This is a genomic window from Bradyrhizobium shewense, assembly GCF_900094605.1.
Classification (GTDB): domain Bacteria; phylum Pseudomonadota; class Alphaproteobacteria; order Rhizobiales; family Xanthobacteraceae; genus Bradyrhizobium; species Bradyrhizobium shewense.
Genome location: NZ_FMAI01000006.1, coordinates 333,606 through 386,962 on the forward strand (window position 1 = coordinate 333,606; position 53,357 = coordinate 386,962).

A 53,357-nucleotide genomic window follows, 5' to 3' on the forward strand; every position below is an offset into this window, starting at 1 on the left:
GCCTCCTTCGTCATCGAACGCTTCGCGACATTTTGGCGGCGCGTCTCCGCCTGGCTCTGTCTCATATCATCCTCCCGTGCCCCGCTGCCCCGAGTGGATGCTTACAGCTTTGGATAGACATGTTACGATCGATGAAATCTGCCCGCGAAGATCTGTCTTAAATTGTAAAGGCCTCCACACGGCAAAGAAAAAGCCCGGCATCAGGGCCGGGCTTTTCTTTGCAAAGCTAGTGCTTTTGATGTCCGCCAGCAGGGCCGCCCGCCGGGGCGCCGCCGCCACGCGGGGCGGCATTGATATGCGGAGCTCCGCCCCCGCCGCCGTGCGGCATGGCAGGCGCGGCCGCGCGCGGCGCAGGCATCTGCGCACGGGCACTCATCGGCGAACCATGGCTCACGCTTGGCTGGGCGACATGCGGCGTCGCGGGACGCGCTGAAGGCGCGGCCACACGCGGCGCTTCATGTGCGCGCGCCATCGGCTGCGCGCGCACCGGAGCGCGGGCCTGCACATTGGTCCGCTCATGCGCGATGCGCTCACTTGGTCCAACGCGGGCCCGGTCGGGCGTAACCGCAGCGCCGCGCTTGGCGTTCGCAGCGTCGCGCCTCGCGATCGTGGCGTCGCGCTTCGCGATCGCCGCATCGCGCTGTGTAGTCGCGGCGTCACGTGTTGAGATCGCGGCGGCTCCCTTGCCGCGCACACCGCTGCGTTCGAGCGCAATCGCTGCGTCGCGCGTTGCCGCTCGGCCAATGCGGGCCGCGCGCGGATCGATCGTCATCCGCGTCGCGACGCTCTGATGCGAGGTCCAGTAATTATTCCAATAGGCGTGGCGTCGATACCAGGGACGTCCCCCATAGTAACTCGACCAATACGAGGTCAGCACGAAGGGAACGACGGGCACGTCGATCTCGTCGACATAGTCGGGGAGATAGACGTAGTGATTGCGATAGAGATATTCGAGATATTGCGACGACACCCAGCCGCGATCATCGGAGAAGCTGACGTCGCACCAGGCATTGCCGCGCAGGCAGCCATGGATGTTGACGCGGGCGCCCCCGGGGACGCGATCGACCAGGGGAAAGCCTGAACCCGGCCCGGCGCGCAGGCCGGTCGAGACGGTGACGATGCCCGGCGCGGCCAATGCGGCTGTTGGGACCAGCAAAAATGTTACAACTAAAGCGGTTCTGAACTTCATGGCGCATTCCTCCTTTGAGAGGCGGAACGCGCCAGCGGAACAGGCGTTCCGTGTGAGTCGCCGTATCCGTCGAAAGATTGAAGCGCGGTGCAGGACGCGGTTCAATATTCATCCGCCGTTCATCGACATGCGCAGACGCAGCTCGACCGTCACTTGATCCGCAACATGAACCCGTCGAAGTAGGACGCGAGCCCGGCATAGTCATCGAGCGGCAGTACGCTTGCGACATACTGGTCGGGCCGCACCACAACCGTGCAGCCCGCCTTCCGATCGATGCCGCGCATCGCAAAGACGTCGTGGCCGCTCTTGAGGTCCGGACAGAACATTTTCTCGTAATCATACAAGCCATAACCGCCCTTGCTTGGGAGCAACATGGGCGGCATTGCCTCGATCGCGAGCTCTCGATGATCCTGCTGAAACACTGCGCGCAGATCGATTACGCTGTCGATGTCGAGATTTCTGGACGTATATCGCCGGATCGGCGATTCCCGGGACTCGGCGAGAAAATTGCACAAGCGACGAATGGCCGAGTCCGAGGCAGCTGGGTTCTCAGCAGGCGAGAACGCGTAGATCCGAAAACGACCGTCGGCCTGCGCGGCATGACCCAAATGCATCGGCTTTGCGTCCGCAAGTCGGATCACGGGCGCCGAGTGGAAGCGCTTGCCGATGATGAATCCCTCTGCGAGATGCTGATGCGAGCCTGCGCCGGTAAGAAGCGACGGCGCGTAATGTGTCGCCGTGCCCGCGGTGTAGCGGCCATGCCTGACAAAATAGTCCTGCGTCTTGGCAGCATCGGCGCCGCCCGCTTTTGCTGACGAAGCCAAAATCCCCGCCCACTCGCGATCGAAATCGATCAGCTCTTTCGCAACCGCCTGACGCTCCGCCGAATAGGAATGCAGCAGGCTCGGAGCGCACTGCTTCCGGAGGACGGCGGCAAGCTTCCAGCCCAGATTGAAGGCGTCCTGCATCGAGACGTTCATGCCCTGCCCTGCCTTCGGACTATGGGTATGGCAGGCATCGCCGGCGATGAAGATGCGCGGCAGGCGCGTTGCGATCTCGGCCTCCGGCACGTCGTCGAACTTGTCGGCGAGACGCTGGCCGATCTCGTAGACCGACCACCAGGCGATCTCCTTCACGTCGAGCGTGTGGGGCTTCAGGATCCGCTGCGCTTTCGCAATCACGTCATCGGCGGTGATGTTGCGGCTGGCGACGCGCTCGCCGACATCGAGCTTGGCGAGCTCGACATAGATGCGGACCATGTAGCCGCCTTCGCGCGGAATGATCAGCAGGCTGCCGTCCTTCGCCGATTGGATCAGCGACTTGAAGCGGATGTCCGGAAAATCGGTCACCGCCAGCACGTCCATCACGCCCCAGGCGTGGTTGGCGGAATCGCCGTGCAGCTCGCGCCCGATCGACTTGCGCACGGTGCTGCGCGCGCCATCGCAGCCGACGACATAGCGCGCCTTGATCGTCTCGACCTTGCCCTCGCCTCCGGCATCGACGCGTTCGAGGCGCACGGTCACGGCATGGTCGGCTGGACCTGCAGCCGGATCGACCTCGAGGTCGAGCAGGCGGCGGCTGTAATGAGGCTCGAGCTTGGCCGGCGATTTCCGCATCACGTCGAGAAAGCCGTCATGGATGCGCGCCTGGTTGAGGATGACATGCGGGAATTCGGACAGGCCGTCCTCGACGTCCTGCACCCTTCCGCTGCGGACGATGGTCTCGGGCTGGCGCTCGTCCGGCTTCCAGAACGTCGTCTCGTTGACCCAATAGGCCTCCTTCAGCACGCGCTCGCTGAAGCCGTAGGCGTGAAACATTTCCATGGTGCGGCAGGCGATACCGTCGGCCTGACCGACCAGCAAGCGATCCGGCTTCTGCTCGACGATGCAGGTCTTGATGTCAGGAAATTGCGCGAGCTGGGCGGCGAGCGTGAGGCCGGCAGGGCCACAGCCGACGATGAGGACATCGACCTCGCCAGGCACGGCGCCCGCCGCGCCCGGGGCCTGAACGCGCTCGGCGGGGTCGGCGATGTCAGGGTCGCCCGGCTGAAATCCATTCAGATGGAATTGCATGAGCCTCTCCCGTCAACCCTCTGTTTTGATATTGCTCAGTATGCTGACTATCAGTATGCTTGTCAACGATCGCCTCCGAGGAGAATTCGGTGAAAGACAACAACGACATGCCCGGGCATCTGGCGCGCCGGTTCCAGCAGATCGCCGTCGCGGTATTCCTGGCCGAGGTCGAGGATGCCGGCTTCGATCTCACGCCGGTGCAATACGCCGCGCTTGCGACCATCAAGGCCAATCCGGGGCTCGACCAGGTGACGCTTGCAGGGCTGATCGCCTATGACCGCACCACCATCACCGGCGTGATCGACCGCCTCGTGCAGAAGGGACTGGCCGAGCGCCGCGCTTCCAGCCGCGATCGCCGCGCCCGCGAACTCGAGATCACCGACGAGGGCCGGCGCACGCTGCGCAAGATCACCCCGGCCGTGGAATCGGCCCAGCGTATCCTGCTGCGTGGCCTCAGTGCGAAAGAGGGCGAGGATCTGATGCGGCTGCTGCGCAAGGCGATTGCCGCCGGCAACGATCTGAGCCGCGCGCCGCTCCGCGATCTGCAGGCATGATCCGGTATTTTGTACGTAATTGTCGCAGGCCTGCGAAACCAGGAACTAACCTTCGGCTGTTACGGTCGGCAACATTCTGCGCTTAACGCGCGATTAACTTTGCCGGTCGGGAGATCAGGATGTTCAGGTTCCTCATTGCGGCAGCGGCCATCGGGCTCTCGACCGGTCATGCGCTCGCAAATGGCCATGGCGGCGGCGATGCCCCTCCTCCGCCCAAGCCCGAGGCGACGACCGCACCGGCGAAGGTGGTCCTGACCAAGCAGGGTCCCAAACTCGTCGATCTCAAGGGCATGACGCTCTACACTTACGAGCGCGACACCACGGGAAAGACGTCGAACTGCAACGGCAAATGCACCGAGAGCTGGGTGCCGCTCGCCGCGACGGCCGACGCCAAGGCGGTCGGCGACTTCACCGTGATCAGCCGCAACGACGGCAGCAGGATGTGGGCGTACCGCTATCGCCCGCTCTACACCTCCCCCGCCGACAAGACGCCAGGTGAAGCCAACGGCACCGCCACCACGCTGCAATGGCGCATCGCGCGGCCTGAGAATTAGAGCGAGATCGTCACCGGTTGTCGCGACCGGTCGGGCCGGCCAGTTCGGTCGGAACGGGCCTGAAGGCCGGCATATCTGCGCTCGGCTGAAGCGGCTTGATCTCGGCATTCACCACCACGGGCCCGGTCGCGAACCAGAGCACCGCCACGGCCGCGATTGCCAATCCCGCGCCAAGCGCCGCAAGCTCTTTCATGTCTCCGTCCCGCGCGATCAGTTGCTGAGGATGACGCCATGCTGGTGGCGCGACGGATGATCAGCATCGACCAGCGCGTTCGGATCGGTCGCGATCACGGCTTCCGGTAGCGGCATCGGCTCGAGGCCGGCGAAGCGGCGGTAGATCGCGCCCATGACAGCCCCGCAGAATGCTGCTGGCACCACGAGAAAGGCAAGCAGTGGCACCGCGAACGCCAGCAACAGCATACAGGCGAACGCCGCAACGCCGCCAATCGCCGCGTACTCCCACGCGTTGCGGCGGCTCATCGCTCGCGTGGCGTGGTGAACGCAGAGCATGAAGATGCCCGAAGGAATGACAGAGATAACCATCATGACCATGAAGGTCTGCGCCGGGATCACCGCCGCGAAGATATGTGCGGTGCTCTTGTCGCCGAAACCGTTCATCAGCAGCGGCACCAACGTGTAGGGCAGCAGAGTTGCGAGCACCGTCGGTATCAGCGCGGCGATGACGATGCCCGCGAAGGACGTGCGGACGCGGACCGGCCCGTTGAACGCCAGCGGCGGCGGCTTTCCTGACGCGTCGGCAGCGGAAGCATCCACGGCCGCGCGCGCAACAGGGCTCAGCCCGGCGAACTGGCCGTAGAGGAAGCCACCGATCATTCCCGCCATGGTCGGCAACAGTCCGATCGTCATCACTGTGCCGTCGCCGGGCGCCGTCAGCTGGATGTGGTTGCGGATCGCAATGCCGTAGCTCACCGCCGCCATGACGCCGCCCATCAGGCCGTAGGCGAGCCGGCTGGAGACCGTCCATTGCCGCAGCACAATATGTCCGGCGAACAGCAAGGCGGCGTTCATCGCCATGCGGCCGGCATACAGCACCAGGATTTGATCCGGCGCGGGCACCCCCACCGGATCGGTCACCTGTCCGCCCGCGAGGGCGTAGACCAGCAGCACGGCTTCGACGATGGCCAGCGGAATCAGCGCTGCGAACAACGCGCGCGGCGAATTCTTCACGAGATACATGCGAGCAACCCCTTGCTCGCTGCACGCTAGGCGCGAGACGTTAGAGACCGCGCAAGACAATGGCTAAAATTGTCCGCAAGAGCGCGCCGGACGTGCACGTCGGCGAGCCTTCACCCGCGCCAGCGCGCGCCCGTCCCGGCCTGCGCGTTCTGTCCCGGCGGCAGCACCACGACCATCGAATTGAGCTTCACCCGGTCGTAGAGATCGATCACGTCCTCGTTGCGCATCCGGATGCAGCCGGACGAGATCGCCTGCCCGATATATTCGGGCTGGTTGGTGCCATGAATGCGGTAGAGCGTGTCCTTGTTGCCGGAATAGAGATAGATGCCCCGCGCGCCCAAGGGATTGGCAGGACCGCCGGGAACGCGCGCCGGATACGGCCCGAGCCGCGCCTGGATATCTGCTGTCGGAACCCAGTCCGGCCATTCCGCCAGACGGCCGACCCGTGCGACGCCGGAGAACGCCATGGCTTCCTCGCCGACAGCAACGCCGTAGCGGATCGCCTTGCCACCAGGCAGCACGTAATAGAGGTAGCGCGCGTCGGTATCGACCAGGATGGTGCCCGGCTGCTCCTTGCGCTGGTAGTCGACGACGTGACGGAGATATTGCTCGGGCACGTTCGCTTGCGCGTAAGGCGTATGCGCAAGCAACTGCCGGTCGCGCGGCGTCATGCTCGCGTCGGTCGACGGCGAAAGCGTTGCCTGCATGCAGCCGCCCAGCGGCAGCAAGGCAACGACGAACAAAGCGATTAAAGATCTTGGCACCGCCGGCCCCCGATAGCGGATAGCAGCGCCCCCAGCCTCCCCAGATGCTGCCAAAATCGTGCTGAAAACAAGGCAGCGCGGAACACGTGCGCGTGTTCAACAAAAGGGGTTCCATCACCACAAACGGCGGAAGAGCGTCGCACCATCTCCATCCCCTCGCCTTGCTTTGGTCAAACCCGGCTGGACTCGTGCGTCATCGTGCGAGGCTCATCCGGTTGGGATGGACTCACCCCAACAGATCGGCTCGCGCCAATGCGGACGACCAGTATTTCAAGCGCCCGGCCTTCGAACACCGGGCTTCAAAGGAGCTGCGATGCTCGCGACGCTGAACCCCAAGCAAATCGTCGATGAGATCGTGAAGGACACGGTCAAGGACAACGATCCGCACGACGCGATTCAGATTTCGCCCGACATTGTACTGGCCTCGCGCCCCATCAGCGTTGCGCCCGCGCTGGCGCCTGACATTGCGACACGTCCGGAGCCGAAATTCGCGCCGGAGCCCAAAGCCTCGCTCGAGCGCAAGATCTCTATTGAGCCCAAGTTCAGTCCCGTCTCGGCGCCGCAGGCGGCGCCCCCGCCCTCTGTCGACACGGCCGTCCGTGTCGCGGCGAGCGATGGTCTCGGTCCGCGGAAGCGATCCGCCGCGGGCAAGTGGCTGCGCGGCGCTTTCGTCACGTTTCTGTTTGCAGGCGGCAGTGCGGCCGCCACCATCGCCTGGCAGAAGCACGGCGACACCGCCAAACAGATGCTCGCCGAATGGACGCCGGCATTGGAGTCGCTGCTGCCGTCGGCATCGCAGACCGCGCCGGTCGCTGCCGCACAGGCCGCACCGCCCGCGGAGCAGGCCGCCCCGCCCGTAGCGCAAGCGGCAACCGATCAAGCGGCCGATCAATCTGCAACACCGCCCGCAGTCCAGGTCGCGGCAGCTGCGCCCGCAGCGACGCAGCCCGATACTGCACAGCCCGATACTGCACAGTCAGTGCAATCGATGACGCGCGACCTGGCCGCGATGGCGCAGCAGATCGAATCGCTCAAGGCCAACATCGCCGAGTTGAAGGCCGGACAGGAGCAGATGGCGCGCGAGATGGCAAAACCGCCTGCGCCGAAGCCGGTAGCAGAGGTCAAGCCTGTTGATCCGCGCGCACGCACTGCTGCGGTCCCACCGCGAGCTCCGTCACCGCCGCCGGTTCGCAAACCGAAACCGGTCGTGTCGCACACCTACATGCCGGCCTATTCGCCCGCGCCGCTCGCAGCTCCGCCGCCGCCGCAGGCTGCCGCGGTGCCGCCGCCGGCCGCACCTGTTACCACGACTCAAGCCGTTGCCGATGACGACGGACCGATCGTGCGTCCACCGATGCCGTTGCGCTAGGACTGAGACCGCGTAGAGCAGCACGGCGCGTTGCGACAACGTCGCGTAGGCTGTCCGAGTCGATGTGATGCGTTGAGTCCGGAGAAATACGGAAAGCGATTCTTCTCGCTCAAGAGAAAAGGCCGTCGGGATCTATGCCGGCGGCCTTCTCTTGCAGCTGCCGGTTCCCGGAGCCCGGTTCTGCTGCAATTCCATGCCTTAAGATCGCGCCAACATGTTTAATTAAATGTTAAGGCCATCACACGTTGCACATCATTTCTGCGCCATAAGCACAGAGATTGCGCGGTCCGTTCATCGGTAGATGTCGACTCAGTGGTACCATCCGACATGTGTTGAGACTTCCATTGAAGCTCATCTCGTCACACCGGGGAATTCGGATGCCGTACTACTCTTTCGATCTTGTGGTTGGTGGAGAGTTCAGGAACCAGGGCGGAATCATCCTCGAAGACATCGAGGTTGCCTCCGATCGCGCCGACCAGCTCGCCACCGAGCTGTCGCAGGTGAAGCCGGAGCTGCAGCAAAAGGGTTGCGCGGTGCGCGTCACCGATCGCGACGACAACGAGCTTTACCGCACGCCGCTCGATCCCGTGCCGGCCTGGCGCCGCTGACTACTCATCAAGCGCCGGCGGCTCGAACCAGTTCGTCAGCGACAATCCGCCGTCGACGACGAAGGCTGCGCCGGTGACGTAAGCGGAGAGCTTGTTCGACAATACGGTGAGCGCCATCGGCGCAAGGTCATTGGCCTCGCCCAGACGCCCGAGCGGAATGTGCCGCGCCAGCGCGGGGTCCGCAACGAACCCGCCGGCGGCGATCGCGCCGGGCACCAGCGCATTGACGCGGATGTCGTGGCGGCCGAACGTCTTGGCCAACTCCTTCACCAGCATCGCCATCGCCGCCTTCGCCGTCGAATAATGCGGCAGGTTGCGCGGCGTGCCCGCATGCAGCGAGGTGAGAAACAGGAACGAGCCCGGCCGCTTCGCCGCGATCAGCCGCTTTGCGAGTTCGCGCGCCAGGTAAAAGCCGGCATCGAGATTGACGGCATGCATCTGCTGCCAGATCCTGTGATCGACCGCGAGCGCATGATCGGCCTCTCGCCGCGGCGGCGATGCGCTGTGGACGAAATGCGTGATCCCGCCCAACGCTGCGTCCGCGGCGGCAAGCAGCGCGTCGCACGCATCCAATTCGGCGAGATCGCCGACCCAGGGCACCGCCAGCTCGGGCCTCTTGCTCGCGCCGATCGCAGCGCTCACGCGCTCTACGCTGATGTCGGCGAACACGGTCCGGACGCCCTCGCCAACCAGGGCCTGCGCGATGGCGCGCCCGATGCCGTTGCCCGCGCCGGTGACGAGCGCTGTGTCGCGGGCAGGATCGAACGGCGTGCTGAACAGGCTCATGTCGCTCTCCGAGGCCGGGATACGGGCCACGATAGCGCACCGCGCCGGGGCGCGACAAATTCGCCCCGATACCATTGCGGAGCAGCCCGGCGGACGCTAGCCTCCCAAAAAAATGGAGGAGATACCAAGGATGCGCTACGGTTTCCTGATGGCTGGCCTGTTGCTGATCGCCGCTCCGGCCCAGGCCGAGGACCATCTACGCTCGACCTATGTGACCCTGGTCCTGCAGGCCTTTGCCACCAAGGTCGAATGCCCGGGCACGGACGTCGTCTACCAGGATCTCGTGCAGAAGGCGGCGCAGATGAAGCTGCCCGACGGCACCACTGAGAAGGTGCGCAAGGCGATTGCCTGGATGCACACCGGCGGCAAGATGGGCGAGAAGCAGGACGACGATCTGATGGCCGAGGTCGCGGTGGCGACCCAGGCGACCGATCTCAACCAGCGCCGCCTCGGCATGCCCAACTGGTGCGAGGCCCAGAAGACCAACCTCGCTGGCCTGATCCGGGCCAAGGGCGGCTAGCAAGCCGGCTGTCGCGGCGTTAAGCACACCGCGGCGGAACCCTCGTTTCGGCCAATAATCGTCACATTCCTCGCCAGCATGCGGGCTCCTTTCGCACAGGAGAAGCCCAATGCGGATGACGCATCTCATGGTCGCCGGCGTGCTCGCGGTGAGCGCAGCGCTGGGCGCCTCGGCACAGGCAAAGAACCCCGACGCCCAAAAGGGCGAGGACAAATCGACCTCGTCGTCCTCGTGCAGCGCCTATCAGCAGGCGCCGGACGGATCGTGGGAACAGCTCCCCTGCAAGGAAGCGGGCGAGCGCGGCCAGCCGCAGACGCAGCATCGATCCCCGTCACGAGGGCCGGATCGCGAGGAACACTGAAGCGTTTCTGGCCCGGCGATCAGCTGTGGGCCGGCCCGCGGATGATCTTCATGGCGTCGGCGATGTGACGCCATTCCTTGGCCTCATCGGCCTCGCCGCGGCCCTCGCAGGCCTGGGCCTGCTCAGCGGCCTTCGCAATCGCAGCAAAACCGTGCCGTTCGAGCATCTGCCGCGCGACGGTGTGGACCTGGACCTCGGACATCATTGGCGCTCTCCCGTCTGACCAGACCGCAGGCCGCATCGCTCCCGCGGTCGTTCACAACGATTGAGGGCGGGACCTCGTTCCGCACCGTCCCTATGGTCCCAAAACAAAGGCGGCCCGCTATGCCCAGCGGACCGCCTTCTCACCCACCCCAAAGTTGGAGCTCGTCGGCCGCGTCCCCTACGCGACCGCCGCTTTCTTGCGCTCGAAGTCGTTGGGCACCTCGATATCGACCTCCAGGGTCGATACGTCGTCGCCACGCTCGAGCCGGACGATGACCTTGGTCGGGTCAAGCGTGACATGCTTGGACACGACGGCGAGAATTTCCTCACGCAGCACCCCGAGCAGATCGGGTTGGCCACGCATTCCGCGTTCATGGGCAAGCAGGATCTGCAGCCGTTCGCGAGCGACGGGTGCAGAGGCCTTTTTGCCGCGGAGAAGCCGAAGCAGACCCATGCTCATGCAGCCCTCCGTCGCAGCAGACGATCCATAAAACGCTTGCGCTCAGTCGGAACCTGCATCGGCACGGTGTCGCCGCACAGCCGGCGCGCCGCGTCGATATAGGCCCGCGCCGGTGCGCCGTCCGCGTTCGACAGCGTCACCGGTGTGCCGACATTGGAGGCCTTCAAAACGTCCTGGCTCTCGGGGATGATGCCGAGCAAGGGCGTTGCGAGGATTTCCAGGATGTCGTCGATGGTCAGCATCTCGCCGCGCGCGGCCCGCGAGGGGTCGTAACGGGTGATGAGAATGTGCTTCTCGACGCGCTCGCCCTTCTCGGCCCGCACCGTCTTGGAATCGAGCATGCCGATGATGCGGTCGGAATCGCGCACCGAAGAGACTTCCGGATTGGTGACGATCACGGCCTCGTCGGCAAAGCGCATCGCCATGGAGGCGCCGCGCTCGATGCCGGCGGGGCTGTCGCAGATCACCCAGTCGAAACGGCTGCGCAGATCGTCGATGACCTTGCCGACGCCCTCTTCCGTCAGCGCATCCTTATCGCGGGTTTGCGAGGCTGGGAGCAGCCAGAGGTTTTCCAGCCGCTTGTCCTTGATCAGCGCCTGCGGCAGCTTTGCAACGCCCTGCACCACGTTGATGAGGTCGAACACGACGCGGCGTTCGGCGCCCATTACGAGGTCGAGGTTGCGCAGGCCGACGTCGAAGTCGACGACGACGACCTTGTCGCCGCGTTGCGCCAGCGCAGCCCCAAGGGCGGCGGTCGTCGTGGTCTTACCGACGCCCCCCTTGCCTGATGTCACGACCAGTACCTTTGCCATTTCTGAAATCTCCTTCTGGTCAGTTCAGCGCGGTAATTCGCATGGTGTTGCCCTGCAGCCAGGCCTGGGCCGGCTTGCCGCGCAGGGCCTCGTCGATATCGTCGGCGGTCTGATAAAACCCATCGATTGCAAGCAGTTCGGCTTCGATCTTCTGGCAATAGATGCGCGCGCTCGTGCGACCGTTCACGCCCGCCATGGCGCGGCCGCGCAGCGCGCCATAGACGTGGATGGAACCGCCGGCGACGACTTCGGCACCCGAGCCGACCGAGCCGAGGATGGTGACGTCGCCTTCGGGAAAGATCACGGTCTGGCCCGAGCGCACGGGCGTCTCTAACAGCAGCGACGTCGGCTTGGCCTCGGCCTTCGTCTCGGTCTTCTTCGGCGCGTTCGGCTCCACCACGCAGCTGCGTCCACCCGAGAGCAGCGGCGGCATCATCGGGGTCAGCCTCGCCTCCTCCACGCCCTCGATGCCGAGCACGCGGATGTTGCGGTCCTGAAGGCTGGTGAGCAGATGGCCGATACCGGACTGGCTGAGATCGACCGAGGACAGGTCGATCACCACGGGCCGGCCGGCAAAGAAGCCCGGCGAGCGCGCAATGGTGGCGTCGATCTCGTGCAGCCAATCCTGCACCGGAACCGTCGGCGTGAACACGAAGGCCACATAGGAACGCCCGCGCAGGCGCACCATTTGGCGTTGAGGTTTGACTGCAGCCTCCATATCGGCCGACTCGTTCCCAGTTATTGAATGGTTAACGATGCGGCGGATTTGGTTAACGGCCGGTTAATTTCTCCGTGGGGTGATTAGCTGGCTGGTCGGCGCTCTGGATCCCGTCATCCTGAGGCGCGAGTGGCGCGATGCAACGCATCGCGCCAGGAGCCTCGAAGGATGCACGGCCGAGCTGCAGCCGGGCCGCCGCCCTTCGAGGGCCGCTGAAGAAGCGGCCGCCTCAGGGTGACGGGACGCAGAGCTGCGCTCGAAATGACGAAGAACAGACGATGCCCGCCCCCTTACTTCTTCACCTTGCTCGCATCCATCTTGATGCTCGTATCCAGCATCTTGGTCGTGAAGGCGGTGGTGACGTCGAACGGCTTCTCCATGCCGAGATAGGTCTGGACCAGTTCATAGTCCTTCTTCATCCGCTCGCCATCGATCCAACCGAGCGATTTCGTCGTGGTGAACTCGTCGGTCATCAGGAACTTGATGCGCTCCCACTGGCGCTCCTGGTTCGCCTGGTCGAGACCGGAGACCTGGTCGAGCAGCGCTTTCAGGCACGGCGCGACGTCGGCGACGCAGGCCGCAAAGGCCTTCTGCGTGACGCGCACGAACTCTTCGACGACCTTCGGATTCTTCTGCAAGTAGGCGCCGTTGACGATCAGCGAATTGCCGTAAGGGTTGAGCCCGATGTCCTTCCAGTTGACGTAGCCGAGGTCTGGCCCGAACTCGATCACCTTCAAATCGTGCTCGTTGTAGAAGTCGCTGATGATGTCGACGGTGTGGCTCTTCAATGCCGCGATTTTCGCGGTCGGCCCGACATTGACGAACCCGACGGCATCGGGCGCAAGCCCTGCAGCCTTGGCAAAAGCCGGCCACATCACGCGCGAGGCATCGCCGGGCGGATTGCCGATCTTGTGGCCGGCGAAATCCTTGACGCCGTTCACGCCGTAGCTCTTCAGCCAGTAGAAGGTTTGCCCGGTATTGGCATAGACGCTCATCACCGCGACGGTGTCGGCGCCCTTGCTCTTGGCCACCAGCATGGTGGCGAGATCCGCGACGCCGAAGGGCGAGCCGCCGGAGCCGACCTTGGCGGCGGAGACCCCCGAGCCCTTGCCGGTCTCGATCGTGAGGTCGATGCCCGCCTTCTCGTACCAGCCCTGCGCCTTGGCATAATAATACGGCGCGTGATCGGCCGTCGGCGTCCAGTTCAGGATCAGATTGACCGCTTCGCCCGCATGCGCGGGCGCCGCAGCTGCACCGAGCATCAGGGTCAAGACCAGGGCCGAACCCGCCGCCTGCAAACGCTTCATCGCATCTCTCCTCGTTGCCGCGACCCGGCTTGTCGCTCTCCCCTTGTGAGGATACCAATGCAACAAGCCTGCCCTCCACTTGTCAACTGTTTGGTTGGAAATGCCCGCAAAACGATCTGGCGACACCGTGCCGCAGCGCCGCGACCCCGTCGCCACCCGCAACAAGCTGCTGACCGCGGCGCGCCTGGAATTTGCCCGGCACGGCTTTGCGGGCGCCCGCGTCGACGAGATTGCCGAGCGCGCGGGCGTCAACAAGCAGCTCGTCTACCATTATTTCGGCGACAAGGACGCGCTCTACCTCGCCGTCCTCGAATGGGTCTACGAGGACATCCGCGAGCAGGAGCGGAAGCTCAATCTCGAGGGCCTGCCGCCGGAGAAAGCGATCCGCAAGCTGATCGAGGCTTCGTTCGACCATCTGGCCGCACACCCTGATTTCATCGTCCTTTTGAACGACGAGAACCGCGGCGGCGCCCGCCACGTCCGCGGCTCGACGCGGCTGGAAGCGATGCACTCCCCGCTGGTGAAGAGCGTCTCCCACATTCTCAACGAGGGGGTCCGCGCGGGCGTGTTCCGCAAGGGCATCGACCCCGTCCAACTCTATATCTCCATTGCGGGCCTCAGCTATTTCTTCTTCTCCAACACGCCGACGCTGTCGGCGATCTTCGGCAAGGATCTGTCGAGCCGCACTGCGCGGCGCGCCCGCCGCCGCCATGTAGCCGATTTGGTACTGCAGTCGCTTCGGCCCTAATCAACCAACTGGTTGAAAGTCTCCCGGAAGGGGGCTAGGCTTGTGACCTGCGGCATCGCGGCCGCGCCAACAGGGAGCAATCGGTGGCAGGAGACAGCGCACGCGCCTCGCGCAGCTTTGCGATCATCCTGATCGTGCACCTCGCCGTGCTCGTGCTCTGGCAGGTCGCGGTCGATGCCTTCCACGTGCCGAAATTCATCCTGCCCTCGCCGCTGGCGACGGTGCAGACGCTGGGAACCGCGAGCTACGCCTGGGGCGCCAACACGCTGGTGACGGCGGTCGAGATCCTCGGCGGCTTCGCGCTCGGCGCCTTTGTCGGCGTCGCGCTCGCCGTGATCTTCAGCTGGGCGCCGCTGCTCAGCCTCGTGCTGCTGCCGCTGTTCGTGACGCTGAACATGATCCCGAAGGTCGCGCTCGGCCCGCTCTTCATCGTCTGGTTCTCCTACGGCATCATCCCGAACATCCTGATCGCCTTCAGCATCTGCTTCTTTCCGATCCTGCTCACCACTGCGCGGGGCCTGCGCGAGGTCGAGCCGGACCTGCTCGATCTCGTCAAATCTCTGCGCGGCTCGCGCTGGACGCTGTTCCGCAAGATCCAGCTGCCGGGATCACTGCCTTACGTGTTCTCCGGCATGAAGGTCGGCGCCATCCTGGCGGTCGCCGGCGCCATCGTCGGCGAGTTCATCGCCTCCGAGCGCGGGCTCGGCTATCTCATGATCCAGGTGCAGTCGGCGCTCGACACGCCCGCGATGGTGATGGCCGTCGTGCTGCTGACGCTGCTCGGGGTCGCTCTCTACGGCCTCGTCCTGATCCTCGAACGCATGTTCGTGGTCGGTGACGCAAGACAAACCTGACACCGGCAGAACCAAGGGACAAATCCATGCTGCTCACCCGCCAGACGCTGCCAAAGACCATCCCCGATATCGCCGCCCTCGACGATGTCCTCTGCCGTCCGACGCAAGCGCTGATCGACGACCTTGCCAAGGTCGAGGGCGACATCATGATCCTCGGCGTCGGCGGTAAGATGGGCCCGACGCTGGCCGGGCTGGCCAAAGCGGCCGCGCCCGATCGCCGGATCATCGGCGTGGCACGCTTCAGCGACGCCAGCGTGAAGGACTGGCTGCACGCGCGCGGGGTCGAAACCATCAATTGCGATCTGATGGACGAGAAAGCAATTGCGGCGCTGCCTAAGGCGCCGAACATCATCTTCATGGCCGGCCGCAAGTTCGGCGCCGAGGGCGATCTGTCGCTGACCTGGGCGATGAACGCGCACGTGCCCGCGCTGGTGGCGCAGGCCTTTCCGTCGTCGCGCATCGTGGCGTTCTCGACCGGCTGCATCTATCCCTTCGTCGCTGTGGACGGCAAAGGCTCGACCGAGGACATGGCGCCGAACCCGCCCGGCGAATACGCCCAGTCCTGCGTCGGCCGCGAGCGCATGTTCGAGTATTTCTCGCACAAATTCGCAACGCCGGGCCGGCTATTCCGTCTCAACTACGCGATCGACATGCGCTATGGCGTGTTGCACGACATCGCGACGAAGGTGCTCAGCGGCACGCCGATCGACGTCAGCCTCGGTCATGTCAATTTCATCTGGCAGGGCGATGCCTCCGCGCAGGCGCTGCGCTGCCTCGCTCACTGCACCGCGCCGACCTCGCCGATCAATGTCAGCGGCCACGAGATTCTGGCGGTGCGCGATCTCGCCCAGAGATTCGGCGCTAGGTTCGGCCGCGCGCCGGTGCTGACAGGCAAGGAAGAGCCGACGGCATGGCTGACCGACACGTCAAAGGCGGTCGAGCTGTTCGGCCTTCCGGTCGTCGACACCGAGCAGTTGATCGCCTGGACCGCCGATTGGGTCTCGCGCGCCATGCCGAGCCTCGGCAAGCCCACCAAATACGAGGTGCGCGATGGCCGTTACTGACGCCCCGCACATCGTCCAGCTCGGCGTCGACGACGCGATCGCGGGGCTGGCGTTGTCGACGGAAGCGCACTGGAACCAGACCGATGAGGACTGGCGCATCTTCCTGCGCGACGGCGTCGTGTTCGGCATTCGCGACGGCATGCGGCTGGTCGCAACCGCAGCACTGCTGCCCTATTCCGGCAACAACGCCTGGATCAGCATGGTGCTGGTATCAGGCACGCATCGCCGCCGTGGCTTTGCCACCCGTCTGGTCGATGCCTGCCTGGAGACGGCGCGTCAGAACGGCCTGACCAGCTGGCTCGATGCCACGCCGGACGGCGCCGCCGTCTACGGACCGCTGGGGTTCACGCCGACCCTGCAATTGCGCCGCCTGAAGCTGTTGAAGCCTGCGCGAGCCGAAGCGCCGCCATCATCATCCGGGACCATCGAAGCGCTTCGTGCGCGGGACCGGCGGGCCACCGGTTTCGACCGGACCGCCCTCCTCTCCGCCTTCGCACAACGTTCCGGCTCGCGCATCGTCGGCGCCAACGGCGCCATCGCGCTGGTTCGCGACGGCCGGACCGCCCGCCATATCGGCCCGTTGTTGGCCGACAATGCCGCGGCAGCTCTGGCGCTCGTTGACGCGATCGTGCGTTCCGAGACGAGCCCGCTCCTGCTCGACGCCGTCGCGTCGCAAGCCGCGTTCCTGGAAGGCTTGACCGCAGTCGGCTGGACCATCGAACGGCCGTTCCAGCGCATGCGGTTCGGCCCCGCCACCGTCACGGGCGAGGAAATGCCATTCGCCGTCGCCGGCCCTGAATTCGGATAGGACATCATGCATCACAGCCAGATCAACAGCGACATCCGCAACCTGATCACTGAGGGCACCGTGATTCCGGCGCATCCGCTCGCGCTCACCGCTGCGCGCCAGCTCGACAAGACGCATCAGCGTGCGCTGACGCGCTATTACATCGACGCCGGCTCCGGCGGCCTTGCCGTCGGCGTGCACACGACGCAGTTCGCGATCCGCGACGTCGGTCTCTACCGTCCGGTGCTCGAGCTCGCCGCCGAGACCGCGGCCAACTGGACCAAGCGACCGCTGGCGATGGTCGCAGGCCTCGCGGGTCCGACAAACCAGGCGGTCACCGAAGCCCGTACCGCGCGCGACATCGGCTATCATGCCGGCCTGCTCAGCCTCGCCGCGATGAAGAGCGCCTCCGAGGACGAGATCATCGCGCACTGCACGGCGGTCGCCGCCGAGATCCCGCTGGTCGGCTTCTATCTTCAGCCGGCCGTCGGCGGCGTCATCCTCTCCACCCGGTTCTGGCAGCGCTTCGCCTCGATCGACAACGTCATCGCGATCAAGATCGCGCCGTTCAACCGCTATCGCACCCTCGACGTCCTGCGCGGCGTCGCGGCCGCGGGCGCGCTCGATCGCGTCGCGCTCTACACCGGCAATGATGACCACATCCTGCTCGATCTGATGCTGCCGTTCGATCTGCGCGACAACGGCGTCAGCACGCGCACCTATTTCAAGGGCGGCTTGCTCGGCCATTGGTCGGTCTGGACCGCGAGTGCGATCAAGCAGTTCGAACGCTGCAAGGCGGCGCGGCACAAGGACAGCGTGCCGGCAGACCTGCTGGCGCTCGATGCCCGCGTCACCGACTGCAACAGCGCTTTCTTCGACGTCGCCAACAATTTCCACGGCTGCATCGCCGGCTGCCATGAAGTGCTGCGGCGCCAGGGGCTGATGCAAGGCCTGTGGTGCCTTGATCCGGACGAGGGCCTCAGCCCCGGTCAGAAAGAAGAGATCGACCGCGTCTATCGCGCGCATGCCGACCTCAGCGACGATGCCTTCGTCGCCGCCAATCGGGACAAGTGGCTGGCATGAGCCCAGACCCCTTCATCAGCCTGCAAGGCGTCCGCAAGGTCTATCGCAGCGGCGGCGCCGAATTCCTGGCGGTGTCCGACGTCACCATGGATGTGCAGGAAGGCGAGCTGGTCTCGTTGGTCGGCCCGTCCGGCTGCGGCAAGACGACGGTGATGAAGATCCTGGCTGGCCTGCATGGCGCCGACGGCGGCACGGTGAAGATCGGCAACGCCAACAGCCCGTTCGATCCGACCCGCGACATTGGCATGGTGTTCCAGCAGGCTTTGCTGCTGAAATGGCGGACGATCCTGGACAACGTACTGCTGCCGGCCGAGATCGTCGGCCTGCCGATGAAGGCGGCGCGCGAGCGGGCGCGCGACCTGCTCAACCTGGTCGGGCTCGCCGGCTTTGAACAGAAATATCCGCAGCAGCTGTCCGGCGGCATGCAGCAGCGCACCGCGATCGCGCGCGCCTTCATTCACGATCCAAAGCTGATCCTGATGGACGAGCCGTTCGGCGCGCTGGACGCGCTGACGCGCGAGCAGATGAATCTGGAGATGTTGCGGATCTGGCGGGAGAGCGGCAAGACCATCATCTTCGTCACGCATTCGATCCAGGAAGCCGTCTTCCTGTCCTCGCATTGTGCTGTGCTGACGGCGGGACCTGCGAAGATGGCCGACTATTTTCCGATCGACCTGCCCTTCCCGCGCGACCTGCCGCTCAAGACGACCGATGCGTTCGGCGCCTACGCAAGGCGGATCTATGCGAAGCTGGGTCTGGGCGCGGTGTAATTCCCCACACGAAAAGTCTCGTAGGGGGGGCAAAGCGGAGCGTGCCCACATTGCACACGGCGCAAAGAACGTGGGCACGGCGCAAGGGCGCCTTTGCCCACCCTACAAGAGCGCGGCGCGATCGCGGCACCGCGCCCTGCTCACAATCAGCTCTTGTTGCGCATCTTGCCGAGCAGGTAGTTGTCGTAGAAGTTCTCCGCGATCTGCGTATAGAACAGCAGTTCCTTCATATACGCGTCGTGGCTTTCCTTGGTCCGCTGGAACAAGTCGCTCTTGGCGGCGAGCTCGTTCAGATGCTCTTGGGTGGCGTTGTAGCAGGCCTCCAGCACCGGTTGCGGGAACGCCTTCAGCTCCGCGCCGTTGGCGATCAGCCGCTTCAGCGCCGCCGGATTCACGCTGTCGTATTTCTCGAGCATCCAGGCGCCGGCCGCCGCGCCGGCCTGGTTGACGATCGCCTGGTACTGCTTGGGCAGCGACGCCCATTTCTCGTCGTTGACGATCATGTGCAGCATCGCGCCGCCTTCCCACCAGCCCGGGAAGTAATAGTACTTGGCGACCTTCTGGAAGCCGAGCTTCTCGTCGTCATAGGGACCGACGAACTCGACCGCGTCGATCGTGCCCTTCTCCAGCGCCGGATAGATGTCGCCGCCTGCGATCTGCTGCGGCACGACGCCGAGCTTGGCCAGCACGTGGCCGCCCATACCGGCGATGCGGAATTTGAGGCCCTTGAGATCGTCGACGGTCTTGATCTCCTTGCGGAACCAGCCGCCCATCTGGGTGCCGGAATTGCCGCAGAGGATGGCGTGCGCCTTGAACGGCTTGAGCGCTTCATTGGTAAGGTCGGCGCCGCCGCCGAAGTGCCACCACGATTCCTGATGGCGGTGGTTCATGCCGAACGGCGCGCCGGTGGCGTAGGCCAGCGCCGGCTCCTTGCCGATGTAGAAATAGAGCGGGGTCTGCGCCATCTCCACCGATGCGGTGCTGACGGCATCGAGCGCCTGCAGGCCCGGAACGATCTCGCCGGCGCCAAAGGTCTGGATCTGGAATTTGTTGTCGGTGGCTTCGGCGACGTATTTCGCAAAAGTCTGCGCCGTGCCGTAGATGGTGTCGAGCGACTTCGGGAAGCTCGACGTCAGGCGCCATTTGATCTCGGGCGCGCTCTGCGCGATCGCAGGTGCGGCAACCAGCGTTGTCGCGCCGGCGACCGCGCCGCCCTTGAGAAATGTACGGCGTTTCATGATGGGGTCTCTCCCTGAACTAAATTTCAGACATGGGCTTGCGGCGACGATCTTCGCGGACCGTTTGCCCGTTCCCAGAGCAGAGTTCAAGATGCGCGAGGAGAAGACCCGTAGCCTGTAGCCCGGATTACGCTACGCTCCATCCGGACTACGAGACTATGAGCTGAAGGGCTTCAGAGCAGCTTGGCGCTGACGAACAGCGCGCGCACGGCGTTGGTTGCCTGCACCGCCAGCATCGCGTTACCCGCTGCGCCTTCCAGAGCCTCGACGGCGTCCTCGTGCAGCGAGCGGAATTCCATCCATTCGACCGACTTGAAGTTGGTGAGGAATTGATAGGCCTGGCCGACGGTCGCGATCGCCAACGTGTCGCCGTTCAACTTGATCTTGAACGTCGTACGCAGCGGGGTCTCGGAACTTGATGGATCACTCATGGGCTGCTTCTGGACGATGACGGCTTAACGAAGGGGAAACGGCAGCCCCGCCGCAGCAGGCGAATATCAGGAGTCGGTGCTGGCGCGCTGCGAGGCAGTCGCAGATCCGCTCAGGCTCGGCACCACGACAAGGCGGTTGAACTCGCCATTGTCGTAAGCCTTGAGGAAGCGATCATAGTCCTTGATCGAGACGCAGCCGTTGGAATCGCCGCGCGGCCCGAGCATGTAATTGTGGGTGAGAAGGCCGACGCGGCCGAGCGCGCTGGTGCCATCGGTGGGCGTCAGGCGCAGCGCGCGGACACCGTGGAACAGCTTTTCGCGCGGCTTCAGGTCGTAGGTTGCGGGTGGGGTCGCGCCGACCATGCGCTGGTCGACATGATTGGGGTCGTCCATCAGCGCGCCCATGCCGGAATGGGCTTCCAGCGCGACGCCGCTCGGCAGGTAGAGCGCCTTGGCCTTGATGTCATAGACCGCCGTCCGCGAATCGTAGCCGAGGGCGGCCAGATCCGGCGCCTTGCCGAACAGGCCGTCGCCGGGCGTCAGCGAGGCCAGCCTGATCTTGTCGGTGAATTTTTCGAAGAAGTTGCGGTTGTCGACCCTTGGGTTGGTCTCGGCATAGGCCTGGCTGGAGGCGATCTGGGCGGAGAGGTCCGCCTGGGTCGGGCGCGAGCGCGGCATCGGGATGGCGTCGGCACGCTGCGAGGGCCTCGTCTCGTCAACCACGTGCCGGTCGTCATCGGTCAGGGTCGAGCGCCAATCGTCGCCTTGGAGCTTCTGGGCGAGCATCGCCTTGGCATCGCGGAGCTTGAGCTGGACCGCACTCAGGGCGGAACGCTCCATCGTCCGCAGGCCGAGCTCGCGGGCGGGCGGGTTGCCGGACGCCGACGCGAAACGGTCCTCGAAAGACGGGCTATTGGCCGGCGGCAGTGCAGCGGTGACCAGCGGGGTCGTGTCGCCGATATCGACAACCCAGGCAGCAGCCCCCAGCGCCAGCGCGACGGCGGCCAGCGACAGCAGAACTCTCTCGGCTCGCCCGACACGGCGGCGCGACAACAGCCTCTCGGCATGTGCTGCGTCGGAAACCATCAGATCCCCAAATCGACCCCCGGGGGGCCCAACCCCCGCCCGGAGACTCTATACCAGCTACCACATTGGGAGCCAAAAGTTAGGCATAATCGCGGCCGGCAAGGCCCTCTAAGGTATCCAATGACCGATCCTTTCGATCTAGAGCGCTTCGTAACGGCCCAGAACCCGGTTTTTCGCGCCGTTCAGGCGGAGCTGGCCCGGGGCCGGAAGCAGACTCACTGGATGTGGTTCATCTTCCCCCAGATCGCCGGCCTCGGCTTCAGCGCCATGTCGCAGCGCTACGCCATCGGCTCCCGCGCCGAGGCGAAGGCCTATCTCGCCCATCCCGTGCTCGGGACGCGCCTGATCGAATGCACCCACCTCGTGCTTGCGGTTCAGGGCCGGAGCATCAACGCCATCCTCGGCGCGCCGGACGATTCCAAATTCCGCTCGTCGATGACGCTGTTCGATGCGGTGTCCGATGAGCCCGTGTTCGGCGAGGCGCTCGCCCGCTATTTCGCAGGCGAGCGCGACGCCGCTACCCTGAAAATCCTTGCCACCCTCGGTCGCTAAGCCAGGCTCGCACCCGCGGCATCCACCAGCGTAAACCCGCGATTAATACGGTCTGTCTATTTTCCGGAGAATATCTTTCTCCCCGCGCCAATTGCCGGACAGATCATGAAAATCGGAACGCTCCTGACCACCGCCATCGTCTCGCTCTCGACCGTGGGTGGCGGCCTCGCCGTCTACGTCGCCGTGACCAAGTACCAGACGATGGAGCGGATCAGCGAGGCGCAAGGCCGCCTGGCGATCGTCCGCGCCGCCAGCGACATCCCGCGCTATCTCAACCCCGAGCGCGGCTTCTCCACCAACATCCTCTACGGCCCCGCCACGATCGACCCTGCGCTGCTCGCCGAACAGAACAAGCTGCGCAAGCAGACCGACGGCGCCCGCGACAGGATGAACGCGCTGCGCAAGGAGCTGCCCGGCTCGTTCGACGACGGCAACAGCATCGGCAGCAACATCGATGGCATCAATGCGAAATTCACCGCCTTGCGCGAGGCCATCGACAAGGCACTCACCGGGCCGGCGGAGGCCCGCAAGGACGCGGCCAAGAAGATCGTCGCCGACAATGCCGTGCTCAACAGCGGCGTGACCGCGCTGCTGAACGAGCAGGTCCGCCGCATGGCGATCCTGAACGGTGATGCCTACCGGCAGGCCAGTTACGCCAACACCGCCATGACGTTGCGCGACGTCGGCGGCTTCAACTCCAGCCTGCACAAGAACCTCGTCGGCGGCAAGAAGCCGGCGACCGACGCCGAGAAGGCCGACATCGGCCGCTCGCAGGGCCGCAACGACCAGCTCGTGATGGCACTGATGGAGTTGCGCGGCAATCCGGCAACGCCAGCGAACGTCGCCACCGCGCTCGAAAAGTTCAATTCGATCTATGTCGAAGAGTTCGGCCGCGAGCTCAAGCTCGTCAAGGACGGCGCGGTCAGCGGCAAGTACGAACACGACATGGACACCTATTACGCCGCCACGCAGCGCGGCCTCAGCACCATCATCGAGGTCCGCGACGCGTTCTACGACAATGCCGAGCAGATCCTCGCCGGCGCCTCCTCGGCCGCGCGCACCAGCTTCACCATCGCGCTCGCAGGCCTTGCCGCCGTCCTGATCGCGAGCGTCGGCCTCATCGTGATGGTTCGCCGCCGCGTCTGCGCGCCGATCGTCAACCTGACGAGCCGGATGTCGCGGCTTGCCGAGGGCGAGGTTGCGGACAGCATCCCGGGCGCCGAGCGCTCCGACGAGATCGGGGCGATGGCTGCCGCCGTCCAGGTCTTCAAGGACAACATGATCCGGGCCGACCGGCTCGCGGCCGAGAAGCAGGCCGAGAACGACGGCAAGATGCGCCGCGCGCAGGCGCTCGACGAGCTCACCCGCGCGTTCGAGGCCAAGGTCACCGAGCTCGTCGGCGGCCTGTCCCGGGCCTCCTCGACCATGGAAAGCACCGCACAGTCGATGACCTCGACGGCGGCCCAGACCAACAGCCAGGCCGCGGTCGTCGCCAAGGCCTCGGAGCAGACCTCGACCAACGTGCAGACCGTCGCCAGCGCCACCGAAGAGCTGACCTCTTCGATCTCCGAGATTGGTCGTCAGGTCGCGCAATCCACCGAGATCGCGGCCCGCGCCGTCGACAACGCCCGCCGCACCGGCGACACCGCACGCACCCTCGCCGAGGGCGCGCAGAAGATCGGCGACGTCGTCACGCTGATCCAGAGCATTGCCGAGCAGACCAATCTTCTCGCGCTGAACGCGACCATCGAGGCCGCCCGCGCCGGTGAGGCCGGCCGCGGCTTTGCCGTGGTCGCCTCCGAGGTGAAATCGCTGGCGGGCCAGACCGCCAAGGCCACCACCGAAATCTCCGAGCAGATCACGGCGATCCAGACCGCGAGCGACGAGACCGTGGCCGCGATCCGCAACGTCGCCGACGTCATCGGCGAGATCGACCAGATCGGCACCGCGATCGCCGCAGCGATCGAGGAACAGGGCTCGGCGACCAAGGAGATCGCCCGCAGCGTCCAGGAGGCCGCCCGCGGCACCCAGGAGGTCAACACCAATATCGCAGGCGTGCAGCGCGCCGCCGATGACACGGGCGCGGCCGCAAGGGAAGTGCTGGGCGCCGCCGAGCAGCTTTCGACGCAGTCGCGCGATCTCGCCGGCCAATTCGACCGCTTCCTCGGCGAGGTCAGGGCGGCGTAGACAAGTTCAGTACGGCGGCGCCTTGCGCGCCCGCTGCGCCTTGGCGGCCTCGATCCACCAGGCGAGATCGTCGGCAAAGCGCGGGAACGAGCGCTCCAAAGCCTTGCCGCCGTCGCCGATCGGCTCGCCGTCGGCCGACAATGTCTGCGCGATCGGGCCGACGCCGATGGTGCTCGACACTACCACCATGCCCATCTCGGAGAGCGTGCCGTGCCAGGCCGTCGCGGCGCGCGCGCCGGACAGCCGGCCGGCCGAATAGCTCACGATCGCGGCCGGACGCCAGAACCACTCTTCGAGGAAGTGGTCGGTGAGATTCTTGAGGCCGGGCTGGATGCCCCAATTGTATTCGCCGGTGACGAAGACGAAGCCGTCGGCGCCGCGGATCTGTCCCGCCAGAATCTCAAGCGCTTCAGGTGCCGAACCCTTCGGATACTCCTTGTACATGCGGTCGAGCATCGGCAGGCCGATCGCCTTGGCGTCGATGAAGGTGACATCGTCGCCGCGCGCGCGCAGCCGATTGATGACAAAATTCGCAAGGCGGATGCCCATGCGGTCGGAACGGTAGGAACCGTAGAGGACGAGGATGCGATTGCTCATGGCCGGACGGTAGCACAAAACCGGCGTCCGGCCCTACTCGATCCGTCAACTATCGCCCGCGTCCGCGCTCCAGCGTTTGCGACGGCGTCTCGCCAAACTGGTCGCGGTAACTTCGGGAGAAGTCGCCGAGATGCCAGAAGCCGAACGCAAGCGCCGCCGCCTTGACGCTGTCGGCGCCGGCGAGCAGCCGCCGGCGCACCAGCCACAGTCGGCGCAGGCGCAAGTAACGGTGCAGGCTCATGCCGCGATAGCGGCGGATGACGTCGTGCATGGTGCGGACGGACAGTCCGAGCTTGCGGGCAATCTCCTCGCTGTAGATCGGCTGCGAGAGGTCATCGGACAGTAGCGCACTGATATCCCGGAACATCCTGAAGCTCCGCTCGTCATTGGGGCGCAGCGTCCAGCGGACCGAAAGGACATCTCCCAACACGTGGTCGACGGCCGCGAGCAGGGATTCCTTCATTGCTCTTGCCTTGACCGGGAGATCTGACGCCTCGACGGGCTCTGAGGCCGCGGCCAGCACCTCACGCACCACACGGCGCAGCCGGTCCAGGCCAGCGGCACTCGTTTCGAAAATCTTGAAGCTCTGGGAAGCTCTGGGCCAGCCGCGGTCCCTCACTTCCGGGCTGAAAACCACTGAGGCGATTTGCCGCTGCACCTCCTCGATGACGGTGTAGGCCGCGCCGCCGCTGCCAATGACCACGACCGGACGTGCACGTTGCGAGCCATTGAAGCGAATGGGGACGTTGAGGTCGTCCATCGTGAAGCCGATCGCAGTGCAATTCCCGACGAGCTGTGCATCAACGACCCGGGGAAACGCGCGCGTCAAATTCACGTCGCACCCGGGCAACGACAGAATTGTCTGCTCAGACGAAATCTTCCGTACGAAAGGCGTGAACTCGAAAGTCAGCCCGCGTATGGAGCTTCGAAATTCGTCGACATCTGAAAAACGAAATGTCTTGAGTGGCAGCCTGGGCACATCATCAATGCTGTTCATGAAAATACGAAACCCGGCGTCGCAATCGACGCGCATTTGGCAACGGTGCCGATCCGCTTCCCCCTTTTTGGTTTCTCGTCGGACCTGAAGAATCAATCCTAACGTGTCCTGATCAATTGGGAAGGGTCCAACTGAAAGGACAAGCCGGGACGTCGAGCCTTGCCGAATTTCGATAGCATTTCCCGAAATGCCGCGGTGCATTAACACCCTGGGATTTAATTCTCAAAATTAAAAATTAACACCTTTGAGGCCCAATAAAGCTCGTTAAATCGTATAGCTATTTTATTTCAGGCCCCTGCCATGATGGCAAATTCGCCTGCTGATATTCTGGTCGAGTTGGAGGATGCGGTCGCAACTTGCCCGCTGGACCGCTGCGCTCGCATCCTCGAAGGCATTTTGCAGCTGCTCACCGGCAGCCGCGACCGGCCTCAGGAATTGCTGGCCAGTGTGGTCGACGGCGTCCTGCTTCGATTGACGGAGCGGGTCGAGGCCAGCGCATTGATTCAACTCGGCGCGGCGCTTGCCGAGCTCAAAGTGGCTCCGCCGAAGACCCTGCAACGTCTTGCCTTACACGACGATCCCGGCGTGGCCTGCCCCGTTCTGTTCAAATCCCAGGCGCTCTCCACGTCCGATCTCGAAACAATCGCGATTTCGAGCGGCGAACCGCAGCAACTCGCGATTGCTGTCCGAGCGCACATCGAACCGCAATTGACCGAGACGCTCATCAAGCGCGGCGGCCGCTCCGTTCACCTTGCGCTGATCAGCAACGCAGGGGCACGGTTCTCCGATGCCGCCTACGTCGCGCTCGTTGAGACGTGCGCAAGCGATGACGAACTCACGAAGGCCCTGGCGCTCAGACCAGGCACGCCAGATCCGGTCCTGCGGAAGTTGCTGCCGGCCTCGCCGGCCCCCAACGCACGTGCGGAGCCAAAGGCTTCCACCGTCTCGTGTCCTCGAGCGGCAGCGCCGATCGTGCCCAAGCTGCCTAGCGCGGCCGCCTATGCAAGCGCACGGCCGGAGATCGTCGCGCTCAACCGCATCGGCAAGCTCAACGATTCCGCGGTGAACCGCTTCGCGATCCGCGGCGAGACCGCCAATTTGTTCACGGCCTTGTCGGTGCTTTCGGGGACCCCCATCGAGATCGTCGAGCACGTCATGACCGACGGCGATTGCGAAGGCCTGGTGATGGCCTGCCGGGCGTCGCGGCTGAACTGGCAGACCACGCTTGCCATCCTGAGCAACCGCAGCGGCACCAGGCTTTCCTTTGCCGAGCGCGAACGCGCACAACACATTTTCGAGACGCTGCTTCTGTCGACCAGTCAGTGGACGGTGCGGTGGGGGGAAATCGCCGCAAGCGTCAAGGAGAGCAGTCGGCGAGATCGCGGCGCAAAAACGGGGGGTAGCCGATGAAGTTCGACGGCCGCAAGGCGGCGCGCGTGCGGATGGACCACAGGCAGGCCGTCAATCTGATGGGCTCTGACGGCACATGGCGGCGCAGCTGCGTTCTGCTCGACGTGTCGCAGACAGGCGCAAAGGTCGAGGTCGAGGGCACGCTGGACGTGCTGCAGGCCAAGGAATTCTTCATGCTGCTGTCGTCGACCGGGCTCGCCTATCGGCGCTGCGAGCTGATCTGGATCGATGGCACCACGGCCGGCATTCACTTCGTCACCGCTGATGGCAAAAAGAAGCCGGCGAGCGCACCCTCGGCCGCTACGCAGACCGTCGCCCGGAGCAAATAGGCCAACAATTCATCCCAATTATTGCAATCCACGATAGTCCAGGTCGAGCGGTGCAGAACGCGCGAACCATCCTCAGCCCCGTCAACGCGGACGGCATCCGCGAGAAGGAAGCGGCCCGCTCCTTCGTGCATGTGCTGGCGGATACATCCGACAGGCTGGCCGGCGTCTGCACGATCCTTGAGGACCGTTTCGCCGTCGCCGGCGAACGGCTGGACGCTGAAGCCAAGCTGTCGCAGGTGCCCGCCGCCATCGTCATCCGCGCGGACCTGCGCGACGTCGACAGTATCGCCGCCCTCAAGAGACGGGCTGGCAAGCTCGCCAAGGCGAAGAAGCGGATATTTCTCCTCGAGCACAGCTCTCACGTCGGTATCTCGCAAGCCTACGCGCTCGGGGCGACGCACGTCCTGCCCGGTACGATCAACCGGCCCAAACTACTGTCTGCGCTGTGCGATCCGGCGGATCCGTCCTCCGCCGCGCCGGGCGAGATGGCACGGTCCGACAACGCGGTCGAGGCCGCGGCAACCGCGATCGCCTCGATGTTTACGGCCGTCACCCTTGGCCAGCCCATCGACGTCGATGGCACCAAGGAGGCCGGCCGCCAGATCGCCGACCGCATAACCCAGCGAGGCCTTTCGGAATGGCTCACGACGGTGCGGCGCCATCACGAGGGAACCTATCAGCACTGCCTGCTCGTGACCGGCGTCGCCATCGACTTCGGCCTGAGCCTCGGTGTCGGAAGAGCCGATCTGGAGCGCCTCTACTCGGCGGCCATGTTCCACGACATCGGCAAGGCGCAGATCCCGCTCGCCATTCTCGACAAGCCGAGCCGCCTCGATGCGGAGGAACGTGCCCTGATCGAGACCCATCCGGCCGCTGGCCATGAGTTTCTAAAAGGCCACGACAAGATTTCGCCGGAGATCCTCGATGCCGTTCGCCATCATCACGAATATCTCGACGGGAGCGGCTATCCCGATGCGCTCTGCGCCGAGAGCATCGGCGACGTCGTAAGGATTCTCACGATCTCCGACATCTTCGCAGCGCTGATCGAGCACCGGCATTACAAGCCCACCATGCCTCGTGCGGAAGCCTACGACGTCCTCTGCGGGATGAGCGGAAAATTGGAGAAAGCGCTGGTGACCTCGTTCAAGGAGGTCGCGCTCACGCGATAAGGCCGGCGGGCCTATGGCGATGGCCGCGAAGCGAGCCCCGGCTAGTGCGTGGCGCGATGGCTGGCGCGGTGCGGGATGGACCGGCAGGCGAGCCCGTCGGCCAGCAGCTTCATGTCCTCATGGCGGCCGCTGCGAATCAGCCGGCCGAACTCTTCGGGGGTGAAAGGAAGACTTGGATCAGCATCGATGGGGCGCCGCAGCCGCGGGCCGAAGAACCATCGAACCAGGCTAGCCAGCCGCCGCATGTCAATTCCCTCGCGCCAGCAACAAACCTCTCAGTCTGCATATTGTTCCTCCCGCATCTTCGAGATTGCAAGAGGCCGCGAACGACTCCGCACCAAAAAAATTTTGCGAGAGAATAATCTCCTCTTCATCCTGCTAATCGGCAAAACCCACGTAGCGCACGAACTCTTCGTTATGCTCGCGGTCCGAGCGAACGGCGTTCTCGGCAAAGTCGTCGTCAGGATAGCCCATCGCGACGCAGGTCATGATCACCTAGTCCTCCGGAATTTTCGCGACCTCGCGCACGATGTGCCGCATCGGCCTGTCGTCGCGCGCGATCCCCATCGCGCCGAACAGCTTCTTGGCGATGTCGACCTGCCGCGTACGGTGCACGCCCTGGTACTCGCCGTGGCTGATGATGTCGCGCTTGACCGTGGCCCCGCCGATCATCTCGTCCATGTTGCGGCGGCGGACCTCCTCGAGCGGGCCGCCGGTAAGCACATGAACATGCCAGGGCTGGGTGTCCATCTACGACGGCGCACGCTTGGCGCTCTCGATGATCGCCTCTATCACCGCGCGCGGCACCGGCTCGTTCCTGAAGCCGCGCACGCTGCGGCGCGACTGGACCAGCGTTTCGAATTCCACCTCTAAAGCCTCCCTGCCCTTCATTCACCGGCGTGGCGACACGGCCGGTTGCCGATGCGGCTCGCAAAATCTATGCTAAGCGGCAAGCAAGACCAAGAACCCTGGAGACCACAGCCATGGCCGCGCCACTTGATCCCGTCATCGCCCAGATCATTCCGCTCATGCCGATGCGCGATCCCACGGTCATGACGCCACAGAGCGCCCGCGATTCCTTGCGCGCACTGGCTGCCTCGCGCGCCGCCATCCCGCCGCCGCCCGTCGACAGCGTCGAGGATATCAAGGTGAAAGGCGGTGCCGGCTTGCTTCCTGCACGCGTCTATCGGATCGGCAGCACGCCCGCGCCAACCGTGGTGTTCTTCCACGGTGGCGGCTGGGTCGCGGGCGACCTCGAGACCCATGACCGGCAGGCGCGCAACCTAGCGATCGAGACCGGCGCCGTCGTCATCTCGGTCGATTATCGCCGCCCGCCGGAGACGCGCTTTCCGGGCGCGTTCGAGGACGCCTTCGCCGCCGTGAGTGATATCTTCGACCGCGTCGCGGAATTTGGCGGCGACGCAAAACGCCTCGGCGTTGCCGGCGACAGCGCCGGCGGCAATCTCGCCGCGACCACTGCGATCGCTTGCCGCGATGCTGGCATCAAGCTCGCCGCGCAATTGCTGGTCTACCCCGTGACCGACGTCCTCGGCGCTTACGCCGACGCGCGCGAGAACGCGCGTTATCCCTCGCGCGCCGAGAATGCCGAGGGCTACTTTCTGACGCGTGCCACGATGGAATGGTTTTGTGGCCATTATCTCGCCGATCCAGGCCATGCCCTGGACTGGCGCGTCTCGCCGCTGCGGGCCGCCTCACTTGCGGGCCTTGCACCCGCGGTCGTGACCACCGCCTGGTTCGATCCCCTGCGCGACGAGGGCGCTGCCTATGCGCGCGCGCTGGAGGCCGCCGGCGTGCGCGTCAAGCATCACGAGGGCCCCGGCCTGATCCACGGCTATTTCGGCATGGGCGATGCCTCGGACGTCGCGCGTGCCGAGGCGCAGCGCGCGCGAGCCGACTTCAAGGCCTTGCTCATGCGGGGAGCCTAAACCGCGCTAGGCGCTCTGCACCCGCTGCGCCGCGGTGTGCCCCCAGGTTTCGTCCCAGTCCTGACCGGCGGCGTCGACCGCGCGGCCGTCGGCTTCGAAGAACTTGTTCGGCACCTGGAAGATCGCCAGAATCAGGGCGCCATCCGGGCACCAGGCCGCATGCCGGCTGCCCGGCTCGCGCCAGATGAATTCGCCGGCCTTGCAGGCGATGCCCTTGGCCGGCCCTTCCTTGTCGACGAGCGCGCCTTCGATCACCCAGCTCTGCTCGATGCCGACATGCTCGTGATCGGGCAGCACCGATCCCGGCGCAAACCGCATCAAGGCGGTCATCAGGCCGGTGCGGCGATCGAACAGCAGCGTCTTGGCCTCGCAGCCGGGAAAGCGCGTCGTCTGCCAATCCATGTCGTGAGGCCGAACCAGATGCGAATGCTGATCGGCGGCTTCCTGGCGTTTCGGGATCACGGCGTCCATCACGATGCTCCCTCCGGCTAAGCTGGCCAAGCCTAGCAGCATTGCCCGCCGCGGTCAGCGAGCAGTGCAACAGGAAGCGCGCCTGGCCGACTCCCGCTCGAAAAAATCGCCAGCCGGACCGGACGGCAGGCCCTCATCCAGCTTGATTGCGCCACGATTCCCGGCTCCAATCTCTCCGCCATTTCTGGTTTACGGAGACACCCATGATGAAGCGGATTTTCCTGGCTGCGATTGTTGCCACCTTTGCGGCAGGCTCGGCCTTCGCCCAAGAAACCTGCGAGAGCAAGGCGGTCGGCAAGGACGGCAAGGCGCTCGCCGGCGCCGCCAAGACCTCGTTCCTGAAGAAGTGCAAGGCCGACGCCTGCACGCCCAAGGCCGTCAGTGCCGACGGCAAGCCGCTCGCCGGCGCCGCCAAGAACAGCTTTATGAAGAAGTGCGAAGTCGGCGCGTAAGGCGCCGCCGTTATCCAACGCACTCTCGTGCCCCGGACGCGGCGCAGCGCTTCTTCAGCGGTGCGCTGCAGAGCCGGGGCCCATGCTTCCATATGCATGGTTCGATAGATGGGTCCCGGCTCTGCGCAGCAGCGTTGCACGCTGCAGCGCGTCCGGGACACGAGACCTCCGGGTCGATCCCACTGCAGGTTTCGCCATCACTCCCGCTTGAACTTATAATCAAACGCATCGCCCAGCGGCTTGATCAGCCCCGCCGTCGGCGCCGGGAAATGAACCGGCAAAATCAGCGTGTCGGTGTCCGCCACGGAGGCGAAGAATTTTCGCCGCGAGAGCGCCGACTGCTTCGGGTCCCAATCCGGCTTCGCCGACCAGTCCGGCTCGCGGCACTGGATCTGGTGATGCATGAGGTCGCCCGCGACCACCGCGCGCTGGCCCTTCGAAAAGATGTTCACGCAGCAATGACAGGGCGAATGCCCCGGCGTCGGCGTCAAGGTGACGGTATCATCCAGCGCGTAATCATCGTCGACCAAGAGCGCCTGCCCCGCTTCGACGATCGGCAGGCAATTGTCGCGAAACACCGTGCCGGGCGGATTGCTGCCCTTGGCATTCTCCGCCTCCCAGGCCGCGTATTCACCCTTGTGGAAGACATATTTCGCATTCGGAAACGTCGGCACCCAGCGGCCGTCGCGTAAACTCGTATTCCAGCCGGTGTGGTCGATATGCAGATGCGTGCAGAACACGTAGTCGATCTGCTCAAAACTGATGCCGAGCGCGAACAGCTCGTTGCGCCAGCGCTCCTTGCCGGGAAAATTGAACGGCGGCGGATGGCCCTTGTCCTCGCCGGTGCAGGTGTCCACCAGAATGGTGTAGCGCGGCGTGCGCACGACAAAGGTCTGGTAGGTGATGACCATCATGCCGCGCGCGGCGTCGAACACCTCTGGCTCCATCGTCGGCAGATGACGGGCGAACACGCCCTCGTCATAGGCCGGGAAGAAATCCTGCGGCCGCCGCCACGGCCCTTCCCGCTCGATGACCGCGTCGATGGTGATGTCGCCGATCCGGAGTTGCTTCATCGCCGTTTCACTCCCCTTTTTTGCAGGAGCGTAGCGACTGGCATGGGGCCGTTCAAGCCGCGCGATGCGGACAGCGCCCCTGCGAAACGATCGCCGCAAATCAACCTCAAATACCGCTGAGGGTGATCGCGGAATTGGGAATCATCTGTGGGCCGGAAACTCAGATTCGCGACGACAACCATCATCGCCGTCGCGGTAGGCGTCTACATCAACAACACCAGCCTTCTGGCGCTGCATCAGGGCGGCAAGCCGGTGTTGCTTGCCCATCGCGGCATGGCGCAACGCTTCGATGAGCGCGATGTAAAGAACGACACCTGCACCGCCGCGCGGATGCTGCCGCCGACCCACGATTATCTCGAGAACACCATTCCATCGATGCGCGCCAGTTTTGACGCCGGCGCCGACGTGGTCGAGCTCGACGTGCATCCGACGACCGACGGTGAATTCGCCGTATTCCACGACTGGACGCTCGATTGCCGCACCGACGGCCACGGTGTCACGCGCGAGCAGAGCGTGGCGAAGTTGAAAATGCTCGACATCGGCTATGGCTACACCGCCGACGGCGGCAAGTCCTTCCCGTTCCGCGGCAAGGCGATTGGGATGATGCCGACATTGTCGGAGGTGTTGGCCACCTTCCCTGACAAGAAACTCCTCATCAACGTGAAGAGCCGAGACCCAAGCGAAGGCGAGAAACTTGCCGGCGTGCTAAATGCGCTGCCGGCCGAGCGGCGCCGCACGGTCATGGTTTATGGTGGCGACGAGCCCATCGACGCGATCCGTCGCCTCACCCCCGATGTCCGCACGATCTCGCGCGCGGCCATCCGGAGCTGCCTGATCCGCTATATCGGCTATGGCTGGACCGGCCTGGTCCCGGCGGCCTGCCGCAACGCGATGGTGCTGGTACCGATCAACGCCGCACCCTGGCTATGGGGCTGGCCCGATCGCTTTCTCGCACGCATGAACGGCGTCAACAGCGCGGTGTTCGTGCTCGGTCCCTACAGCGGCGGAGAGTTCTCCACCGGCATCGATACGCCGGAAGCGTTCGCGCGGTTGCCGCAAGGCTATGCCGGCGGCATTTGGACCAACGAGATCGAGGCCATCGCCAAGATTGCGGGCAAGGTTGCGGGAAAGAGCAAAGATTAGCTCCGCAACCCCGGCGCCTCCTGCCCGGTGCGCGCGACATATTCCGTGTAGCCGCCGCCGAACTGGTGGATGCCTTCCGGTGTCAGCTCCAGCACCCGGTTCGACAATGTCGCCAGAAAATGCCGGTCATGCGAGACGAACAGCATGGTCCCCTCGAAATCGGCCAGTGCCGTGATCAGCATCTCCTTGGTGGCGAGGTCGAGATGGTTGGTCGGCTCGTCCAGCACGAGGAAGTTCGGCGGGTCGAACAGCATCTTGGCCATCACGAGGCGCGCCTTCTCGCCGCCTGACAGCACGCGGCAGCGCTTCTCGACGTCGTCGCCGGAGAAGCCGAAGCAGCCGGCGAGCGCGCGCAGACTTCCCTGCCCCGCGGTCGGAAACGCATATTCGAGCGACTGAAACACCGTCTGCTCGCCGTCGAGCAGGTCCATGGCGTGCTGGGCGAAATAGCCCATCTTGACGCTGCCGCCGACTGCCACCGTGCCATCATCGGGCTCGCTCGCGCCCGCGACGAGCTTGAGCAGCGTCGACTTGCCGGCGCCGTTGACGCCCATCACGCACCAGCGCTCCCTGCGCCGGATCATGAAATCGAGCCCGTCATAGATCCGCTTGCTGCCATAACCCTTGTGCACGTTCTTGAGCGCCACGACATCCTCGCCCGAACGCGGTGCCGGCGGAAAATCGAACGCCACGCTCTGGCGGCGGCGCGGCGGCTCGACCCGCTCGATCTTGTCGAGCTTCTTCACCCGGCTCTGCACCTGCGCCGCATGAGATGCGCGCGCCTTGAAGCGCTCGATGAACTTGATCTCCTTGGCGAGCATCGCCTGCTGGCGCTCGAACTGCGCCTGCTGTTGCTTCTCGTTCTGCGCGCGCTGCTGCTCGTAGAATTCGTAATCGCCGGTGTAGGTGGTGAGCGAGCCGCTATCGATCTCGATCACCTTTGAGATCACGCGATTGATGAACTCGCGGTCATGCGAGGTCATCAAGAGCGTGCCCTCGTAATCGTGCAGGAATTTTTCCAGCCAGATCAGGCTTTCGAGATCAAGATGGTTGCTCGGCTCGTCGAGCAACATGACATCGGGGCGCATCAGGAGGATGCGGGCCAGCGCCACGCGCATCTTCCAGCCGCCGGAGAGTTTTCCGACGTCGCCGTCCATCATCTCCTGGCTGAAGCCGAGGCCGGACAGCGCTTCGCGCGCGCGGCCGTCGAGCGCATAGCCGTCGAGCTCCTCGAAACGGTGCTGTACCTCGCCGTAGCGAGTGATGATCTCGTCCATCTGGTCGGCTTTGTCAGGATCGGCCATGGCGGCCTCGAGCTCGCGCAGCTCGGCCGCGACCTCGCTGACGGGACCGGCCCCGTCCATCACCTCGGCCACGGCACTGCGGCCCGACATCTCGCCGACGTCCTGGTTGAAATAGCCGATGGTGATGCCGCGATCGGTCGAAACCTGCCCCTCGTCGGGCAGTTCCTCACCGGCGATCATCCGGAAGAGCGTGGTCTTGCCGGCGCCGTTCGGCCCGACCAGGCCGATCTTCTCGCCCTTGTTGAGGGCGGCGGAGGCTTCAATGAACAGGATCTGGTGGCCGGCTTGCTTGCTGACGTTGTCGAGGCGGATCATGTCTGTCTTTTGGGGGATTTTTGCGTTGCAGCGTCATAGGCCATGCCGGCCGCCAGGGGAAGCCCGGCGGGGTACGGATTCCTGCCCGCGCGGGCGCCAATTCGGTCATTTCACCCGCAGTTTGGGGCACATTAACCTCGACCGTCCGCGTCATTGCCATCTCGCTTGAGTTTAAGGGCCACATGATCGGTTCGCCGCAGCGAATTGGCTGAGGGCTAGATGCAACCTCGAACGTCACTCGGCGGATTTGTCTTGCTTGTGCCGGAAGGGATCGGCGCTGTCATCGTGACCGCTGCGGCTGCTGAAGAACATCAGCGCCATCAGTCCGCATCCAATCAGCAAGGAGAAAAATGTGCCAAGGCCTAGCGCGATCCAGCCGTGCTTGCCGATCTCGACCCCGCTGCTGGCATTCCATACCGAAACGGCCCAGACACCGGTCAAGATCAGGATCATGGCTAAAACGGCGAGCAGGAGGATCTGGCCCTTGCTGATGCGTTCCATGGTCACGCCTCCTGTTGCTTGCCGGACCAACAAGCTGCGCCGGAGGCCGTTCCTCGGCACGTCGAGAGCAATTACCGCTTCGGGCATCGGCGTTCTGATCTTCGCCTTTGGCGCCACGACCGAATTCGCCACAAGATTGTGGCCTTAAGTTTGATCGCGGTCGCTGGCGGATGGTCCAAAGGCGTTCTGATGATACCCTTTCGCATTTTGTATGCATTTGCGGCGCGACCATGTCGGCATGGGCTGGTCTCGATCGTCCTCCGGTGGACACTGCTCGGAAGTGCCGTGTATGGACCCGTGCACGTGAAGTGATGTCATCACCTCGAGCCTTCAAAGTGAAACTGGAGCAATGCCCATGAGGATCGCCGTCGAGACCAACGTAGCAGCCCCTGTCGATCAGGTCTGGCGTGCCTATACGACGCCTGCCGACATCGTGAAGTGGAACGCCGCGTCCGACGACTGGCATACGACCAAGGCTACGGTCGACCTGCGTGATGGCGGCGCCTTCTCGTCGCGCATGGAGGCCAAGGACGGCAGCATGGGTTTCGACTTCGCCGGCACTTACACCAAGATCGTTGAACACGAGCGGATCGAATACGCGTTCGGCGATCGAAAGGCCGAAGTTGAATTCGTGCCCGGCCCAAAGGGCGTTGTCGTCCGCGTCGTCTTCGACAGCGAACCGACGCACTCGGTCGAGCAGCAGCAAGGCGGTTGGCAGGCGATCCTCGACAGTTTCGCGCGGTATGTGGAGGCAAAACAAAATAAGTCGTGACGTCGTGTGTAGGCAGGATGGAAATCCTGACAGGCGCGGATTTCCGCGGAGTAGCTGACGGAAATTGAATAGTCCGCTTGGGGTCGCGTGCTGACATCCGACAGGCGGCGACCGAGGTCTGCCACGGGCCAACGCGCGGACATTCGGCACGCTTCCCAATCGCTCGAAAACGCGGTCATATGGCGTCCGGGGGCACTTGGCGTATTGGCGCCAGGGTGTCCGCTTCCTTGGGAAGCGGACATCGCCGCGCTCAGGGCTGAGGTCGGCCAAGGGCCAGAAGCGGAAATGCGCTTTCTCTTTTTAGACCAACCAGCGCAGCTGTTTAAACTTGCTCAGATCAATTCATCAGAGAATAACGGTTAGCCTAGTTGCAAACACAGCAGCCGTAGCCTGCGTGCGGTCATAATCCTGAATGATTTCTACCGAGGTACCCATCTTTGCGGGCAACCTTAAAGATAGAACGCCGCTTTGCAGAGCGCACTGACGCCACATGCGCCCGGCCCAGCGGATGTGATGGGCAGCACATATTTCAGACGTACGGCACGGCATTGTCTCTGTGCGATTACCCAGGCACAAGGAAATATGCCATGACCGTCTCCCGCGCTGCTCACTTAGCTTTCGCCGCAATAGTCGGAATCAGTTCGTTCGTTGCTTCAATCCAGACATCTCACGCTGGCGGTCTCGGACTCGATTGGCTCTCGAACAAACCTTACGTGGAGTGTCTCAAGCAGGCACGGATGCTCGCTGATGTGAGCAGCATCATGAAAGGACCGGCGTACCGAGAGGCGAGCTATGAGCGAGGCCGTCACCAGTGCAATCGCCAGTACTACGGTCACCAATAGGCCTGCAGCTACCAGTCGAGGGACGATCTGCCAGGTCCATCGGATCGTCCTCTCACAGGTATGTGTCTTTGTGCCGGTATGTGGAAGTGTCCAATCCGTTGGATGTCTGAGACGGGTCAATCGCGTCGGTTCTGCGCGATCAAACCCACGTCCGGCTTACCCCTCGTTGCCGACATCAAGGCACCTCCACCGCGTTTGTCGCTTCGGGCCAATAGGCGACTTTATTCGATCACCTCGTCGGCGCGGGCGAGCAATGCCGGAGGAATCGTGAGACCTATTGCCTTTGCGGCCCTCAGGTTAATCACAAACTCGTATCGCGTCCCTTGGACATACGGCATCTCGCTTGGTCTGCTACCGCGCAATACCTCAGCCACCTGCGCAATAGCGACCAGAATGGCGTGCTTTAGGTCCATGGAATAAGACATCAATCCTCCGGCTTCCGCCTGCTCTCGAAGGACAAACATCGTCGGGAGACCGATTTGCTGGGCGAGTTTAACGAGAAGAAAGCGATGAGCGTAGGCGTTAGTAATGTTTGCAATCACAAGTCCATCGGACTGGTCCCGCCGGATGGCTTGAAAAGCGTCGCTGTATGCCTGTTCATTGACCGGAGTGGACACGGGCGCAATCGCTAACGCAATACCGAGCCTTTGAGCTGCCTCCCGCGTCGCCTTGCCGCCCTCAGCCTCCCAACCCGCTTGCGTTGAGACGAAAAGCACGTTGCGAGCCTTTGGGATGGCTTCGGCAAGCAGTTCAAGACGCTTACCCCAAAGTTCAACGCCGGCATCAACGCTAACCCCCGTAACGTTTGCGCCCGGACGCGACAGGCTGGATACCACTCCAAATCGAATCGGATCGCCAGTGATGGCAACGATGGGAATTGTGCTAGTCGCCGCTTTCAATGCGAGTGTGATAGACGTACCCAAAGCAAAGATCACGTCTGGATGCGCGCTGACGATTTTGGCTACGAGGTCGCCATATTCCCCTGTCCCGTCAGCCGAAAACCGGTCGATGATCAAATTCTGACCTTCGATATAACCAAGACGCTGGAGTTCCCGAAGACCCAACGTGTAACCCGAGTCGCCTCCAATCCGCATGTCGGCAACCTTTAGCGCCGGGTCAGCTAGTGCGAGCCGCTTCATCTTTGCTGGCTGCTGCGCCCGAACAGCGATTGGAGACACGGCCACGCCGCCGATTAGCCCAATGAACGAGCGCCGTCTCATGCCCGCCTCCCAGGATCAGGATGCGGAAAGTGTATCTGTCCAAGCCCGATGCTTGGAAGGTGTTGTCGGCGGTCGAAGGATGTATATTTGGGTGGGGTCCAATGTCCGCTTTGGGTCAAACTGCGAACACCTCAGGTTGAGCAAATCTGGTCCGCTCGGCAGCGGTGAGCGGACCTCCGTCAGACGCGGCGCTACTTCGGTGAAGGGCCAAAAGCGGAAATCGGCCGCATCCTCACCTATGTCCGCTATGGGCCATCCGCGTCGCCTTGGCGATGTCCACGGCACGCCCGGTTTGCCCACGTTAGCGACCATCGAGCGGACACGCTGGCAGGCGCGAGTCGGGCCGATACCGAGCTACAGCGAGCCCGTCGTTCGACAAACCCATAGAGCCGCCCCAGAATGCTCGTTGCGCGCCGCAAGGGCGGTCCGCCAGCATCAACTGGAGCAATGCCATGACAGATCAGCGGAGCACCGATCGTCGCGACTTCATGCGTGCAACTACCCTTGCAGCCGTGGGGGCTGCATCATCGGTCATGTCTTCCAATCATGCTGCGGCACAAACCGCCGCCACCAAGCTGCCGGGAGGAACGGTCTACACCGGCAGTACTGTGGACGGAAAACCGGTAGTCAGCGCGCTCGGTATTGCCGACCTCGAGGCGGGAAAGGTTCATCGGCTCTTTTTCCGCGGCGTCGAAGGTCCATCAGGCCAGCCGTGGCTTGTATCTGTCACCGTCATGCGCGGAACAAGCCCAGGCAAACGGATCACTCTCACGAGCGGCGTCCACGGCGATGAAATGAGCTCGATCTATGCGGTGCAAGCCATCATCAACGGCCTCGACCCTGCCGCCATGAGCGGCGCCGTCATGGCGATATTCGATATTTCGCGCCCGGCGATAGAAAGCATGAACCGACGCTGGCCAAATTCCGGCCGAGGCACGGACCTGGTCGATATGAACCGGGTTTGGCCTGGCGACGAGAACGCCCCGAGCGCGCCGGCGCGGCATGCGGGTCTCCTGTTCAATCACCTGATCCGTCCGAACTCGGACTACGTTCTTGATTTCCATACCGGCGCGACCGGCCTCGATGCCGCCGACTTCCACCTGGCGAAAATGGACGTCCCCGAGATCAAGGCCATGGCGGAACTCTTCCCGATCTCCCAGATCTTTGACAACCCCGGCTATCCTGGGCTTCTCTCGGACGCGCTGTTCAAGGTGGGCATTCCGGCGTTCACGCCGGAGATAGGCAGTGCCCGAAAACTCGACCTGGCAATGATCCCTCGCTTCGTGGAGGGCACAATGAACGTGCTCAGGCTGCACGGCATCATCAACAGCCCGATGGGACGCACGGGACGCGATACAAATGTCTTCGTAGCCAATGGTCTCATGCCTGTTGTTGCGACCTCGGGCGGAATTGTCGAGCATCTGACGAAGCTGACAGACAACGTCAAATCGGGCCAAAAAATTGCGATCCACCGCAACATTTTCGGTGAGGTCGTCGCGGAATATACAAGCCCGATCGATGGTCAGATCGGCGGACTTCGCAGCGACGCCACTTCAGAGCCCGGAAATGTGCTTGCCTTCATTCTCTCCAACCGTCCGACTTCGGGCGGGGTTGAATTATACCCGGAGTAGGCGCGACCATCTGGAATTGGCCGTGGCGCGGCCGCGGTTTGTCGGATGGACCTCCATTCCACTTCGATAGGCAGCGCATCCAACGGAAACTTGGCTTCGATCGCGCCGTCGAAGATGCGACGCCTAGCATTTTCGAAGTCGAGAGTGCCGCACGTAAAGCGCTTGGCGGTCGACATTCCTGGGGCACTAACTGCAACCGGGTCTCACGATCGACGAGAAGCGTGTCGCGAATGATATGGCGACGTGGCCGCCAATCGTCGCGCGAGTTGAGGGAGACTCAAGCCAGAACAGCGTGCCCGTCATGGCTAGGACGCGTACTCATAAATTGCGTTTATTCGGCAATCGCCGACTTCGGCTGATGTCCGCTCTTTGCTGCAAGACCAGACAACAGACAGTTTAGCGGCCATGTCCGCTAAGGGTCACAAGCGGGCATCACCGTGCTGTCCGACATGAGTCCGTTTTCAGCCAGACAGCCGACACTTCGATGCTTGAGAGATAGTTCAGCTAAGGGCCACAAGCGGACGTTAGGAAGCCGCCGCCGCGCAATTACTTCGCCCGTCGGACCGGTATCAGTTCGCCAGCAGCGCCACCTGGCACCCAAGCGCCATGAAAGACAATATCGCCGTTGCCGTTGGCTTCGAGCTTGCCGGCAATGTAGTGCCGCTTCGTCAGATAGGAACGAAAGTAGGCTTCGCTTCGACGAAAGACCTGATCACAGCTGGACCCGATGGCATCAACGACAAGGATCTGTCCTTCCTGCACGCCATTGATCGCCTCGACCACGCGCACTCTGACCAGAGGCGAGGACCCCCAGCCATCATCCTCCTTCCTCGCCAAAGAGGGAGGTAGCAGCTCAATTGCTTCGACGGCCGCCACCACTGGTTCAGAGCGTGCGGCATCCGGCAACGTCCGCAGAAGCGTCATCGTGTGTTCGATACGGCAGGCCGTTGCCGAATCAGAAAGTGCTAATATTGCTATGAGCAAAAGAGCGAGAGTTCTCATTGTGCTGGCTGATTTCAAATGCTTTCTTCACCGATCAATATCATAGAGCAGTATGCGCTATTGCAAAGTCAGCTCAGGGTCAGAAGCTGCCATCACGCAACATGCCGAGATTGGTCAGCTACGGGCCACAAGCGGAAGCGCCTGTTGGGCTAGGGGCCATTAGTCGTTGCTTGGGCCCGACTCCGATCTGATGCACAAAGGTGCCTCACCGCCCAGGGAGTGCGCGCACCTTTCTCGCCGCGATTGGAGAGGTAGCGACCGTATTCTTCCGGGGCTCCGCATTCTTCAGCTATTAAGCGGTAGCGCTTATACGATATGCCATGTGCCGAGACGTTGATCCTCGCACCGAAGCGGACGCGGCGATGCGTGAAGCCGCAGGCTCGATATGCGCAGTTGAGCGTGCGAAATGGCTGCGCGTTGCCTTGGCATGGCTGGACCTCGCTCGTGCTGAGACTTCGCGTTCAGCCAAGATCGATCCTCCGCTGCGTAGGGACTGCGTAAGGCTGACTGCCGAATGTCCAGCTGCTGATTCGCTATCAGTTCGTCGAGACCAAGCCTGATAGCGGTGCTTGCGACCAAGATGCAGGTCTCAGGCGTGGAACCAATGTGGCAGCGTTCTCCGTCGAGCTCGGCCAACCTTCCTACTAATCCTCGCCTTCTTGAAAATGCAGCCCCAAGACTTCTTCTTTGCTCGGCCGTTAGTACACGGGACCGAAGATCTTCCAGTTCAGATAGTTCGGAATCAAGATGCTGGCGGAGGACCGCCACGCGATCCTACTTACTCGTGGAACGCCCTAAAATACATTAAACATCCCAGCCGGGGGCAAAATAATAGAATGCAGTACAACCTGGGCTTTTACAGCGGATTGCGGATATTGATCACAAAATTGACTATATATTATTTATTTAATATGATTTAATGTTGGAACATTAATTGTACAGGGCCCGTGTCTGAGCTTGGAGCCCAGAACGCTGGCATCTCCCTCAGCCACGAATTGACGTAATCTGCTGGGACCCGGGTCGCATGAATCGAGATCACCTTGACGCGCTGTCCATTGATGAGTTGTGGGCGCTGCACACCGACGTGGGTCAGGTCCTAGCCGTCAAGCTGATCGCAGCAAAACGCGACCTTGAGGAGCGGCTTAAACAGCTCGACCAGAGAGTAGACCCGAAGGAACTGAGGATAAAACACTAATGTGCCACAGAGCCCCCGGCGAGTGTTATAATTCGTGATTAATTTCAATTAACGTAATTTATTGTTGTGGCTTGCGATGTGATTTAATTTGATGTCCTTCCTGCCCCATTTTCCCTTGCGCCCGCTCGGAAGGTCCGGCCATGACTGGTCTCCATCATTTCCAAAATTCCCCGGCGTCAACTCGATCGGCCGCTTCATTTGAATGGGCCAACTTGCCCGAGGCGGGCAATCGCGGCGGTCGAGCGGATGCCGCTGTTCTTCGGCACCGCTTCGAAGCGCTCGCTGCTCAGATTGCCGAATTGGAAGCACTCCGCGAACGCGTCCTTGAGGCCGAGCAGAAGATCGCCTCTTGAGCTGAATAACGCAGCTGCCTCCGCTCATGCGGCCGTCCGCGCCAGAGGAAACGGCTCGCGTTATGACGAGGATCAGCGCACAGAAACAGGTGGGCTGTCACTTCTGCGCCAGCTTAATCGTTGCCACGGGCCACTTTCCGGGATGGCCAGCAATGGAAAGACGCAAGCCGTGCGCTTCGTCCAAGTACAATTCCTCGACAGTCCCTGCTGTACCGTCCGTGAGCACCACCGCCTTGCCGATCAATTCTGTCTCGGCTTCGTGATATTCGCGTAGAATAGCAGAGGCGTGAGCTTTAGCCCGGGGCATCTGCGGCATCTCGTCCTGGCTATGCGAGCAAAACCGCTGAGACTGAGCTGCGTTCCCTTCTGAATGGGCGCACGAGGATGGATGGCTGATGGGAAAAAGGGGCGATGGGATGGAGCTCATAACTCCCTTGCCATCGCTGGGTGGCTCCGGTTCTTCACCTTGATCCAGTGCTTCTGCCCCGACCGCCTCGGTGCGGCCGATCGCGATGCTTGGAGACCACGCTGACGAAGGGAAAGCTCCACGCGGTGTGGCCGCGTGCGCTGCGCCTGGGGTGGAGGGGGCTGATCCGAATGCCGCCTGCGCGCTGCTGATCGAGGCCATCGCCGAGCGCGCGCGCGAATTCGACCTGATCCACTCTCATGTCGACTGGTTGCCCCTGCCGGTCCTGAGCCGGACCGGAGTGCCGTTTCTGACGACCATGCATGGCCGACTCGACCTTCGGGTCTATCCGATGTGAGCGTGGCTTTTCCGGAAGCTTCTTTCGTCTCCATCTCCGACAACCAGCGCCGTCCGATTCCGGACGCAAACTGGATCGCGACGGTTCCGCGCGGGCTGCCCAGGCATCTGCTTCAGCCCACCTACGAACCCGGTTCGTACCTGGCCTTTCTTGGCCCGGAGACGGATGAGTTTCGAGGACCCTCACACATTCAGCGACAACCCGGCGAGCTTCCTCGATAATTTTCCTGTCGCTTAGGTCATCCGGCCAATAGATGAAAACTGCCGCTGGCGGCATGTCCGCCTCCATGACCTTATTGATCGCCTGGCCTTAACGCCCGAAACGGAGATTTCCTACTTCCGCTATGGGTCACAAGCCGACATCGCCGGGCCAACGCGTTGAGGGCCGCTTCACCTCAACATCCGGACATCCGCCCTTGCGATCCTAAGCCCTTCTCATCAACCTGAGCGAGGCCGCAAGGCGCAGACTGCGCTTGCCGGCGAGCGCGATGCCTTCGAGTTCGCCGCTGTCCGCGGTGCAGGTGCCGGAGAAGCCGATCCCGACCTCATAGCCGCCGAACACGGGGTTCTCGCCTTTGGCCGGCGTGTGCTCCTGGTTGAGCATCTCGCCCTTCCAGCGGCCGTCTGCCGACGAGTAAGAGCCGAGATAGTAGAAGAACGCATCGCCGCCGAGGATGCGCCCGTCGATGAGCAGCATGACGCCGGAGAGCCCTGCATCGACACCATCGAGCGCGCGCAGACCCATCCCGTAGAGGCCGTTGGCGATGCCGCCCGGCCCGATTGTGCCGCGTGGTGGCAGCGCCCCATCATCGAGACGCGTCAGGTTGGCCCAGAAACCGGCGCCCGGCATGGTGTCCGCGCCGCCGGCAAGACGGATCTGGTTGCCGTGCAGCCGCCCGCGCGCGCCGATCCTGGCGACGTCGGCGCCCATCAGGGGCTTGTAATGGGGATCCTCGTTATGCCGTTCGGTGATCACCTCGGCGACGATCTCGCCATCGCGCTCGACATAGGTACCGAGATGCGCGAAGGCCGAATTACCGCCCAGCATCTTGCCATCGTGCAGGCACATGATGCTGCGCCCGAACGCATCGTTGACGCCGTATTCAACCTTGTAGAGCCCGTCCAGCAACGCAATGAACCCGCAAAATCGGAAAAGAATCGTGGGCTACCTAGCACTGCTGCCCCAGCCAGGCCATCCGGCTTTTTCGCGCAGGGCCCTTGCGGGGCGTCTCCCCGCCACGATGCCATCATGCTCCTGTTTTGCCCGACGGGTCAAAGCGGATTTCGCAAAATCCGTCGCGCGTAATTCCGCTGCGATTTCAAGGCCCCGCCTACTGTGCATGGGGTTGTTTTCGACATTTTTGTTTTGGCGAGCCTTCATCGCGCGTCAGTGACGCTTGAAATACTGCACCTCGCGCTCGTGCTTCTCGGCGGCCGCACGGCTCCGGAAGGTCCCGAGGTTACGACGCTTGCCGGTCTTCGGATTCACCTTGCGTGAATAGAGGCGGTATTCGCCCGATGCCAGTTTGCGGATCATGATCGCGCTCCGTTGTGTCTTGAGATCAACGGCGTCCACGCGATTGAGGTTCCGTCGCGTGCGGCTCTGCTCAGAAACACAGCGTGGTGACGAGCTTGCCCTGCTTGTCCTTGATCGCATAGGGGCAGCGCAGCCGCTCCAGCGCCTTCTTGGCATCTTCGTCGCCGAGCGCGGCCGCACGCTCGTAATAGGTCTTCGCGGCGTCCTTGTCCTTTGCGCCGCCGCGGCCGCCTTCCGCGAAGGCCCCCATCCGCTCCAGCGCGCCGGGATGGTTTTGCGCCGCCGCTTTCTCGAACAGCCCACGCGCCGCGACGTCGTCCTTCGCACCGCCCGTGCCTTCGGAGAGCATCAGGCCGAGCTGGTACTGCGCCTCCGCATTGGTCTCGGCAGCCTTGCCGAGCAGCGCGCGCGCCTGCGCGGGATCGGCCGGCGCGGCGCCCCCTGCACCGCCGAGCGCAGCGAGGTTGCTGACGCCGCGGGGGTTGCCTGATTGCGCCGCCTTCTCGAACAGTTTTCGCGCCTGCGCCTCGTCCTTGGCGATGCCGGAGCCGGTGCCATAGGCAACACCGAGCTCGACCATGGCTGCGCTCGATCCCTTGTCGGCGGCCTTGCGCCAGGCAGCGATCGCCTCCGCCGTCTGCCGGTTGGCGGCGTAGGCACGGCCGAGCGCGAACATCGCACGGCGCGAGGATGGCGCCGCCTGCTTGCAGAACCTGATCGCCGTCGCAACGTCGGAGGTCGCGATCTCGGCGACGCCCCTCACATCAGCCGGCTTGTCGGGATCGCTGGGATCGGCCGCGACCCGGTCGCACAACACGTGATCGGCCGATTGCGCGCGCGCCGCCAAGGGCGCGGCAAGCGAGAGGACGATGGCAAGGAGACAAGTCCGCATGGTCGTCACGTTGCGTCCCCGCCCCGGCAAATTCAAGGCTCGAGTCCCGATTGGCGCAGGACGGGTACGACCTCGGGCGATGCCAGATAGCGCAGCAGACGGTCCGCGGCGTCGGCGTGCTTCGCGGCGACCATTCGGCCGGCGGAGAACACCGCCGGTGTCTGCAACTCGTGCGGGATCGGACCGACCACCTCGATGCCGGCGACCTGCTTCAACTCGCTGACCTGCTGCACGGCGAGGTCTGCCTCGCCGCTGACGAGACGCTCCGCTGTAAAGCCCTGCTCGACGATGGTCGCCTTTGCGTTGATCTCGGCTGCGATCCCCATCCGCACGATCAACTGGGCGAAGTAGACGCCGCTCGCGCCTAACCGCGAATAGGCGATGGACCGCGCTGCGAGCAGCGTCCTGTGCAGCGCCGCTTCGCTTCCGATTTCGGGATGCGCCTGCCCTGCCCGCACGGCAATGCCGACATAGGATCGCGCCAGATCGGCCGCGCTCCCGGCGAGCACGCGGCCCTCCGCGATCATCTCGTCCAGCCCTTCGCGCGTGAGGATCACGAGATCGGCGGCCTCGCCGTCGCGCAGGCGCTTCAGCAGAGCGAGCGTCGGCGCGAAGTCGGCGTCGATGCGGACGCCGGTTGCGGCTTCGTACGCGGACGACAGGCTGCGCATCGCACCCATCAGGCCGAGCGTCGAAAGCATGCGAAGGTTTTCCATGAGCGATTTCCGTCGCGATCAGGCGCGATGCATCAGCTTGAGCGCGGCGGTCAGGCGCAGGCTGCGCTTGCCGGCAAGCGCAGTCGCCTCCAGCACCGCCTGCTCCGCATTGTAGCTGCCCGAGAAGCCGATACCGACCTCGTGGCCGCCGAAGATCGGGTCGTCCTTGGCCGGCGTGTGCTCCTGGTTGAGGATCTGGCCCTTCCAGCGGCCGTTCGCGGCGGTGTAGCTGCCGAGATAGTAGAATGCCGCATCGCCGCCGAGAATGCGGCCCCGGTTCAGCAGCATCACGCCGGTGAGACCACCGTCCAGACCGTCGAGCATGCGCAGGTGGATGGAGTAGAGGCCGTCGGCGATGCCGGCTTCGCCGACGCCGCCGGCGATCGGCACCTCGTCTTCCGTGATCGGCGTCATCACCGACTGGAAGGGAATGCCGGGCAGCTCCTTCAGCTCGCCCTTGAAGCGATAGAGGTCGCCATCCGCCCAGCCCTTGGCGAGCAAGGTCGCATCATCGGTGCCCGCCATGGCGCGGTAGTTCGGATCGGGGTTATGGCGGACGGTGCTGATCACGACGTCGACGCCGCTGTCGGTCTTCTCGTAGGTGCCGATATGGGCGAAGGCCGAATTGCCGCCGAGCATCTTGCCGTTGCCGGCATGCATCACGCTCCGGCCGACGGCGTCGCCGAGCTGAAATTTCACCTTGTAGAAGCCTTCAAACACCAGCCGTCCCCGGCCCTGCGCGCATCCTGCGGGGCACTCTATCCCGCTTTGGGCCGAGATGGACAGGTTTCACGCGACGCAGCCCTGCTGCGTCACGGGAATGGCTGTCATCAAGATGCTAAAAATCCGCCGGAGCCTTGCAGCTCCGGCGGATTGAAAGCCGACCCGGGCCAGCCCCCCAGCCCGGGCCGGGAGGATCTTAGGCCGCAGCCTTCTTGTCGGCCGGCACGGAGGCGATCGTCTTCAGGATCTGCGAAGCGATCTGGTATGGGTCGCCTTGCGAGTTCGGACGGCGGTCTTCCAGATAGCCCTTGTAGCCGTTGTTGACGAAGGAGTGCGGCACGCGGATCGAAGCGCCGCGGTCAGCAACGCCGTAGCTGAACTTGTTCCACGGCGCGGTCTCGTGCTTGCCGGTCAGACGCTTGTCATTGTCCGGGCCGTAGACGGCGATGTGGTCCATCAGGTTCTTGTCGAAGGCGGCCATCAGGGCCTCGAAATACTCCTTGCCGCCGACCGTGCGCATATACTCGGTCGAGAAGTTGGCGTGCATGCCGGAGCCGTTCCAGTCGGTGTCGCCGAGCGGCTTGCAGTGGAATTCGATGTCGATGCCGTACTTCTCGGTGAGGCGCAGCATCAAATAGCGGGCCATCCACATTTCGTCAGCGGCCTTCTTGGAGCCCTTGCCGAAGATCTGGAATTCCCACTGACCCTTGGCGACTTCCGCGTTGATGCCTTCGTGGTTGATGCCGGCAGCGAGGCAGAGGTCGAGGTGCTCTTCGACGATCTTGCGGGCGACGTCGCCAACGTTCGAATAGCCGACGCCGGTGTAGTACGGGCCCTGCGGCGCCGGATAACCAGCGGTCGGGAAGCCGAGCGGACGGCCGTCCTTGTAGAAGAAGTATTCCTGCTCGAAACCGAACCAGGCGCCGGCGTCGTCGAGAATGGTGGCGCGCTTGTTGGAGGCGTGCGGGGTCTTGCCATCGGGCATCATGACTTCGCACATCACGAGCACGCCATTGGTGCGCGCGGCGTCCGGGAAGACGGCGACCGGCTTCAGCACGCAATCGGAGCTGTGGCCTTCGGCCTGCTGGGTGGAGGAGCCATCGAAGCCCCAGAGCGGAAGCTGCTCGAGCGTCGGGAACGACGCGAATTCCTTGATCTGAGTTTTGCCGCGCAGGTTCGGAGTCGGCGTATATCCGTCGAGCCAGATGTACTCGAGCTTATACTTGGTCATTGAGCCTCTCTGTAGATGATGCGAAAGGTTGGGGGCCTGGCGGCCCCCGAACGTTTTGTACCCGGCCATCATCGGCCGGCCCTTTACAAGCATTTAACGTGCCAAAAGGCCGCAGCGCGGGAGGTTCTCCACCGCGGCTCTCCCCTGCCCGGTGTCGACGCGATGTCGACGGCGTCGTGCGTCATAGCGGCGCACCTTTGCGTGTAGCTGCACCGCAAAAATCCCGCGAAAAACGCCCGATTCTGAAGCAGGCCGGCCCGTGCCGGAGGTTGCCGATGAAACGCGCATCAACGTCCAGCAATTTTCGCAAAGCTCCACGCCCTGCCTAGCAACCTTTGGAATGGCCCAGCCGTTAGCCACCGACACCGTGCCTTAGGGGATGCAGCAGGCCATATGCCTACAAATTGGGCGGAAACTGATTTCGTTTTCAGCACTTTGCATTTCGGGATGCGGGGCCGATATGGGGATTCCAGTAACCACAATCGAACGAGTCGGGCGCACCATGGAGGCCAAGGCGCTTCGACCAAGGAGAAATCGCAATGATGAACAATGGTCTGAGTCACGGATCGGCAACGATCTACCAATTCCCGGTCGGGGGCCGCGCGGCTCTCGCGGGACGCCGCTATGGCGAGACCCGCCTTCCTGCCGATCACGCTTCGCTTCCGGCGAATGTCTCGATCTGCAGCGACAGCTGGTACCACCAGGAGGCGGTCGACGACGCCAAGCCGAAATGGGATCGCTAATGCCTATGGTCGGTTTGAAACCGCCGCGTCCCGCAGGCGCCCGGCGGCAGCTCGAAAAGGGTCGAAACAGCGATGTTTCGGCCCTTTTTGATTCCAGCTGCCCTCCCGGCTAGATCCGGGGCTTTTCGATCGCCGCGCAGGCCGTAACCGGCCGCCTCAGGTGCTTCACCGTGGTGGATCCCGTCTTGGGAATCTTCAGGGTGACCCCCGCCCCCGAATAGCGTGCGCCCGAGACCGACAGCCGCTTGGCGAGCGTGACCGGCTCGCCGTCGATCTGGAGAAAGGCCCGCTTGTCGGCGTCATAAAATGCAACGATGAACTGCGTACCATCGGCGCAGCGATAGGTCTGGAACGTCTGCGCTTCAGTCTGCCGCGCACTGGTCATTCCAGCCGCCAGCATGACGGTCGTCAAAAGAATGGCCTTGTGCCGGCCCATGATCGCCCCCTGTAATAGCTTTCAAGGATGCCCCTCGTGCGTCCAATGGAACCATAACCGAAGCCGATCCCATGTCAGATTCCCCTACTCGTCACCTCGCCCTGCAAGGCGCCAGCAATTTTCGCGACCTCGGCGGCTACCCGACCACCGACGGCCGCACCACGCGCTGGCGGCACATCTTTCGCTCCAACCATCTCGGCCAGCTCACCGCCGCCGATATCGAGATCGTCCGCGCGCTGGGGGTACGAAGCGCTTTCGATTTCCGAGGGGTTGAGGAGCGCGCGGCAGGCGTCTGCGTTGTCAGCGAGATCACGGTGCATTCGCTGCCGATCGAGCCGAGCGTCGTGGCTGCGCTGCGTACCGAACTCGCAAGCGGCACGCTGACTGCACCGGTCGCGCTGGAGCTCATGCGCGAATCCTATCGCAACTACGTTCGCCACCACACGAACAGCTTTCGCAACCTGTTCGGCCATCTCCTCGAAGATCGTGCGCCGCTGGTGATCCATTGCACTGCGGGCAAGGACCGCACCGGCTTCGCCAGCGCGCTGATCCTGCATGCGCTCGGCGTACCCGATGAGATCATTGCCGAGGACTACCTGCTCACCAACCAGCATTACAAGCGCGATGCGACGGCCGCCATCGACCTGCCGGAGGACGTACGCAATGCCATCGGCAGCGTCGAAGCCTCGTACCTTGCCGCTGCATTCGAAGCCATCGGCAGTGAATATGGCGATCTCGAAACCTATTTGCGCGACGCCCTCAAGCTCGGCACGGCGGAGCGGACCGCGCTGAAGGCGCGCTATCTGCAATCATAGACAGCCGTGCCCGGAGAACGATGATGCAAGACAAGGTCCTGATCGTGACAGGCGCACACGGCGCGCTCGGCAAGGTGGTTGCGGAGATCGCACGATCGCGCGGCGCGCGCGTGGCCGGCATCGATCACGCGCCGCAGATTCCCGCAACGCCCGAGAGCATCGAGATCGGCGGCGTCGACCTGTCCGACGCGGCCCAGGCGAAGACGGCGGTTGACGCGGCGGCCAAGCATTTCGGCCGGCTCGATGCGCTGATCAACATCGCCGGCGGCTTCGCCTACGAGACCGTGGACGATGGCGACGTCAAGACCTGGCAGCGCATGTACGCACTGAACGTCCTGACCGCGCTCAACACCTCGCGCGCGGCGCTGCCGCATCTCGCAGCGTCCAGGGCCGGCCGCATCGTCAATATCGGCGCCATGGGCGCGCTCCAGGCAGGCTCCGGCATGGGGCCCTATGCGGCGTCGAAAGCGGGCGTGCATCGGCTCACCGAGGCGCTGGCCAGCGAGTGGAAAGGCAAGGTCACCGTCAACGCCGTGTTGCCGTCGATCATCGACACCACAGCCAACCGCGGCGACATGCCGAAGGCGGACTTCTCCAAATGGGTGACGCCACAGGAACTCACCGAGGTCATCCTGTTCCTCGCCAGCGAGGCGGCCAGCGGCATCACCGGCGCGCTGATCCCGGTCGGAGGACGGGTGTAAACGCGTTGCGTTCGGATCCTCCTGCGCGGCAGCTCTGATTCAATCGGACCCCAGAAGGCTCTAAACTGCCCGCAACTGATTCTCCGACCGGACGCCCCCTTTGGAAACCGCGCTTTACCTCCCCGTCAAACGCTTCCTCGAAGAGCTCGGCTTCACCGTAAAGGGCGAGATCGGCGGCTGCGATCTCGTGGGCCTCAGCGCCGGCGATCCGCCCGTGGTGGTGATCGGTGAGCTCAAGCTCGCCTTCAATCTCGAGCTGATCCTCCAGGCGGTCGACCGCGCGCCGGCCGGCGACGAGGTCTGGATCGCGGCAAAGATGTCGATCCGCGGCAAGGGGCGCGAGAGCGATGCGCGCTATCGCAATCTCTGCCGCCGCCTCGGCTTCGGCATGCTCGGCGTGACCGATCGCGGCCAAGTCGAGGTGCTGGTGAAGCCGCCGACCGCGGCGCCGCGCCGCGAGCCGAAGGTGCGGTCGCGTCTCGTCGCGGAACACCAGCGCCGCCAGGGCGATCCCGTGCTCGGCGGCAGCACCCGCGCGCCGATCATGACGGCCTATCGGCAGCAGGCTCTGGCCTGCGCCTCGGCGCTCGCCGACGGGCCGCGGCCCGTGCGCGAATTGCGCGTGCGCTGCCCTGACGCCGGCAAGATCTTGCTTAACAATGTGTATGGCTGGTTCGAGCGGGCCGACCGGGGAATCTACGGGCTCACCGAGGCCGGGCATGCCGCCCTGAAGCGCTGGCCGCAACAACGGATTGAGATCGATGCCGGTGTCGCGTCACCGCCCTGACACCCGACCGGTGCATAGCTGAGATGCCACACTAATTTCATATTGCAATGCAACATTTGCGGCACTAGGTATCCCGGCATCAAAACGAGGCCGTTATGAGCGCAGACTGGAATACCAAATATGGCACGCGGCGCGTCCGCCATGATCCGCCCACCCTGGACGAGGCGATCTTCGCCGCCGTCGGCATCACCGACGATCATGAGCAGCAGGCCGAGATCGCCGCAGCTCTGATGGGGATGCCGCTTGATGTCGTGCAGGCCGAGGTTAAGAAGCAGGCGCGCACCAACAGCCGCATCACCGCCACGCGCGTGATCGCCGGCGAACAGGGCGCACAGCGGTCGGTGGTGGTCGAACGCCGCGTCGTCCGCCGCTTCAGCGCCGCCACACGCACTGGCACCTAAAGGGCTTCATTCCCTGCTCCCAATACGAAAGCGGACCGGTTTTGCCGGTCCGCTTTTTGATTCCCGACAGTTTCCTGAACTCAGGCGGCGCGATGGCCGTACATGCTGGAGATGATCTTCCAGCAGGTCGAGTTGAAGTTGAGCAAAGCGCGGCCGGCCCTGAACGGCGAGGCCGCGAGATCGGCGAGTTCGGCCTCAGGCGTCTTGGCGAGGTCGATAGTGCCAGTCGATTCGCCGTGGCGGAAAGCCAGATGCGCGCCGAACTTCCTGGCGAGCGCCCGCATGGCGTGATTCTCGGCGCCCGTGGTGATGCGCAGGCTCTTATAGCCTTTCCAGCGCGCTTCAGCGATCAGGCGGCTGAACAAGACCGTGCCGACGCCCTGGCGGCGCGCGGTGGCTTCCACGCTGAAGGCAACTTCAGGCAGCGAACCATCTTCCGGCGGATGCAGCTCGGCAGCACCGCGGACCACGCCGTCGACGATATAGGCGACGATCACGGTGCCATCCTCGGCGCAGCGGGCGGCGTAACGCTCGATGAATGAGTCGTCGAGAAAGCCGTTGAAACGGTCGTGCCGGCTTCCGGCATCGAGCCGCAGCAGATGATCGCGCAGAAGC

At 63.7% G+C, this 53,357-nt stretch carries 64 protein-coding genes and 1 pseudogene (2 of these 65 cut by a window edge); 30 read left to right on the forward strand and 35 right to left on the reverse strand.

Annotated features, from left to right (window positions below; all coding sequences use genetic code 11):
- The 3 genes from GA0061098_RS14485 to GA0061098_RS14495 all read right to left on the reverse strand — a co-directional run.
- On the reverse strand, positions 1–14 hold the start of the coding sequence (locus GA0061098_RS14485; protein WP_244550826.1) for a hypothetical protein. It extends 214 nt beyond the left edge of the window; the window shows 14 of its 228 coding nt (coding positions 1–14); it begins with the start codon at positions 12–14; its stop codon lies off the left edge, out of view.
- A 212-nt stretch (positions 15–226) separates the two neighbouring features.
- On the reverse strand, positions 227–1,189 hold the full coding sequence (locus GA0061098_RS14490) for an SH3 domain-containing protein (RefSeq protein WP_091956915.1): 963 nt from the start codon (positions 1,187–1,189) through the stop codon (positions 227–229).
- A 149-nt stretch (positions 1,190–1,338) separates the two neighbouring features.
- Positions 1,339–3,261: an FAD-binding monooxygenase gene (locus tag GA0061098_RS14495; protein WP_091956916.1), complete on the reverse strand. Its 1,923-nt coding sequence runs from the start codon at positions 3,259–3,261 to the stop codon at positions 1,339–1,341.
- An 89-nt stretch (positions 3,262–3,350) separates the two neighbouring features.
- On the opposite strand from GA0061098_RS14495, the gene GA0061098_RS14500 reads away from it, so the two are divergent.
- Positions 3,351–3,815, forward strand: a complete 465-nt coding sequence (locus GA0061098_RS14500) for a MarR family winged helix-turn-helix transcriptional regulator (RefSeq protein ID WP_028144898.1) — start codon at positions 3,351–3,353, stop codon at positions 3,813–3,815.
- A 119-nt stretch (positions 3,816–3,934) separates the two neighbouring features.
- Positions 3,935–4,369 carry a COG4315 family predicted lipoprotein gene (locus GA0061098_RS14505; protein ID WP_091956917.1) on the forward strand — a complete coding sequence of 145 codons (435 nt, stop codon included), beginning with the start codon at positions 3,935–3,937 and terminating at the stop codon, positions 4,367–4,369.
- Positions 4,370–4,379: 10 nt separating this feature from the next.
- On the opposite strand, the gene GA0061098_RS14510 is transcribed toward GA0061098_RS14505, so the two are convergent.
- From GA0061098_RS14510 to GA0061098_RS14520, 3 genes are all read right to left on the reverse strand, one after another.
- Positions 4,380–4,562 (reverse strand): hypothetical protein, encoded by a 183-nt coding sequence (locus GA0061098_RS14510; RefSeq protein WP_091956918.1) that lies wholly within the window; start codon positions 4,560–4,562, stop codon positions 4,380–4,382.
- A 17-nt stretch (positions 4,563–4,579) separates the two neighbouring features.
- Entirely contained in the window at positions 4,580–5,566 is a 987-nt protein-coding gene (locus GA0061098_RS14515; protein ID WP_091956919.1) for a hypothetical protein, read from the reverse strand.
- Between the two features lie 110 nt (positions 5,567–5,676).
- Entirely contained in the window at positions 5,677–6,273 is a 597-nt protein-coding gene (locus GA0061098_RS14520) for a L,D-transpeptidase (protein ID WP_165637370.1), read from the reverse strand.
- Positions 6,274–6,643: 370 nt separating this feature from the next.
- On the opposite strand from GA0061098_RS14520, the gene GA0061098_RS14525 reads away from it, so the two are divergent.
- A complete protein-coding gene (locus GA0061098_RS14525) occupies positions 6,644–7,699 on the forward strand; it encodes a hypothetical protein (RefSeq protein WP_091956921.1) in 1,056 nt (351 codons plus the stop codon).
- Between the two features lie 377 nt (positions 7,700–8,076).
- Positions 8,077–8,307 (forward strand): DUF6894 family protein, encoded by a 231-nt coding sequence (locus GA0061098_RS14530; RefSeq protein WP_018322949.1) that lies wholly within the window; start codon positions 8,077–8,079, stop codon positions 8,305–8,307.
- Here GA0061098_RS14530 and GA0061098_RS14535 read toward each other — a convergent pair whose 3' ends face one another.
- On the reverse strand, positions 8,308–9,093 hold the full coding sequence (locus GA0061098_RS14535; protein ID WP_091956992.1) for an SDR family NAD(P)-dependent oxidoreductase: 786 nt from the start codon (positions 9,091–9,093) through the stop codon (positions 8,308–8,310).
- A 130-nt stretch (positions 9,094–9,223) separates the two neighbouring features.
- Between GA0061098_RS14535 and GA0061098_RS14540 the strand changes: the two genes are divergently transcribed.
- Both GA0061098_RS14540 and GA0061098_RS14545 read left to right on the forward strand, forming a co-directional pair.
- On the forward strand, positions 9,224–9,613 hold the full coding sequence (locus GA0061098_RS14540) for a hypothetical protein (RefSeq protein ID WP_091956922.1): 390 nt from the start codon (positions 9,224–9,226) through the stop codon (positions 9,611–9,613).
- Positions 9,614–9,722: 109 nt separating this feature from the next.
- Entirely contained in the window at positions 9,723–9,974 is a 252-nt protein-coding gene (locus tag GA0061098_RS14545) for a hypothetical protein (RefSeq protein WP_091956923.1), read from the forward strand.
- A 19-nt stretch (positions 9,975–9,993) separates the two neighbouring features.
- Here GA0061098_RS14545 and GA0061098_RS14550 read toward each other — a convergent pair whose 3' ends face one another.
- The 5 genes from GA0061098_RS14550 to GA0061098_RS14570 form a co-directional block, all read right to left on the reverse strand.
- A complete protein-coding gene (locus GA0061098_RS14550) occupies positions 9,994–10,179 on the reverse strand; it encodes a hypothetical protein (protein ID WP_091956924.1) in 186 nt (61 codons plus the stop codon).
- Positions 10,180–10,356: 177 nt separating this feature from the next.
- Positions 10,357–10,638, reverse strand: a complete 282-nt coding sequence (gene minE / locus GA0061098_RS14555; protein ID WP_091956925.1) for a cell division topological specificity factor MinE — start codon at positions 10,636–10,638, stop codon at positions 10,357–10,359.
- Positions 10,635–11,450 carry a septum site-determining protein MinD gene (minD, locus tag GA0061098_RS14560; RefSeq protein WP_018322943.1) on the reverse strand — a complete coding sequence of 272 codons (816 nt, stop codon included), beginning with the start codon at positions 11,448–11,450 and terminating at the stop codon, positions 10,635–10,637. The genes minE and minD overlap by 4 nt, the downstream gene beginning before the upstream one ends.
- A gap of 19 nt (positions 11,451–11,469) precedes the next feature.
- Positions 11,470–12,168: a septum site-determining protein MinC gene (gene minC / locus GA0061098_RS14565; protein WP_091956926.1), complete on the reverse strand. Its 699-nt coding sequence runs from the start codon at positions 12,166–12,168 to the stop codon at positions 11,470–11,472.
- A 290-nt stretch (positions 12,169–12,458) separates the two neighbouring features.
- Positions 12,459–13,475, reverse strand: coding sequence for an ABC transporter substrate-binding protein (locus GA0061098_RS14570; RefSeq protein WP_091956927.1), 1,017 nt, complete (start codon positions 13,473–13,475; stop codon positions 12,459–12,461).
- Between the two features lie 100 nt (positions 13,476–13,575).
- On the opposite strand from GA0061098_RS14570, the gene GA0061098_RS14575 reads away from it, so the two are divergent.
- The 6 genes from GA0061098_RS14575 (at position 13,576) to GA0061098_RS14600 (ending at position 18,781) form a co-directional block, all read left to right on the forward strand.
- The gene (locus GA0061098_RS14575; RefSeq protein ID WP_091956928.1) at positions 13,576–14,223 is read left to right on the forward strand and encodes a TetR/AcrR family transcriptional regulator; all 648 of its coding nucleotides are present in this window, start codon (positions 13,576–13,578) and stop codon (positions 14,221–14,223) included.
- An 83-nt stretch (positions 14,224–14,306) separates the two neighbouring features.
- Entirely contained in the window at positions 14,307–15,077 is a 771-nt protein-coding gene (locus GA0061098_RS14580) for an ABC transporter permease (protein WP_091956929.1), read from the forward strand.
- A 26-nt stretch (positions 15,078–15,103) separates the two neighbouring features.
- Positions 15,104–16,141 carry an NAD-dependent epimerase/dehydratase family protein gene (locus GA0061098_RS14585; RefSeq protein WP_091956930.1) on the forward strand — a complete coding sequence of 346 codons (1,038 nt, stop codon included), beginning with the start codon at positions 15,104–15,106 and terminating at the stop codon, positions 16,139–16,141.
- Positions 16,128–16,949, forward strand: coding sequence for a GNAT family N-acetyltransferase (locus GA0061098_RS14590; protein WP_091956931.1), 822 nt, complete (start codon positions 16,128–16,130; stop codon positions 16,947–16,949). Before GA0061098_RS14585 ends, GA0061098_RS14590 begins: the two co-directional genes overlap by 14 nt.
- 6 nt (positions 16,950–16,955) lie before the next feature.
- Positions 16,956–18,011, forward strand: a complete 1,056-nt coding sequence (locus GA0061098_RS14595; RefSeq protein WP_091956932.1) for a dihydrodipicolinate synthase family protein — start codon at positions 16,956–16,958, stop codon at positions 18,009–18,011.
- Positions 18,008–18,781 carry an ABC transporter ATP-binding protein gene (locus GA0061098_RS14600; RefSeq protein WP_201759891.1) on the forward strand — a complete coding sequence of 258 codons (774 nt, stop codon included), beginning with the start codon at positions 18,008–18,010 and terminating at the stop codon, positions 18,779–18,781. The genes GA0061098_RS14595 and GA0061098_RS14600 overlap by 4 nt, the downstream gene beginning before the upstream one ends.
- 146 nt (positions 18,782–18,927) lie before the next feature.
- Here GA0061098_RS14600 and GA0061098_RS14605 read toward each other — a convergent pair whose 3' ends face one another.
- The 3 genes from GA0061098_RS14605 to GA0061098_RS14615 form a co-directional block, all read right to left on the reverse strand.
- A complete protein-coding gene (locus GA0061098_RS14605; RefSeq protein ID WP_091956934.1) occupies positions 18,928–20,019 on the reverse strand; it encodes a TRAP transporter substrate-binding protein in 1,092 nt (363 codons plus the stop codon).
- 173 nt (positions 20,020–20,192) lie between these two features.
- Positions 20,193–20,450 carry a hypothetical protein gene (locus GA0061098_RS14610; RefSeq protein ID WP_018322933.1) on the reverse strand — a complete coding sequence of 86 codons (258 nt, stop codon included), beginning with the start codon at positions 20,448–20,450 and terminating at the stop codon, positions 20,193–20,195.
- A 66-nt stretch (positions 20,451–20,516) separates the two neighbouring features.
- Positions 20,517–21,467, reverse strand: coding sequence for a DUF2778 domain-containing protein (locus GA0061098_RS14615; RefSeq protein ID WP_091956993.1), 951 nt, complete (start codon positions 21,465–21,467; stop codon positions 20,517–20,519).
- Between the two features lie 189 nt (positions 21,468–21,656).
- Between GA0061098_RS14615 and GA0061098_RS14620 the strand changes: the two genes are divergently transcribed.
- Positions 21,657–22,088 carry a DUF1810 domain-containing protein gene (locus tag GA0061098_RS14620; RefSeq protein WP_091956935.1) on the forward strand — a complete coding sequence of 144 codons (432 nt, stop codon included), beginning with the start codon at positions 21,657–21,659 and terminating at the stop codon, positions 22,086–22,088.
- A gap of 105 nt (positions 22,089–22,193) precedes the next feature.
- Positions 22,194–24,275, forward strand: coding sequence for a methyl-accepting chemotaxis protein (locus tag GA0061098_RS14625; RefSeq protein ID WP_091956936.1), 2,082 nt, complete (start codon positions 22,194–22,196; stop codon positions 24,273–24,275).
- Positions 24,276–24,281: 6 nt separating this feature from the next.
- On the opposite strand, the gene GA0061098_RS14630 is transcribed toward GA0061098_RS14625, so the two are convergent.
- The gene (locus tag GA0061098_RS14630) at positions 24,282–24,872 is read right to left on the reverse strand and encodes an NADPH-dependent FMN reductase (protein WP_091956937.1); all 591 of its coding nucleotides are present in this window, start codon (positions 24,870–24,872) and stop codon (positions 24,282–24,284) included.
- Between the two features lie 49 nt (positions 24,873–24,921).
- Entirely contained in the window at positions 24,922–25,869 is a 948-nt protein-coding gene (locus GA0061098_RS14635) for a helix-turn-helix domain-containing protein (RefSeq protein ID WP_091956938.1), read from the reverse strand.
- Between the two features lie 300 nt (positions 25,870–26,169).
- On the opposite strand from GA0061098_RS14635, the gene GA0061098_RS14640 reads away from it, so the two are divergent.
- From GA0061098_RS14640 to GA0061098_RS14650, 3 genes are read left to right on the forward strand one after another with little or no spacing between them, the layout of a single operon-like run.
- A complete protein-coding gene (locus GA0061098_RS14640) occupies positions 26,170–27,279 on the forward strand; it encodes a DUF2336 domain-containing protein (protein WP_091956939.1) in 1,110 nt (369 codons plus the stop codon).
- On the forward strand, positions 27,276–27,608 hold the full coding sequence (locus GA0061098_RS14645) for a PilZ domain-containing protein (protein ID WP_091956940.1): 333 nt from the start codon (positions 27,276–27,278) through the stop codon (positions 27,606–27,608). Before GA0061098_RS14640 ends, GA0061098_RS14645 begins: the two co-directional genes overlap by 4 nt.
- Before the next feature lie 50 nt (positions 27,609–27,658).
- Positions 27,659–28,777 (forward strand): HD-GYP domain-containing protein, encoded by a 1,119-nt coding sequence (locus GA0061098_RS14650; RefSeq protein ID WP_091956941.1) that lies wholly within the window; start codon positions 27,659–27,661, stop codon positions 28,775–28,777.
- 41 nt (positions 28,778–28,818) lie between these two features.
- Here the strand turns inward: GA0061098_RS14650 and GA0061098_RS14655 are convergent, their stop codons facing one another.
- The 3 genes from GA0061098_RS14655 to GA0061098_RS46100 all read right to left on the reverse strand — a co-directional run bounded on the left by GA0061098_RS14655 (position 28,819) and on the right by GA0061098_RS46100 (position 29,644).
- The gene (locus GA0061098_RS14655) at positions 28,819–29,022 is read right to left on the reverse strand and encodes a hypothetical protein (protein WP_018322924.1); all 204 of its coding nucleotides are present in this window, start codon (positions 29,020–29,022) and stop codon (positions 28,819–28,821) included.
- A 250-nt stretch (positions 29,023–29,272) separates the two neighbouring features.
- The gene (locus GA0061098_RS46095; protein ID WP_245323324.1) at positions 29,273–29,527 is read right to left on the reverse strand and encodes a hypothetical protein; all 255 of its coding nucleotides are present in this window, start codon (positions 29,525–29,527) and stop codon (positions 29,273–29,275) included.
- Entirely contained in the window at positions 29,528–29,644 is a 117-nt protein-coding gene (locus GA0061098_RS46100) for a nitroreductase family protein (RefSeq protein WP_245323327.1), read from the reverse strand. It abuts the gene before it with no gap.
- A 116-nt stretch (positions 29,645–29,760) separates the two neighbouring features.
- Between GA0061098_RS46100 and GA0061098_RS14665 the strand changes: the two genes are divergently transcribed.
- Positions 29,761–30,723, forward strand: coding sequence for an alpha/beta hydrolase (locus GA0061098_RS14665; RefSeq protein ID WP_165637360.1), 963 nt, complete (start codon positions 29,761–29,763; stop codon positions 30,721–30,723).
- A 6-nt stretch (positions 30,724–30,729) separates the two neighbouring features.
- Here GA0061098_RS14665 and GA0061098_RS14670 read toward each other — a convergent pair whose 3' ends face one another.
- Positions 30,730–31,194, reverse strand: coding sequence for a cupin domain-containing protein (locus GA0061098_RS14670; RefSeq protein WP_091956942.1), 465 nt, complete (start codon positions 31,192–31,194; stop codon positions 30,730–30,732).
- A 203-nt stretch (positions 31,195–31,397) separates the two neighbouring features.
- Here GA0061098_RS14670 and GA0061098_RS14675 point away from each other — a divergent pair, with 203 nt between their 5' ends.
- Positions 31,398–31,646, forward strand: a complete 249-nt coding sequence (locus GA0061098_RS14675) for a hypothetical protein (protein ID WP_091956943.1) — start codon at positions 31,398–31,400, stop codon at positions 31,644–31,646.
- 197 nt (positions 31,647–31,843) lie between these two features.
- On the opposite strand, the gene GA0061098_RS14680 is transcribed toward GA0061098_RS14675, so the two are convergent.
- Positions 31,844–32,719: an MBL fold metallo-hydrolase gene (locus tag GA0061098_RS14680; RefSeq protein WP_091956944.1), complete on the reverse strand. Its 876-nt coding sequence runs from the start codon at positions 32,717–32,719 to the stop codon at positions 31,844–31,846.
- Positions 32,720–32,866: 147 nt separating this feature from the next.
- Between GA0061098_RS14680 and GA0061098_RS14685 the strand changes: the two genes are divergently transcribed.
- Positions 32,867–33,862, forward strand: coding sequence for a glycerophosphodiester phosphodiesterase family protein (locus tag GA0061098_RS14685; RefSeq protein ID WP_091956945.1), 996 nt, complete (start codon positions 32,867–32,869; stop codon positions 33,860–33,862).
- Here GA0061098_RS14685 and GA0061098_RS14690 read toward each other — a convergent pair.
- Positions 33,859–35,481 (reverse strand): ABC-F family ATP-binding cassette domain-containing protein, encoded by a 1,623-nt coding sequence (locus GA0061098_RS14690; protein WP_091956946.1) that lies wholly within the window; start codon positions 35,479–35,481, stop codon positions 33,859–33,861. The two genes, GA0061098_RS14685 and GA0061098_RS14690, sit on opposite strands and share 4 nt — an antisense overlap.
- Positions 35,482–35,715: 234 nt before the next feature.
- The gene (locus GA0061098_RS14695) at positions 35,716–35,982 is read right to left on the reverse strand and encodes a hypothetical protein (protein WP_028144937.1); all 267 of its coding nucleotides are present in this window, start codon (positions 35,980–35,982) and stop codon (positions 35,716–35,718) included.
- A gap of 355 nt (positions 35,983–36,337) precedes the next feature.
- On the opposite strand from GA0061098_RS14695, the gene GA0061098_RS14700 reads away from it, so the two are divergent.
- Entirely contained in the window at positions 36,338–36,754 is a 417-nt protein-coding gene (locus GA0061098_RS14700) for an SRPBCC family protein (protein WP_091956947.1), read from the forward strand.
- 1,063 nt (positions 36,755–37,817) lie between these two features.
- On the opposite strand, the gene GA0061098_RS14705 is transcribed toward GA0061098_RS14700, so the two are convergent.
- Positions 37,818–38,816, reverse strand: a complete 999-nt coding sequence (locus GA0061098_RS14705; RefSeq protein ID WP_091956948.1) for an ABC transporter substrate-binding protein — start codon at positions 38,814–38,816, stop codon at positions 37,818–37,820.
- 452 nt (positions 38,817–39,268) lie between these two features.
- Between GA0061098_RS14705 and GA0061098_RS14710 the strand changes: the two genes are divergently transcribed.
- Positions 39,269–40,447 carry a M14 family metallopeptidase gene (locus GA0061098_RS14710; RefSeq protein WP_091956949.1) on the forward strand — a complete coding sequence of 393 codons (1,179 nt, stop codon included), beginning with the start codon at positions 39,269–39,271 and terminating at the stop codon, positions 40,445–40,447.
- Positions 40,448–40,993: 546 nt separating this feature from the next.
- Here GA0061098_RS14710 and GA0061098_RS43760 read toward each other — a convergent pair.
- Positions 40,994–41,371: a hypothetical protein gene (locus GA0061098_RS43760; RefSeq protein ID WP_129590860.1), complete on the reverse strand. Its 378-nt coding sequence runs from the start codon at positions 41,369–41,371 to the stop codon at positions 40,994–40,996.
- A 1,102-nt stretch (positions 41,372–42,473) separates the two neighbouring features.
- On the opposite strand from GA0061098_RS43760, the gene GA0061098_RS44975 reads away from it, so the two are divergent.
- Complete coding sequence (locus tag GA0061098_RS44975) at positions 42,474–42,644, forward strand: hypothetical protein (protein WP_165637361.1); 171 nt, start codon at positions 42,474–42,476, stop codon at positions 42,642–42,644.
- 140 nt (positions 42,645–42,784) lie between these two features.
- Positions 42,785–42,997 (forward strand): hypothetical protein, encoded by a 213-nt coding sequence (locus GA0061098_RS43770; protein WP_129590862.1) that lies wholly within the window; start codon positions 42,785–42,787, stop codon positions 42,995–42,997.
- A gap of 97 nt (positions 42,998–43,094) precedes the next feature.
- On the opposite strand, the gene GA0061098_RS14720 is transcribed toward GA0061098_RS43770, so the two are convergent.
- Positions 43,095–43,304 (reverse strand): PRC-barrel domain-containing protein, encoded by a 210-nt coding sequence (locus GA0061098_RS14720; protein WP_091893378.1) that lies wholly within the window; start codon positions 43,302–43,304, stop codon positions 43,095–43,097.
- A gap of 224 nt (positions 43,305–43,528) precedes the next feature.
- Between GA0061098_RS14720 and GA0061098_RS14725 the strand changes: the two are divergent.
- Positions 43,529–43,943, forward strand: a pseudogene (locus GA0061098_RS14725) (glycosyltransferase family protein); the annotation flags it as partial.
- A 241-nt stretch (positions 43,944–44,184) separates the two neighbouring features.
- Here GA0061098_RS14725 and GA0061098_RS14730 read toward each other — a convergent pair.
- The 6 genes from GA0061098_RS14730 to GA0061098_RS14755 all read right to left on the reverse strand — a co-directional run bounded on the left by GA0061098_RS14730 (position 44,185) and on the right by GA0061098_RS14755 (position 48,859).
- The gene (locus GA0061098_RS14730; protein WP_091956951.1) at positions 44,185–44,889 is read right to left on the reverse strand and encodes a hypothetical protein; all 705 of its coding nucleotides are present in this window, start codon (positions 44,887–44,889) and stop codon (positions 44,185–44,187) included.
- A gap of 258 nt (positions 44,890–45,147) precedes the next feature.
- Positions 45,148–45,297: a hypothetical protein gene (locus GA0061098_RS14735; RefSeq protein ID WP_007591825.1), complete on the reverse strand. Its 150-nt coding sequence runs from the start codon at positions 45,295–45,297 to the stop codon at positions 45,148–45,150.
- Between the two features lie 70 nt (positions 45,298–45,367).
- Positions 45,368–46,189: a tetratricopeptide repeat protein gene (locus GA0061098_RS14740; RefSeq protein WP_165637362.1), complete on the reverse strand. Its 822-nt coding sequence runs from the start codon at positions 46,187–46,189 to the stop codon at positions 45,368–45,370.
- A 32-nt stretch (positions 46,190–46,221) separates the two neighbouring features.
- Positions 46,222–46,905: a substrate-binding domain-containing protein gene (locus tag GA0061098_RS14745; RefSeq protein ID WP_091956953.1), complete on the reverse strand. Its 684-nt coding sequence runs from the start codon at positions 46,903–46,905 to the stop codon at positions 46,222–46,224.
- 18 nt (positions 46,906–46,923) lie between these two features.
- A complete protein-coding gene (locus tag GA0061098_RS14750) occupies positions 46,924–47,625 on the reverse strand; it encodes a GrlR family regulatory protein (protein WP_091956954.1) in 702 nt (233 codons plus the stop codon).
- Positions 47,626–47,824: 199 nt separating this feature from the next.
- On the reverse strand, positions 47,825–48,859 hold the full coding sequence (locus GA0061098_RS14755; RefSeq protein ID WP_091956955.1) for a glutamine synthetase beta-grasp domain-containing protein: 1,035 nt from the start codon (positions 48,857–48,859) through the stop codon (positions 47,825–47,827).
- Positions 48,860–49,398: 539 nt separating this feature from the next.
- On the opposite strand from GA0061098_RS14755, the gene GA0061098_RS14765 reads away from it, so the two are divergent.
- Entirely contained in the window at positions 49,399–49,602 is a 204-nt protein-coding gene (locus GA0061098_RS14765; RefSeq protein ID WP_018317483.1) for a DUF2735 domain-containing protein, read from the forward strand.
- Between the two features lie 109 nt (positions 49,603–49,711).
- Here GA0061098_RS14765 and GA0061098_RS14770 read toward each other — a convergent pair whose 3' ends face one another.
- Positions 49,712–50,038 carry an MliC family protein gene (locus tag GA0061098_RS14770; protein ID WP_091956956.1) on the reverse strand — a complete coding sequence of 109 codons (327 nt, stop codon included), beginning with the start codon at positions 50,036–50,038 and terminating at the stop codon, positions 49,712–49,714.
- Between the two features lie 71 nt (positions 50,039–50,109).
- Here GA0061098_RS14770 and GA0061098_RS14775 point away from each other — a divergent pair, with 71 nt between their 5' ends.
- The 4 genes from GA0061098_RS14775 to GA0061098_RS14790 all read left to right on the forward strand — a co-directional run bounded on the left by GA0061098_RS14775 (position 50,110) and on the right by GA0061098_RS14790 (position 52,742).
- A complete protein-coding gene (locus GA0061098_RS14775) occupies positions 50,110–50,853 on the forward strand; it encodes a tyrosine-protein phosphatase (protein ID WP_091956957.1) in 744 nt (247 codons plus the stop codon).
- 23 nt (positions 50,854–50,876) lie between these two features.
- Positions 50,877–51,554 carry an SDR family oxidoreductase gene (locus GA0061098_RS14780; RefSeq protein ID WP_091956995.1) on the forward strand — a complete coding sequence of 226 codons (678 nt, stop codon included), beginning with the start codon at positions 50,877–50,879 and terminating at the stop codon, positions 51,552–51,554.
- 100 nt (positions 51,555–51,654) lie between these two features.
- A complete protein-coding gene (locus tag GA0061098_RS14785; RefSeq protein ID WP_091956958.1) occupies positions 51,655–52,341 on the forward strand; it encodes a DUF2161 domain-containing phosphodiesterase in 687 nt (228 codons plus the stop codon).
- Between the two features lie 95 nt (positions 52,342–52,436).
- Positions 52,437–52,742, forward strand: coding sequence for a hypothetical protein (locus GA0061098_RS14790; protein ID WP_028144951.1), 306 nt, complete (start codon positions 52,437–52,439; stop codon positions 52,740–52,742).
- A gap of 80 nt (positions 52,743–52,822) precedes the next feature.
- Here the strand turns inward: GA0061098_RS14790 and GA0061098_RS14795 are convergent, their stop codons facing one another.
- On the reverse strand, positions 52,823–53,357 hold the 3' portion of the coding sequence (locus tag GA0061098_RS14795; protein ID WP_091956959.1) for a GNAT family N-acetyltransferase. The gene runs 77 nt beyond the window's last position; 535 of the gene's 612 nt are visible here — the last part of the coding sequence; its start codon lies beyond the right edge, outside the window; it ends in the stop codon at positions 52,823–52,825.

Bases quoted from the DNA above. Each gene is read 5' to 3' on its own strand.
- GA0061098_RS14490 (WP_091956915.1), bottom strand. From the start codon at position 1,189: ATGAAGTTCAGAACCGCTTTAGTTGTAACATTTTTGCTGGTCCCAACA.
- GA0061098_RS14495 (WP_091956916.1), bottom strand. From the start codon at position 3,261: ATGCAATTCCATCTGAATGGATTTCAGCCGGGCGACCCTGACATCGCC.
- GA0061098_RS14505 (WP_091956917.1), top strand. From the start codon at position 3,935: ATGTTCAGGTTCCTCATTGCGGCAGCGGCCATCGGGCTCTCGACCGGT.
- GA0061098_RS14510 (WP_091956918.1), bottom strand. From the start codon at position 4,562: ATGAAAGAGCTTGCGGCGCTTGGCGCGGGATTGGCAATCGCGGCCGTG.
- GA0061098_RS14515 (WP_091956919.1), bottom strand. From the start codon at position 5,566: ATGTATCTCGTGAAGAATTCGCCGCGCGCGTTGTTCGCAGCGCTGATT.
- GA0061098_RS14520 (WP_165637370.1), bottom strand. From the start codon at position 6,273: ATGCAGGCAACGCTTTCGCCGTCGACCGACGCGAGCATGACGCCGCGC.
- GA0061098_RS14525 (WP_091956921.1), top strand. From the start codon at position 6,644: ATGCTCGCGACGCTGAACCCCAAGCAAATCGTCGATGAGATCGTGAAG.
- GA0061098_RS14530 (WP_018322949.1), top strand. From the start codon at position 8,077: ATGCCGTACTACTCTTTCGATCTTGTGGTTGGTGGAGAGTTCAGGAAC.
- GA0061098_RS14535 (WP_091956992.1), bottom strand. From the start codon at position 9,093: ATGAGCCTGTTCAGCACGCCGTTCGATCCTGCCCGCGACACAGCGCTC.
- GA0061098_RS14540 (WP_091956922.1), top strand. From the start codon at position 9,224: ATGCGCTACGGTTTCCTGATGGCTGGCCTGTTGCTGATCGCCGCTCCG.
- GA0061098_RS14545 (WP_091956923.1), top strand. From the start codon at position 9,723: ATGCGGATGACGCATCTCATGGTCGCCGGCGTGCTCGCGGTGAGCGCA.
- GA0061098_RS14550 (WP_091956924.1), bottom strand. From the start codon at position 10,179: ATGATGTCCGAGGTCCAGGTCCACACCGTCGCGCGGCAGATGCTCGAA.
- minE (WP_091956925.1), bottom strand. From the start codon at position 10,638: ATGAGCATGGGTCTGCTTCGGCTTCTCCGCGGCAAAAAGGCCTCTGCA.
- minD (WP_018322943.1), bottom strand. From the start codon at position 11,450: ATGGCAAAGGTACTGGTCGTGACATCAGGCAAGGGGGGCGTCGGTAAG.
- minC (WP_091956926.1), bottom strand. From the start codon at position 12,168: ATGGAGGCTGCAGTCAAACCTCAACGCCAAATGGTGCGCCTGCGCGGG.
- GA0061098_RS14570 (WP_091956927.1), bottom strand. From the start codon at position 13,475: ATGAAGCGTTTGCAGGCGGCGGGTTCGGCCCTGGTCTTGACCCTGATG.
- GA0061098_RS14575 (WP_091956928.1), top strand. From the start codon at position 13,576: ATGCCCGCAAAACGATCTGGCGACACCGTGCCGCAGCGCCGCGACCCC.
- GA0061098_RS14585 (WP_091956930.1), top strand. From the start codon at position 15,104: ATGCTGCTCACCCGCCAGACGCTGCCAAAGACCATCCCCGATATCGCC.
- GA0061098_RS14590 (WP_091956931.1), top strand. From the start codon at position 16,128: ATGGCCGTTACTGACGCCCCGCACATCGTCCAGCTCGGCGTCGACGAC.
- GA0061098_RS14595 (WP_091956932.1), top strand. From the start codon at position 16,956: ATGCATCACAGCCAGATCAACAGCGACATCCGCAACCTGATCACTGAG.
- GA0061098_RS14600 (WP_201759891.1), top strand. From the start codon at position 18,008: ATGAGCCCAGACCCCTTCATCAGCCTGCAAGGCGTCCGCAAGGTCTAT.
- GA0061098_RS14605 (WP_091956934.1), bottom strand. From the start codon at position 20,019: ATGAAACGCCGTACATTTCTCAAGGGCGGCGCGGTCGCCGGCGCGACA.
- GA0061098_RS14610 (WP_018322933.1), bottom strand. From the start codon at position 20,450: ATGAGTGATCCATCAAGTTCCGAGACCCCGCTGCGTACGACGTTCAAG.
- GA0061098_RS14620 (WP_091956935.1), top strand. From the start codon at position 21,657: ATGACCGATCCTTTCGATCTAGAGCGCTTCGTAACGGCCCAGAACCCG.
- GA0061098_RS14625 (WP_091956936.1), top strand. From the start codon at position 22,194: ATGAAAATCGGAACGCTCCTGACCACCGCCATCGTCTCGCTCTCGACC.
- GA0061098_RS14630 (WP_091956937.1), bottom strand. From the start codon at position 24,872: ATGAGCAATCGCATCCTCGTCCTCTACGGTTCCTACCGTTCCGACCGC.
- GA0061098_RS14635 (WP_091956938.1), bottom strand. From the start codon at position 25,869: ATGAACAGCATTGATGATGTGCCCAGGCTGCCACTCAAGACATTTCGT.
- GA0061098_RS14640 (WP_091956939.1), top strand. From the start codon at position 26,170: ATGATGGCAAATTCGCCTGCTGATATTCTGGTCGAGTTGGAGGATGCG.
- GA0061098_RS14645 (WP_091956940.1), top strand. From the start codon at position 27,276: ATGAAGTTCGACGGCCGCAAGGCGGCGCGCGTGCGGATGGACCACAGG.
- GA0061098_RS14655 (WP_018322924.1), bottom strand. From the start codon at position 29,022: ATGCGGCGGCTGGCTAGCCTGGTTCGATGGTTCTTCGGCCCGCGGCTG.
- GA0061098_RS46095 (WP_245323324.1), bottom strand. From the start codon at position 29,527: ATGGACACCCAGCCCTGGCATGTTCATGTGCTTACCGGCGGCCCGCTC.
- GA0061098_RS14665 (WP_165637360.1), top strand. From the start codon at position 29,761: ATGGCCGCGCCACTTGATCCCGTCATCGCCCAGATCATTCCGCTCATG.
- GA0061098_RS14670 (WP_091956942.1), bottom strand. From the start codon at position 31,194: ATGGACGCCGTGATCCCGAAACGCCAGGAAGCCGCCGATCAGCATTCG.
- GA0061098_RS14675 (WP_091956943.1), top strand. From the start codon at position 31,398: ATGATGAAGCGGATTTTCCTGGCTGCGATTGTTGCCACCTTTGCGGCA.
- GA0061098_RS14680 (WP_091956944.1), bottom strand. From the start codon at position 32,719: ATGAAGCAACTCCGGATCGGCGACATCACCATCGACGCGGTCATCGAG.
- GA0061098_RS14690 (WP_091956946.1), bottom strand. From the start codon at position 35,481: ATGATCCGCCTCGACAACGTCAGCAAGCAAGCCGGCCACCAGATCCTG.
- GA0061098_RS14695 (WP_028144937.1), bottom strand. From the start codon at position 35,982: ATGGAACGCATCAGCAAGGGCCAGATCCTCCTGCTCGCCGTTTTAGCC.
- GA0061098_RS14700 (WP_091956947.1), top strand. From the start codon at position 36,338: ATGAGGATCGCCGTCGAGACCAACGTAGCAGCCCCTGTCGATCAGGTC.
- GA0061098_RS14705 (WP_091956948.1), bottom strand. From the start codon at position 38,816: ATGAGACGGCGCTCGTTCATTGGGCTAATCGGCGGCGTGGCCGTGTCT.
- GA0061098_RS14710 (WP_091956949.1), top strand. From the start codon at position 39,269: ATGACAGATCAGCGGAGCACCGATCGTCGCGACTTCATGCGTGCAACT.
- GA0061098_RS43760 (WP_129590860.1), bottom strand. From the start codon at position 41,371: ATGACGCTTCTGCGGACGTTGCCGGATGCCGCACGCTCTGAACCAGTG.
- GA0061098_RS44975 (WP_165637361.1), top strand. From the start codon at position 42,474: ATGAATCGAGATCACCTTGACGCGCTGTCCATTGATGAGTTGTGGGCG.
- GA0061098_RS43770 (WP_129590862.1), top strand. From the start codon at position 42,785: ATGACTGGTCTCCATCATTTCCAAAATTCCCCGGCGTCAACTCGATCG.
- GA0061098_RS14720 (WP_091893378.1), bottom strand. From the start codon at position 43,304: ATGCCCCGGGCTAAAGCTCACGCCTCTGCTATTCTACGCGAATATCAC.
- GA0061098_RS14735 (WP_007591825.1), bottom strand. From the start codon at position 45,297: ATGATCCGCAAACTGGCATCGGGCGAATACCGCCTCTATTCACGCAAG.
- GA0061098_RS14740 (WP_165637362.1), bottom strand. From the start codon at position 46,189: ATGCGGACTTGTCTCCTTGCCATCGTCCTCTCGCTTGCCGCGCCCTTG.
- GA0061098_RS14745 (WP_091956953.1), bottom strand. From the start codon at position 46,905: ATGGAAAACCTTCGCATGCTTTCGACGCTCGGCCTGATGGGTGCGATG.
- GA0061098_RS14755 (WP_091956955.1), bottom strand. From the start codon at position 48,859: ATGACCAAGTATAAGCTCGAGTACATCTGGCTCGACGGATATACGCCG.
- GA0061098_RS14765 (WP_018317483.1), top strand. From the start codon at position 49,399: ATGATGAACAATGGTCTGAGTCACGGATCGGCAACGATCTACCAATTC.
- GA0061098_RS14770 (WP_091956956.1), bottom strand. From the start codon at position 50,038: ATGGGCCGGCACAAGGCCATTCTTTTGACGACCGTCATGCTGGCGGCT.
- GA0061098_RS14775 (WP_091956957.1), top strand. From the start codon at position 50,110: ATGTCAGATTCCCCTACTCGTCACCTCGCCCTGCAAGGCGCCAGCAAT.
- GA0061098_RS14780 (WP_091956995.1), top strand. From the start codon at position 50,877: ATGCAAGACAAGGTCCTGATCGTGACAGGCGCACACGGCGCGCTCGGC.
- GA0061098_RS14790 (WP_028144951.1), top strand. From the start codon at position 52,437: ATGAGCGCAGACTGGAATACCAAATATGGCACGCGGCGCGTCCGCCAT.